The organism is Companilactobacillus musae (genome assembly GCF_003967595.1).
Taxonomy (GTDB): Bacteria; Bacillota; Bacilli; order Lactobacillales; family Lactobacillaceae; genus Companilactobacillus; species Companilactobacillus musae.
In genome coordinates, this window is record NZ_BIFW01000006.1 from 1 (window position 1) to 41,949 (window position 41,949).

Consider the following 41,949-nt stretch of genomic DNA (forward strand, 5'->3'; position numbering starts at 1 on the left):
CCGAGCTTGGAGACAATTGCGAATTTCAATTGGCTTCAAGTCGTGTCCACCACGTTCCAGTGGCTCACAGATTTTTTTACGGACGACGCTATCTATTATTTACCCAATGCTTTAACAATCTCTGGCTCAATCTTTTCTGGCTTTGTTATTGGTGCAAAGCGTTCAATCACCTGACCATCGCGCCCAACCAAAAATTTAGTAAAATTCCATTTGATTCGACCATGACCGACTGAATCTTTCAAATAAGTAAACAATGGATCTTCATTTTCTCCATTGACGCTAACACGTTTAGTCATTGGGAAAGTCACTCCATAATGCATCTGACAATAATCACTAGTTTCTTTATCATCATCTAATTCTTGATGGAATTGATTGGAAGGTAAACCTAAGACTTCAAAGCCTTGATCGTGATATTTCTTATAAAGTTCTTCAAGACCATTTAATTGTGGAGCAAATCCGCATTTACTGGCAGTATTAACAAACAAAACAACTTTGCCTTGGTAATCTTTGAAATCAATTGTAAAACCATTCATTTCTGTTTCTGAGAAATCATATATCGTTGCCATTCCAAATCAATCCTTTCTAATCTTGTTGTCTTAAATAACCATCACGCATTTCGTAAACATGATCGGTGGCAGATAACAAACGTGTATCGTGAGTTATCATGATAACAGCCTTTTGAGAATTGTGAGCAATTTGAGCCAATAATTCTACTACTTGTTCAGCACGCTTAGAATCCAAACTAGCTGTGGGTTCATCCGCCAAGATAATATCTGGATTATTATACAAAGCTCGTGCGATAGCAGCCCTTTGTCTTTCACCACCAGATAGATTATTAGGATATTTATCAGCTACATCTTTTAAATCCAATATATCTAATAATTCTTTAGGATTTATTTTTTTCCTACGTGAATGCGAAAATTTATTAACTAATTTAAATTGTTCATTCACTGTCAAAAAAGGAATCAAATTGGATGCTTGCAATACGAAACCGAACTTATTAAAACGCAAATCAGTTTTTTCACTATCAGACATCTTTGTAACATCTTGTCCATTGACAAGTATTTGCCCTTGAGTTGGCGATTGCAATAATCCCAAAATTGTTAAGAAAGTAGTTTTTCCGGAGCCAGAAGGTCCTGTTAAACCAATAAACTCTCCTCTATCCAAAACAAAATCGGTTGGATGTAAGGCTTCGAACAAGGTACGTCCAGAACCATATTGTCTATTCACATTATTCATTTCAACTAAATGCATAATCATTCCCCCTCAATTGCGGATAATGGGTCAATTTTTACTACTCGTCTAATGGATATTAATCCACCCATTAAAGCCATAACAACAATTGCCAAGGTCAATACGCCGTATGCTAACCAATTACTATAAAACGGTACCGTCTTGGGTAAGAATAGTTGCGTTGCTGCTATCAGAACTAGTGCCAAAACAGATCCTAAAATCGTTAGAATAAATATTTGATAAAATAGTGATTCTACAATTCTACCAGTCCTAATACCTTGCGCCCGCATAACACCATACAAACTTATCTTTTGAATCGTAATGATATACATGAAAATGCTTATGATCAAGAAAGTAATAATAATCATCGCCACAATCATAAAGCTAAAGACTAAGACTTGGGCATTGTATCCTGGAATATGATTTATTAAATCTTTAATAGATATTTGAGTTAAACCAGCCTTCTTGATTTTCTGATTATTTTTAACAACTAAACCACTAATATTTTCAACTTTATCCGACCCATATTTTAAAGTCCGAAAAACGTCCATATTAGTGAAAATAACCGGTACGGCGAAGAAACTATTATTCTTAGTAATTCCTACAACCTTAAAATAATTAGAGCTACCATTGATCTTCACCCGGGAATTCATCTTAAATGAATCATTCTCCAAGGAATTATCAATAACAACTTCTTTGTTATTTTTAGGTAAACGCCCTTCAATCAATTTAGGACTTATGAAACTATTCCAATCAACACCAAAAATATTAGTATTGATCTTCTTATCTGAATCTTTCAGCTGCGATACCACAGTCATCTGACCCAGCTCAGCAATATTTTTATCATCCGTATAGGATTGATATTTTTCTTTAGGAATCGTTGAAACCGTCAAACTCTTGTTAGAATAACTAGAAATTACCGCTGACTTTGCCTGCCATTGATCAACAGCCGTTCTGTTCTCTCGAGCCAAGCCGACAGCCAAGCTAGTTAAGAAAAAAACCAAATAACTAATTAAAAAAACCGTAAATACCACTAATAAATATCTTGTTTTATTATGCAGGATCTCTTTAATCGCTAAAAACATAATTCCACCTACACTTTCATCCAATTACCCCTATTCATAATATATTAATCAAGTGATAACTAAACTAAATTAATTTAATATATCTAAAATACCACCTTAAAGAGATTCCAACAATTTATTGAGCCTAAAAAATAATCTATCTTTTTGCTTAATTTAAATTATTTATATATAAATTTCCCTATTTAAAGGGGGACTTAATTATATATGTTGTTTTATTATGAATAAATAAAATAATAAGGCTGTATGATAAACCATCTGTTCAAATCAGAGAGCTTATTACATAACCTTATTTTTATATATCAGTAACTTTAATACCGGCTTGCTTCAAAATTTTACTTTCGATACCATGTTCAAGTTCCTTATCATGATGAATCGGAACCGGCAGCGTCACATTCGTAGTGGGATTATACATTTTCAAATGTGATCCATTTTGAGATTTTTTTACAAAACCATGTTGTCGTAATATCTTTACAATCTTTTGGGGTTTCATTGCCATATTTGTTACCCCCTCTCATATCTTCCATTGTACACAATAAAATAGTTTATGAGAAAGATTCGGCATACAAAAAACCTTAATTCATTACTTTCAATACATCAAGAATTTTTCCTGTATATTTTGGTTTTGAATTAGGGCTAATTTATTATTTATTTTACATCGGAAGCTAATACATATTCGTTAGTTGCGACACGATACATTTTTTGACCATTAACATTAGATATACGATCAACTTTTAAAGCAATATTATTGGCAAACTCACCAAGAACGTTGTTTTTTTCATCATAAAATTTTGTTCCTTGATTAACATTAATAACAGTTACATCAGATTGATAAAGATTTCCTTCGTCTGCTTTTACCCATTCATCAGTTGCGACACGATAGTATTTTTCACCGTTAATCACAGCAACCTGATCAACATACCAATCAGTTTCAGCAGCTAATCCACGATTCGTCACTAACTTATCATTACTGTGATAAAGTCTCTTATAAGAACCTTTGTAAACTCTCAAATAGTCGACGACTTTTTTATACTGGTAAGCATCATTGGCTTTGATCCATTTACCATCAGCAATCTGATAGTATGTTTGGCCATCTTTGGTCATCTTCTTGGTAACTTTGTAAGTCTTATTACTATCTACTGTTTCATTAAGTATGTTAGCACTGTTGTTGTAAACGTCGGCTTGTGTGTTGGTTGCAATATTTATTTCAGTATTAGAAACTACCGGATTATCACTATTATTGTGATTACTACCACTACTTTTCTTAGTATACGTTACTTTCTCATTAGTAGTAATTGTCCCATCTCTATTAACAGTCGCTGTGACAGTCTTTTTATTGGCTGTATAACCAGACACTGCCGGTACAGTAACGGTAACGTTGTCTCCAAATTCTCCGCTGGCACTTACTGTAGGTACTAGTTTTGAATCTAGATTTGAAGGAATTGTAACATCGTATGTGTATTTTTGAGGGTTAGTGTACTCATAGCTATAAGTAAAGTCGATTGTTCCACCACTATGATCATTAATAGGAGTATTCCACAAACGATTATCTAAATTAGAAAAATAATTTATAATTTCTTCCCTGTTTCTAAAAGAAGCATCAGAAATGTCGGTATTTGAAATATTAGCTTCATCTTTACTAGAAATACTGTATTTTTTAATTTTCAAATCTGCATTCTCTGGGAATACAGTACCTAGTTCACCATCTCCACTAATATCATCAGTTAGAGATCTTAGTGTATCATTGGGTTGAATTACATATTTAGATTCTACAGATTTATACTTTTTTCCAGTCGCATCAGTAACATTACGCATAACTGATACATTAATGGGTTTAAGCTTTCCAACATATACTGTTAGTTCATCTGTTGAACTATCTGCATTATAAAAGCCTTTTTTAAAGATATATGGAGATTCGGAATCTTGATATTTAGAATCAAAATCATCTACCAGATTAGAAAAGTCCATTAAACGTCCTTTTCCCTCTACTCCTTTAGAACCTATCGTAATTTCTTTAGTGTTATTTTCAGTATCACCAAGATTCTTTCCAGTGTCACTATCTACGTAGTGTATTACCTTAGGAGTGAAAGCACTCAGATAAACATATAATTTATCTTCCTTATCACTGTAATCTGACCATAATCTTGAGGTCGATGGATCATAAAAATAATCAAGCTTAATATCGGGAACAGAATATTTTAAACCTTCACTATTTTGATTTATAACAGCGGGTACCTCCATGGCACCAATATTTATACTTTTATTACCTATTGGATTATCATTTTCATCATAGTCTTGATACCAACCTCCATTAATTTTAACCATATATGGAAGTTCTTTAACGTTATTTCTAGAAAAATCATTCTTCAGCGTTACTATATTATCATCCAAAAGTTCATAGACTGGAAGTGGACCAGTTAACTCATCACCCCCATTAACTGTATCAACGAAGGTCTGTTTCTCATCATCAGCTTTAACATTCAATTGTTGAAAAGAAAATAAAGATACCATTCCAGCAAAAATTAAAACCAAATAAAATATTTTTTTGAATTTTTTCAACTTTGCTCCCCCTAAACATAAAATAAATACTCTTTAAATTAAATAATAACAATTATATTGAAATCTCTTTATTATTTATAATAACGCTTACTGCAAACAAAAAGAACAGTCAAAAATTGACTGTTCTTTTTCTAATCCATTTTACTTTTGATGTCTTTCACTTCTAGTTCTGGCATTATGAGTTAATTCTTCTGATTTCTTTTCCAAATCAACATTAAAGAATCCTACTGCACCAGCTATTAGGGCAACAGCATTTCCTAACAAATAAATCCAACCACCCATAGCGAAAGATAAAATTGCTCCAGTATCTTCACCTACGGAATCGGCGACCTGCCCTTTTAAAACAAAGACAAATATCAAAGTAATAGCAGGCAATAATATTTTGATAATTTTATCGTATTTTTTCAAAGCATCAACATAGTTAGTAATCAAAACAATTATTGGCAAAGCTATCAATAAAGTCCCCAACATATAATTACTGTTAAAAATTATCTTATATCCAGGATATGTATATGAAGTAGCATAGGCCCCACCATTATCCTTATAGAAAGCTCCCAAAAAGAGCGCTACTACCATAATCAATGAACCTATAACATCTAAATTATCGAATATTTTTTTCTTCGTTTGTGCATCCATTTCAATCATTCTCCCTAAGTAAAATTTCCCCAACTAACTTTCAATATGCTTCTTGATCCATCGCGGTGAAAACCCATATATATTGGAAAGCTCTCGAACATCTCTTTTATCAGGCCCATCATTCAAAAACTTTTCCAATTTCACACGGTCATATAACTTCATCGGCAGTTGTAATTGCGTACCACGAAATTGGTCATAGACCTTGAGCATATTGTCTTCACCAAGCAAGTCCCAAAGCGCCTTGTATGATGGATGCAACACATCATAATTCACGTGCTCGGTCATCTTTCTTACCTCCTCTCCTCCAATGTCTTGTTCATTACTAAATTAGCAAATAACGCCCGACACTGAAAGCAAGCGCCACAGTAAGAGTTTGATGTCGCTGGAAGTAAATTTTTATTGTTTGAAGTAATGAAAATGACAGATTTTAGAGTAAAAAAATAAGACCACACTTTTGATGTGATCTTGAATTATATTTCTAATTTGTTTTTCAGCGCTTCAGTCAAAATTGCCGAGAAATTTAACTTCTTCTTTTTTCCTAAAACCACTAAATACTCTGGAACAGTCACGTTCTTACGAACCGTTTTAGGATTGTTGCGACGATATTCTTCCATGTCGATATAAACGACTGTCTTAATATCATTCTCTTTTGTTGAAATATCTTCTAACTTAGTTGCTTCAGGATAATCAGTTTTATCTTCAAGCATGATTCCAATTGCATCTTGAGCCATTAATAACGCATCTTTTAAGTTTTCGCCCTGCGTCCAGGTTCCATTATCAACATCAGGAATTTCTACACTATAGCCCTCATCTTCTGGATGTAAAATTACTGGATATACTAAAATATTTTTCTTTTCGGTCATGACTTTAACCTCCATGTTGAGAATCATTACTTAAGACCAGCCTTTCTCAAAATCGCATGTTCAATTCCCTTCTTCATTTCCCTAGCATGAATAGGGATTGGAATTGTAACTTTAGTTACGGGATTGTACATTTTCAAATGAGAACCTTGTTGAGATTTTTCAATAAAACCATTTTGCTTTAAAAGTCTTACTAATTCTCTTGGTTTTATTGGCATATTCTTATCCTCTTACGTAAATTTATTATACACATTAATACTTACTTTTGATATGTATTTGATTTCTTATATGAATAAAATTACGAAAGAAATGGAACTATAATGTATTATCACAAAACTTTATTTTATGAATTATTATGATTTTTTCTCAGAACTAATTATTACTACTATATTTCTCTCACCACATGGTCAAAAAAAATAAGATCACGCAATATGCGTAATCTTATTAAATTAAACTAATCAAAAATTAGTTAAGCTTTTCCTTACTTACAACGTTCAACTTATCATCCAAGTCATAAACAACTGGTTCACCAGTAGCCATTTCAACATCCATGATATCTTCGTCAGAGATGTTTTCAATGTACTTAGTCAAAGCACGTAGTGAGTTACCATGAGCAGCGATGATAACGTTCTTGCCATCAAGCAACTTAGGAGCAATTTCGTCTTCCCAGAAAGGAATTACACGTTCCAAAGTAACTTTAAGGTTTTCACCACCGGGAACAATTCTTGGGTCCAAGTTTGCGTAACGACGATCGTTAGCAGCTGAACCTTCGTCAGTAGCCTTCAATAGTGGAGGTAATGTATCGTATGAACGTCTCCAGATATGAACTTGTTCATCACCATATTTTTCAGCTGTTTCAGCTTTGTTAAGACCTTGAAGTGCACCGTAGTGACGTTCGTTAAGTCTCCATGTCTTTGTTTCTGGAATCCATAATTGGTCACAGCCTTCAAGAGCATAGTGCAATGTCTTGATAGCACGTGTCAATACTGATGTATATGCTTGATCAAATAGAATACCTGATTCTTTAAGAAGTTTACCAGCATTTTGAGCTTGCTTTACGCCTTCTTCACTAAGGTCAACATCAACCCAACCAGTAAATTGGTTTGATAAATTCCATTCACTTTGTCCGTGACGAATGAAAACTAATTTTGCCATTAATATGATCCTCTTTTCATTTCTTTAACAATATGTATTTTACACGATTTTGACAATAAAAAAAAGAGAGTGGCCCGCAATTTACAGTAAAAGTCTGAAAACAAATTTCTCTTTGAGGGTTTAAATATGCCTTCTCCTCAATCTATCCGATTGAATTGTTACCTTAGACTGGTATACCTAATATCTTATTTAAACTTAGAATTGAAAAATAACACCTATTAAGAACACACAGCATACATATTTGTATTCCAGTTCCCAATAGGTGCTACTATTTTTTTATTTAAACTTTATCCAACTAAAGAAATTTCCTATACTGCAGCGTTAATCACTAATGTTAGAAACCAATCTCCAGTTGGGAACAAAATCTCTGTGGACAACGGCATCCCTCAATACACTCTATTGTTTATAGATAGGTGTATCGACATCTTTCAAAGTAGTAATATCCATCTTATTCTTAGAATTCTTATTCAAATAAGTATTAACTTGGTCTGATCCAGCCAGAACAGCGCTGACTTTATCTTTACCGTCAATCAAATCAGAAAGAACTTCAGCATTCTCACTTTGCTTCATAACAATTGGGATAACTTCAAAGCCATAATCTCTTAATTCCAATAACTTCTTGTAGTATTCAGAATTGATTGAAACAAAAATTGTTGCGTCTGATTGTTTCAAGGCTTGATTCTTTAACCACCAAATAATCAATTCTTCATCACTATCAAAGGTACTGATCAACACATTACCTTCACTAAATAGCTGTATATAAGGCTCGTCAGCTGTATAACTCTTAATCAATACAAGTGTTCCATCTTGACGATAGAAGTTCTCACGAACGACTTTATTGGCATTACGGTGATCATAAAATTGAGTAGCAGAGATGACACCATTAAGATCAAAGATATCACGACTTAATACCTTATTATCCTTATAGTGACGAATAATTTGTAATTGATGACTGGCACCACGAGAAACTTCCATAATTAGTTTATCGTCAGCGTCCAGAATTTTATCTACTTTATCATTAACGTGTTGAACGCGGTAATCAGCATCAAATGGAATTTCAGCTGGTGTAACTGATGTATTCAAGCTACGTTCTTGCAATTCATTATACATATTGATCAAATATGCATTACTATCAACAAAACCAGCATTTTGATAATTCATCCAAGTTTGATCGACTTGATCATTGTAAGTAACTGAGATGGCATTAGCCATCAAACCTTTATCAGACAAAATTGTAGTCAATTGTTGCCACATTTTACTTGTATCTTCATCTGGATTAACTTTCAAATCATCGGTGAAAATATAATAGTCACGGTTTTCGTCCATATAGATCTCATTGGCCATTTTGTCAGTACCAAACCATTCTTTCAGTGAAGCATTGATACTGTTGATATGGTCAGTTACTTGCTGACGATCTTCAACTTGGTCACTATTAGTATTACGCAAAACATGGTTGCAATAACTACGATCAGCTAACAATTGGCTACGTAATTGTGCTTTAAGATCAGCACTTTGATCCAAAGTATTTTGCAAATCTTGTTCAGTATATTGCCAAGCTTCGTTGTCCATTTGTGGAGCAGGACTTGGTTGTTGTTGGGGCTGGTTTTGACCAAAGAAATAATCATTATTATTGTTATTGTTAAAATCTTGATTATTATTGTTGTTGAAATTTTGATCATTTGGTGCAAATTGTGGTCCCATCCCCGCTGGGGCATCGTTATATTGATTTTGTGCTTGATCAAAATTATTTTGATCTGGTTGAGGATTTTGGTAAGAAGGATTATTTAGATCAGAATAATTATCATCGTTATCTTTCTTTTTTCTATCGAAGAATGACATAATTTAATCTCCCATCTACGTCAGTTGACTATTAGCTTCATTATATATGACAAGTATACCTTAAATTTAATTATAACGTTTTCTTTAACTTTATTCTGCGCTTTTTGCGTGTTCCACCGATTGAATGAACTCCTAAGATATCGAGGAAGAATACAAAGATTGGAATACCAATAACTAGTCCCCAAGTACCTAGTAATTCTTCAGAAACAATCAACACAACAAAGGTAAAGAAGATTGGTAAATGTGTCATGCTCGACATAAATTGTGGATTCAAGAAGTACGTTTCAATCATATGAATAACCACAATCATAATCACGATATAGATAACATAACGAACACCACCGACTGAATAAGCAATGAAACTCAATGGTATCAAGGAAATGATTACCCCTGCCACTGGAATCAAGGACAAGATGAAGACCATAACGGCCAAAGCTATCACACTTGGCATCTTCATAAATAACAAAGTAATTGTTGTCAAAGCTGTATTAACGACCGCAATCATCAATTGAGCTTCCAAAACAACTCCAAAAGTATTGACGAATTTTTTGCCATAGTAGAACAAATCTGAAAAGACCCAGCTATACTTACTATCCAAGAATTGACGGCCAAAGGCATTCATTTGTTCGACCTGACTGGTATAGAAGAAACTCAACAAGAAAGAAATCACAATATTGAAACCGACGGCCCCAACACTACTGATATAATTAACCACTTGAGTTATGGCACCCTTAATTTGATTGTCCAAATTGATCTGTTGTAAATAATTATAAATCACACCCAAATAAGGATTTGACCGGACCTCTTTACTCTCATAAAACTTCTGCAACGAATTAAACATTTTAACCGTTTGACTGATCAATTGCGGTACATAGTTTGCAATGAAAAAAATCAGCAAAGCAATAATTATCAAATATACCGGTGCAATCACCCAAATCGGCTTAACCCGAGGTAATTTTTTTTGTACAGCTCGCACTAACTGAACCGACAAAAAAGTAAACGTAAACGTCAATAAGAAAAGACTCATCATGCTACGGAATAAGTAAAAAAGAAATATTACTAATGCGAGCAAAACGAATCTTCTCAGACGCTTGTTTTCAACAAACTTATCATACAAAGTCATAAACTCTCCTTAAATACACATACTCAACGAAAATAAAATATCCATCCCTAAAATAGTTATCAAAGAATATCGGTGATACCAAATAATCGCCGTAAATTCTCGAAACATTGCTGGCCACTTCAACATTCTAACCGTCTTAGCAGCCGAAAATTGAACCTTCAGGCCTAATCTTTTTGCCTGCAACTTAGTTCGAGGAATATGATAATCGCTTGTTACTATGATAACTCTAGGACGACCACTTTTTTGCCAAATATCACGAATTTTTATTGCAGAAAATTCCAAATTTTGTATTGTATTGAGTGATTTGTCCTCAATATAAATCATTTCTTCAGGAATCCCTCGGTCCAACAAATATTTCTTCATCAAGTCAGCTTCAGCAGAAATCTTCACAGAACTCTTGCCACCACTGACAATGATCTTTGGCTTTTTTTCAAAATCACTATACAATTCAATTGTTTTATCCAGTCTCCCCGCCAGAATTGGAGGAACCCGATTGGTACTACATTTATTACCCAGAACTAATAAAAAATCAGTCCCTTGCATAGCTTTTAGGTTCTTTAAATCACGACTCATTTGCCACATATATAGCAACATTACGATCAAAAGTATCAAATTGATAGTCGCAAAACTGAATGTATAGGCTCGCACAAATTTATTAATTGTGAGTTTTGAAATGAGGTAGAACATGACGATTGTCGAACTTGATAGACCAATTGCCCAAATTGGGTGTCGACTATAAACAAATCTGATTTTGTAGATAACGATTGCTTCGATCAACGTAACTACAAGCATCAATAAAAAACTCATATTCTCCTCCAAAATTGATTCTTTTTAAAAGTTGACCCAGGATTCCGTCCTCCACAACAAAAACGATTGGGCTGGAACGTAGTGGGCACGAATTTGAACCAATTGAAATTCACAATTGTTTCAAATCTCGGCCTTCTACTAACCTCACTACGTGAGCTAAGTAGAATTTCACTACTGAGCCCATCGTTTTTGTTGTTCCGGACTAGCATATTACTTAATTTGCTTGGATATTTAAATACAGCAAGTTTAGCTAACAATAATAGAAAACAATCCCCAGTCGGGAGTGAAATCTCTGTGGACCCTCAGTGGTGAAATTATTCTTAGTGGGGTACCCACTTAGAATAAGATCAATCTTGAAGACACTTGGCAATGCCAAGGGGCTCCAAGTTGTGTCCACCACGTTCCAGTGGTCCACAGAGATTTCACGGACGACGGCATCCCTAAAACACAAAGCTCAATTTAAACTGAATTTCAATTTAGGCACGGTGAGTGAAACATTTTTTACCATTGTCCAGGTTACAGTGGTTGAATCCTTGTCCGGTTGTTTCAATAAGAATAGCTTATTATCCAACGATCCATAGATCAAAAGCTTGCCTTTGGTTGTCGTAACCGCCGGTCCATTTTGTGAATTAGTTGATGGTGACACTAAGAAGATATATTGCATCAAAGGCTGTTGACTGCCGTTAACACTGATACCTTGATAATCGCTAGGTTGAATATTGGTTCCATATAAATCACCAAAGTTAACTCCAATATCGCCAACCTTTTTATTATGATTATCTGAAATTGCTCCAACTAACTGCATTAAGTCAGCATTCGATGTTAATGGTGAGGCCTTATATTTATCATAATAATCTTTCGTTTGGCTTATCGCATCTTTTAAACTCGTCTGGGTTGTATCAGACTTAGTTAACAAGTTTGCTTTAGTATTATTTTGACCATCTTTGACCCTTACGGTGTAATCACTAGAGTAAAGATACAGCTGGTCACCATTAGCTTCCAGGCGAACTTTAGCATTGTCGATCTGATTGCCAGTAGCTTTTGAGTTAACTTTTAAATTAACTTCCTTTGGCAAAAGTCGATCTTGATTTTGACCGTGATTATAATAGTCAATTGTCAAAAGATTCTTAGGAGTTAAATAAATTTTGCCATAAAGACTTTGAACGTTACCGGTCTCAACTGACGTCAACATTACGACTTTACTATCAGTATCATCGCTCAACTTCTGTGCGGAATGTTCGGTCAATGTCATCTGATAAGTACCATTTTGATTGATCGTCAAATTACCATCTGTTCGGCGATAATTGATAATTGTTGAAAAATCATAATTACCCGCCATATTACTATCCGCCAATGGTTGTGTATTGCTATCAACGTCAACTACATGGTCGGCAATCTGATCATAGGCGATCGACTGCGATTTTTTCTTCTGCGACTTGCTAATATTAGATGCTTTATCTCGTTTGGTGATATAAGCAAATTTGTAAGTCTGACTACCAGATTGGACGTAATAGCCCTTCATATGCTTACCATAAACATTCTCATGATAATTCTTGATGATTCGCAATACCAAATCATTCTTAGCTGTTTTGAAAGTTATAGTCCTGCCGTCACGATTCAAAACATATTTTGGATTATCAAATTGATTGTTAAAACGATTAATGCCGACTTTTCCATCAATATTAGAAATATCTTTGATCTCGGCACGTTGATCTTTTAGAAATTTAATTGAAACTGTGTCGTTTTCTCCTTGATCTTGATATAAATACCAAGTCTTATTCGCACTAACGACCTTGGCTGTTTCCTTTTGCTTGCATCCAACTAAAAGTACGCAAAAAAGAAACAACATACTCAGAACAACATAGAATTTTTTTCCCATATCAAATTAAGCCTTTCTTTAACGACAATTATACAACTTACATACCCCTTATTAATGAATAATGATAGCAAAAAAAGACCCGCTTTTCAGCGCGTCTTTTGTAATAATCTGTTATAAAAAAGTAACTTTCTTATAAAACGAAAGAATTATTTAACGTAATTGCTTGCAACCCATTCGTTAGTAGCAACACGGTGGTATTGAACACCATTGTAATCCTTAACTTGATCAGTATACCAAGGTGTGTTGTTAGCTAAAGCACGGTTAGTAATCTTTTGCATTGAACCATCACTCAAGAAAGCGACCAATGGAACGTATGAACCTGAAGCGTTATTTACATTAATAACATTGGCATTACCGTTATCTGTGCCACCATTATTAGTAGTATTTGAGCTACCACCATTAGTAGTACCCTTCAATTGGTTGTAGTACTTGCCAATTAGATCATAGAATTGATCCATGCTGTAACCCCAGTTTGCAAAGTAGCCAACTGGATCAGTGTGAGTTGTTTCGCCCCACTTCTTAGATACGTCATTATGTGACATAACTGTAACGCCTGGTGTAAATGGCAAATTGTATTGAACTAATTTAGAAGCTGTGTAATATGCTTGGTTAGCAACTGATCTAGCAAATGCATCAGTTGAGCTTACTTCACACAATTCAACTTGAACGAACTTGGCATTAGCTGTAGGACCAGCACCCCAAACTGCATAGTCAGTATTCTTGATATTCAAGATTTGGTTGTTATCAACAAAAGCATGAACATATGTATAAATGTTTGACCATTCACGATTAAAGTATGTAGCTTCGTTTTGAGCTGTAGCTCCTGGTGTAGCTGTTTCATGAATAACAACACCTTCGGGCTTACCAACACCATTTTCATAAGGTGTCCAGTAACTAAATGTCCCCTCTTGGTTAGTTATTGAAACTGGTTGAATGTTGTTGTTATTGATGTAATCATTAATAGCTGATGTAGCAGCCTTTGTTGTTTGAACTTGTACCCCTAATTGTGGAACTACTTGTCCAACTGTTGTAAAACTGATACTGGCTAGGGCAACTGAAGTCACCAAACTAGTCATAATCTTCTTCTTTGATACCATAATTAAATATTCCTTCCCGCCGTTAATTTCCTTAACGTTATAAATTATAACAACTTTTTTCACATATTTGATAAAAGTAATAAACCTGTAATCAGATGGTAAAATTTAACGTTCGCTCATATGTCGTAACTTATGCAAAAGCTTATCCCGTCGGTACCTCAATGCCCTAGTAGTCTGTTGATAATGTTTTGCCAATATTACTAAGGGAATCCCTTTGATGAAATGTTTTTGCAATATGTCTTTTTCAACTACCGACAACTCGGAAAAATTTACGAAATCCAGATGTTCACCTGTATTATTTTCAGGAATTCTTTGAAAATCAAATTCTTCCAAACTATGAAAATCAAAATAATGCTTTTCTTGTCGTAACATATCAGTTAATCGCCAAGTTAATTTTTGAAATACGAATGCTTTGAATTTTGTCATATCTTGATGTTTTTGACGGTATTTTTCATAAGTCTGCGCATACAAAATCATTGCCTCTTGAAAGTAATCATCATAATCAGCCCGTGTAGAAAAAATATGGACTCGTTTTAAAACTCCATGGATCAATCGTTGGTTGTTGAGAGCATCTTGAAAACCTAATTCCAAATTATTCATATTGTGAGTTCTCCTAGTTTACTCACAAGCGCTTGTGGTGGAATTAATATAACTGAATCTGATCGCATATATTAGTTGCCAAAATGAAACCAAAATCCTATTAAACCGGGATTTTACTTTTTATGACAAAATAAAAACGCCCTTCTGGACGTTTTTTTGATTTATCTTAGTAAAGTTTTTTTATTCGCTGTAAATTTTGTCGATAGTATATCTTTTCTTCTTCAGGATATTCTGATTCTATTCCCAAATGATCGATTAAAAAGGTCATAAAGAGAACTGTAATTTGTTCTGAGTCATTATCAGTCTTCACTTTTAAGTGTGTATGGCAGTCGCAATTTCTAAATTTCAAAACTAAACCAGTTTCTTTCGGAGCCTTAATTTCAGCCAAACCCGCCAGCAAAATTCTTTCCATAAATTCAAGATTTTTCTCAATCAACACACAGACATCATGCAAACGATTCTCCAGATTACCTTTAGCAAAATTCATTTTGATAGTTAAACCATTTTTGGTAATAAAATACGCATACCCTTTATTTTGACGATATCGAACTATCTTATGAATTCCGATCCAATCGGTATTTTTTCTACTGCCACCTCTCAACGGCATATAAGCCACATATAAAAAAACGAATGGCAAATAATGTCTGATACTAAAAAAGTCGGCCATCACTTTAGACAAAGCGAAGCCGACCCCATTTATTTTATAAAATTCATTAATAATTTGCTTAGTAGTTCTTCGATCTACGAACACACCGAAAAGAGCATGCATCACCAAAGTATTGCCATCATTCCTACTCTCTGATACATCAAATAATGCAATAATTTCAAAATCAACGTCAAACGATTCTCTTTTCTGCAAAGGTTCATGCTTAACGTTTAAAAGATATTCTTTACTTATTTCTAAATCTTCATCTAATAACTTAGATTGCATAAAAAATCTCCTTTTATTGTATTTTATACTTCAACTAGTACAAGTCGTAATATAACAAAAGTCAGAATTTTTAAAAATCTAATATGCCATTATTTACATTCTTTTTACTTAAATTAAGATATGTAAACTTATGCTAATAATTAATCCGTAAAAATAAAATAGTATCTATCGGAATCCCGATAGATACTATTTTGTCATTTATTAAAATTTTTCAATAATTAGTCAGCATTATATATACAATACTTGCCATTGACCCAACCGGCATTGACTTTATACCATGTTTGTCCATCGACAATTTGTTTAGAAGTTACTCGCCAAGTTGTTCCATCAGCCAATCTAGCACCAGTAAATTTATTATTGGTTGCAGGACTGTTATAAACGTTAACTCCATATCCAGGAATATAGTTGATCTTAACCATTCCAGAAACTGAAGTTACGTAATTTGAACCTTTGACTTGTACATCATTGGCATTGACCCATTGGTCTGTAGCCACTCGATACCAAACTGATCCGTCTGAATGGACTGACTTCTGATCAATTTTCCAGTCAGTTCCATTAGCAAGACTGACGGCTAGGACGTTATGTTTTGAATCGTAAGCTCTAGCACTCGGTGTAGCTATCACATGGACAATATCTGGATATGATGAGATTTGGTCTTCTTTATAGTCGTCATTAGCAATTTGTGACTTCAAAGTTACATCATTTGCCAAAACATAGGCATCATTGCCAACAAAGTAGAAAGTATTACCCTCGTCGTCAACCACATAGGCCGTAGTAATCCATGCGGATTGATATGGTAAAACTCGATCCGTTGCTGATTTAGTATTAGCGGCTTTATAAACTTTTGAACCGGCATTATTAATAACAATTGCTGTATCAGCAATCTTAACTTTAGGATTGGACTTTTCAGAAGCTAGTTGAACATCGTCTGCCTTAACATATTCGTTTGAAGCAACTTGATAATAGACTGTGCCATCTGCCGCAACTACCTTTGAAGATACGTGCCACTCTGTATTATTAGCTAATGCACGATTAGATACGATTTGATTAGGATTGGCATTGATGTAGATTGAAGCCACTCCATTCTTCGTAATCGTCGCTGTATCATCTATACTTGTTTGTGTTCCGTTAACTGAACTATCGCTAATACCATTTGTATTAGCGTCACTATCATATTGTGTCAAATTATAAGTCTCGATTATTCTATTCAATGTTGATGCATAGACTGGACTTGTTGCATAGCGGCCTTGCAACCAAGACGTAGCATCTTTGTATGAAGAGGTATTTTCTTTCCAAGTACCCTTATAAAAATCACCAGCACCACTGATACCGTTTCTCAACAGACTTGCATTATCGGCAAAAGAATCATAAATACTTGGGTAACTTCTAAAGTTATCGTAAATTGTATAATAGCCCTTTTCAGCACTCCACTCTTGAGTAGGAAAACTGACGAAGGAACCATTATAGTCACCTTTTACACCAAAGTAATTATTGTACTTAGCTGATAGATCAGATGTCCCCCAAGCACTCTCAACAATAGCCTGTGCCATACTTACTGAAGCATAGACGTTGTACTTTGAAGCTACTTGTTGGGCAATAGGACCAACCTTACTAATAAATGCACTCTGTTGCGATTGAGAAACACCCTGTGTGACTGCACCGCTTTGAGTAATAGCTCTGACTGCATTAGCCGGTAAAACGCTATTTGAATTTGTTTCCTCACCAGCTTCAATAGCGTCCGCTGCATTCTCATCGATAGGAGCCCCCTGTTGATCCATAACACTGGCAACATTAGGATCTTTGGCATCAGACTTTTGTTGATCTTGATCATCTTGATTACCATCATCGTTAGAAACGGCAGCTTTCACTGGAGAAGCATTTGAAGATACACCAACTGCTGCTAGAAAACTTGCTAGAGCAGTAGAGGCAACCCATTTTTTATTCATAATGTCTCCCTCCAATTAAAAATAATAACTAACTGTAGACTACTATGTAAAAGGATTGCCTTCAATAAAACTTTAAGAAAACTAACAATATTTAAACATTTTTGTGCAAATTTAAATCATTCGTAACATTACTCGTTCATGTCAACGTAAGTAACGTATTCTGCTTCGATCCATTCGCCATCTTGAGCGATACGATAAAAGACTTTGCCATCGTCACCTGTTCCCTTGGCATCAGTATACCAAGCTGTTTCACCATTAACATATTTATCTTGTAACATCTTACGGTTCACTTCGTAAGTATCAAACAAGAAGACAACGTAACGAGCATCTTGGTTGACCTTAACAATACCATGTACATTTTCAAGCATTGCAAATTACCACCTTTTAAAAGTTAATACTATTTTTATTATACCTTAAATGGTATAAAAAAAGGCACTTGCAAAGCAAGCCCCTTTAGAAATTGTATTCAAATTATAATATCTTGTTACTTTTCGTAGTACCCACTAATCTGATCAACACCAAAGAATTTCGATTCCCAAACATTCATCCAAGATGCTGGATCTGGGGCAATTCCAACTGTCCCATTATAGGCGTTGTACTTGCTCTTCTGTGGCGTCAAAATTTGAACATTGGCATTCTTAGGAGTTTTGTCCTTAGCCGCTTCAATATTCTTGTACTGTTGCGTTACTTGATAATAACTCGTACTAATATCGTGATAAGCTGGCATGAAGCTGAAAACAAAACAAACCGCTATTACCAATGAGATCAATAATGGTGTTATCTGCATTTCACTGAATAATTGATAAACTATGATAAACAATGCAATACCTAAGAACATGATACTGCCAAAGAAAGTTCTTTCTGGATATTCTGGTGACATTGCCAAAGCATAAGCTGCAGCAAAGTGTCCGATTATAAAGAAAACTACTGCCCAAAAACTATCACGAGTTAACTTCTTCATCAGAATCGCTACCACAAACAAAATAATAAATAAGACATAAACTGACACCAAATTATGCAGTAACAACTTTGTAATACCTTTGATATTGCTCAAAATAATTTCTGGAGTTCGGTGCATATTGCCACGTTTTTGTGAACCAGGTGACATCATCATCAAGATAAAGCCAATTCCACTGAAGACGACACCGGCAACTGAATTCAGATTGATCTTACGTTCTTTAATAAAACGTCTAACCATGAATAATAGCACGATCAAAACGGCAGCTGGCCCGGAATTTTCATTACTTGCACCAGCTAAGAATCCTAGAATTGCTGCAAAAATCATATTCAAAGCGTTCAACTTAGGATTGCGCAAATTATAAAGAATATACCCTAGATAGATAATACTCATCCACAAGTAATTACCGGCTCCAGAAACCCAGAGAACAGATTGACCGAAGAAGGGAATATAGAACCAAGTAAAGAAGAAAATCAAAGGTAAGATAAATGGATTACTCTTCTTACCTGATAGTTTAGTCGCAAATCTATTAATAAAGACTAACAACAAAACATAGATCAAACTATTAAAAATATTAAAGACCATTTTGGAATCAAATTGCATAAAGAATTGAACTACTGAATGAGCTACGAAACGTCCATTCCAATTCATGTAATGGTTATACATTGAATATGGAATCGACCAAGTCGTAATTCGTTGCATATGTTTTTCTACCCCTGGAGTGTGGTAGACGAACCGATATATATAATCATCAGCTGTATACATAGTCTTCATATTCAAGATCATCAAAATAATAAAGACCAGAACCAAAACGATTGCTGACAAAATCATTCGATTAGGTTTAGTACGAAGTTTGTTTAATAATGCTTTGATAATAAATCACCCTAGTATAACTAGATATCCTTTCTATATGCCATCCTCCGCAACAAAGAAAATTGGGCTGGAACGTAGAATTTCACTACTGAGCCCATTTTCTTTGTTGCTCCGGACTAATGTATTACTTTGTTTATAGGTATTAAAAATCTTAATATTACAAATTTAAGTAAAGATTCTCCGTACCAACGGAATACTGTGAAGTATAAAAATCACTGCCAGACAGATAGCTGTGGTTATTCCAAAGGTCTGCCAATAATGTGTGAAGTGAACTAAATACTTCTCTACCATAAAAATTACGATTCCATGTAAGAGATAAACTCCGTAAGTCAATGGTGCTATTACTTCGACTACTTTAGCAAACCAATTATGAAGATGTGGTTCAAAGGATCTGAAGGTCGTGTAGATCAAAATAATTGTTATCGGTAAAACAATCGTTGAAACTATGTGCAAATAACTGAATCGCTTGCTTTGAGCTAAGAAGCTGACCCAAACGTTCAGATAAAATAAGATCAAAATGAATAATGAATTTATCCACGGATCAACTCGGCGATGTCTCTCTCTAGTTAAACGATAGCCAAGTAAGAAATAACCAATACTCTGTGACACTACAATCTTGCCCATGAAGTATCCACTGAAATAATCATTCCAAGGTTTAGGTAAGGTTTGTGAGATATCTGGTAATAAAATCACGAAGATAAACCACAGAATCAATCCATACGTCAAAAGGTTATCGCTGATACGATCAACCATACCCTTCAAAAGTGGTGACAATAGATACAGCATGATCAGTGGATAGACGAACCAATAAGCTACCAAGACCGGTTGATGAAAGATATTAACAATACTGTCCCAAGGATTTATCGGTGGATTGGTATTAATAGCACTGTTAGCAAATGCTGAAATCACCGACCAAACCAAAAACGGAATCACTATTCGTGGCAGTCGATGCAAAAATAAATATTTCAAACTATAAGTTCGATCACTGTTCAGTAGCATGGCACCACTGATCATAAAGAACAATGGCACAGCAACTTCACTAATAACCACTGCTCCACTAGCAATTTGCCAATTCAAGTTGTGCTTTCCTGCCCCCAAGATAGAAGCGCAAGAGTGCGCTAAAACAACCAGTAACATGGCTAAGATACGAATGAAATCTACATATATTAATCTTTTTTTCAAAATAATTCCCCAAATTTTCAGATATGCTTACATTTTAACGTATATTTCAAGTTAATCAGGTAATTATTAAAGAAAAAAAAGAAGATATCCTAAATTCGATATCTTCTTATGAATTAATTATTTAACACCTTTAACTTTTAGGGTATTAGCCTTATAACTAATCTTACTTTTGTAAAGCTTTTGAGATTTAGCATATTTGAAAGCCTTATTGAAATCAGACTTCTTAACCTTATGAATCTTTTTAAAGTTAACGTCTAACTTAGTAATATCCTTAGCACCTTTATCATTAATACCGAAGTCTCTCAAAGCGGCACCAGCAACACCATAACCAGCCATCTTGTCCATGTTCTTGATTTCAGTGTTCATGGTACTAACAATAATTTGAGTAGCAGCAGTATTCTTCTTAGTAACCTTAGTATTGGCAATCAAAACTTGACCATTGTCAGCATTGATCTTTTGACGGTTAAGGATCTTAGCACCATTACCCTTAGCATTACTAATAGAAGGATCAGATACAACAGCAGCGTTAATCTCGCCAGACTTCAAAGCATCAACACGAGCAGAATCAGAATCAATTTGTTTGATTTTAACACTTGAAAACTTCATCTTATTCTTCTTCAAAAGACTATTAAGGTATTGTTTAGTACTATCTTTCTTATCAATAGCAATTGTCTTACCTTTAAGACTCTTAACGCTCTTGATACTCTTGTTAGCAACTAAACCATAGTAACCCGGTAAAGTGCCAATAATCTTCCAGCTAGGGTTAGCTTTAACCAAGGCAGCATAGTTAACTAAATCAGTTGTGGCAAAGTTAACTTCACCATTTTTGATACCTTCATTCAATTCAGTATTTGAATCATATGCTTTTGTATCAGCATCAACGTTATTACGGTTGAACTCACTATTATCCTTAGCCATAGTGGCAGGAATAGCAGCAGTATTCTTCAAAGTACCAATCGTAATCTTGTCTTTGTTGACCATTGATGAATCAGCAGCTTTAGCATTTGTCAGACCCAAAAATGGCAATGATCCTAAGACCAAAAGAAAAGCAGCGACTACGATAGCAATTTTCTTTAAACTACGTGACATAATAAAACTCCTTTTTGTTTAAGTACACTTTTTTAGTGTAACCTTTTACAAAAATAAATTCCATATCAGAACAAATTCTTAGGATATTTTTAGACAAAAAAAAGACCCGCTTACGCGAGTCTTTTAAATTACTAACTAATGATTAGTAAGCAACGTAGTTTACACCGTTACCTGCTTGTACCCATTCGCCAGTAGCAACGTGATATACAGTTTGTCCAGCAGCATTAGTTGCCTTCTTGTCTGTGTACCATTCTGAGTTTCCAGCTAATGCACGGTTTGAAACTGAAGCACCGTTGTCATTGTATAGCATGTAGATGAATGATGAAGGACCATCCAATGTAACCTTACCATTTAGGGCTTGAACGTCAGTGTATTCACCTTCGTTGTTGTTTGATGAACCCTTTTCTGAGAATGTTACATCGTTAGCGTCAATCCATTCGCCAGTAGCAACACGGTATTGTTGGTTACCATCTTGGTCTGTACGAACTTTATCAGTAGCCCAGTCAGTGTTCTTAGCAAGAGCACGGTTTGTGATTGTGTTACCTTCGTCATCTTTCAATGTGTAGTAAGCATTGGCACTCTTTGTTGTAACAACGCCAGCCTTATCAGTTGTTGTCCATTCTGCTTCACTATCTGAAACCTTGATGGCACGTACAAATGTAATTGTTTGTTCTCCGGCATTTGTTGTGAAGTCATAACCAGATGTAGCTTGTTTACCATTTACATAAATAGTGTAGTTATCAGGATCACTTTGGTACTTGTTAATCAAGTATGCAAGTGATGATGATGCATTAGCAGTAAATGTTACACGTTGGTAATATGTTCCAGCAGTCTTAAATTCACCGTCTTTAATATCACTACCGTTTTGATCAACAACACCTGTTGTACCGTTGTTGTTCATAGCAGCAGCATATGTATAGTAGAACTTGTTACCTAAGCTAATATCTTTTGTAGCAACAGAGTTTCCATCTTGATCTACAAGTGAAACACCTGCTGGATTAGTCAACTTAGTAGCAGCTGTCTTTGAGTTCTTAGCAACATTAATAGGTGTTGAGAACTTAGCATTTACTGACTTGATTTCATTTTCATTTGACTTGTTTACGTTAAATGTAGCAACCTTTTCGTATGAACCGTAAACCTTTGAACCAAGAGCTTTATATTGACCATAAACAGTGAATTCTACTGGCAAGTATTTATCCATTGCCATAGCTTTTTGTAATTGGTCTCTGTTCAATGTTGTTGAACCATCATATGTATTACCTTGATTGTCAGTAGCTACAATGTAGAATTGAGCATCATGTGAGTTCAAAACATTCTTGTCAGTTTCTGTCAAGTTTGAAGCATTCTTAAGCAATGGTTTGATACTTGCTAAAAAGTCGTCTGACTTAGCAGAGTTAGATGAACCAAGTTCAAATGAACCTAAGTTAACGTTACCTGCATTATCAGTCAAAGTATCAACGTTCATATTGCTGAATTGATCACCAAAGTTAGTCATTGCTGTCTTAACATTTGAGTCATCTGTGTCACTACTAATCTTAACAGTAACATCCTTTGTAACAGGTGTAGTATCAGCACCTAAAGTAATTGTTGTTGAACCATCGATAGCTACATAGCCAGCTGGAATGTTAAGTTGTTGAACAGAGTTAACATCACCCTTAATTACTTGAGGTTCACCAATAATTTTACCATCAGTAGTTTTGTAAGTTACAGTTGTTTGTGCTTGAGTAGCAGCTTCGGCAGCCTTTACAGTAGTTGAAGCAGTAGAAAGTGCAGGTGCAGCAACTGGAGCAACAGTTAGAAGTGTTGCAGCAGCGATTCCTGCGTATTTAATAGATTTTTTCAATGTATAATCCTCCCCTGGACTACAAGAATTTATTATTTTAATTGTTAGTGGGCTATCCCACTGACAACCATTATATGAAACTCCGGCTTCGGAATCAACTGAAAATCATAAAGTCCTTTGTTTTGTAACATTTCTGTATTAAATATCACGGTTTTGTAATATTTATACAAATATCTGTACATAAATTGTAGTTTTTTGACTATAAATAATCACTAAATTACAATTCCATTACAAATAATGTTAAACAAAGAATTGAATGACGTTTAGTTAACTCAAAAGAGCCTACTCTTATTCTAATCGAATTAAGTCGTAGGCTCAAGGTTTACACCCTAAAAAGTTTAATTAATTTGTCTAAATACTGCATAATTCTAAAACACTTCGGTTTCAGTGCGGTCAATATATTTGGCACCAAGTACTTCTTGATAAAGTTCCACAGTGTCTTTTTCAAAAAGTTTACTGGCTTGGATCTTTTGCATGGCTGTTTTAACGACTGAGGGATCTAGGTCAGCTTTGACATAACTCAAAACTAAATTTTTCTTGTTACCCTCAGCAGTTTTAAATCTTAATTGTAATTTCTTCATATTAGTTACTCCCCTTCTTATTCAGCACTCAATTGATCATGTTTGATAACTTCTGAACCTAAGTATGTATCGCCATCTGATAATAGTTGCAATCCTTCAGCGAAAGATTTGATTTGTTTTTCTGTAGGATCTGGAACAATATTATTGAAGGTTGCTGTTCGAGTTCCCTTTGGATATTTGTCATTTCCCATGACGATTGTAATTGATGTTTTCTTCCAACTCATTTTTCTTACCTCTTTAATATTATTTGTAAGAACTTACCGGCCGGTTCAAGTAACTTACATATATAGTAACGATTGGGAATGACCAAAACGGAAATATATTTTTGAATTTCCTGGAACATGTTATAATTCACGCAGTACTTATATGGAGGAATTTGGAAATGAAAAAAGCATTATTACTCGTAACAACCGGTCTAGCACTGGTTCTAGCTGGCTGCAGTAATTCTTCATCGTCAAGCAAGAGTAGTGACAACAGCAATACTTACAACACAGAAATGACTAAAGGTAACGACGCTGTTAATGACAAAAATTACTCAAGGGCTGCTGATCACTTCGAATCAGCCGTCAACGCTAAGAAGACAAATAAAGCAACTGCTTACGAAAAACAAGCTACTAACTTGGTTAAAGCTAAGAAATTGATGAATCAACGTCAATTCGCTACTGCTAAGAAAACTTTAACTTCAGTTAAGAACCAAGATAACGGCAATAAGAAGATGACTAATCGTGCCGAAACACTTTTGAAGCAAGTTAAGAAGATCCAATTGAACCGTAACAACTTCAAGATGGACATCAAGAATGCTAAGACATTGATCAAGTCTGGAACAAACGACCAAGCTCGTTCACTTTTGGAACAAGTAACTAAGTTCAAAGGTATCAAGGACAAGTATTACTCAGACCTTTATACACAAGCTAATACCTTGTTAGATTCATTACCAGAAACATCATCTAATACAACAGCTGACACAAATACAGATACTAATAATAGTAGTAACACGTCAACTGATACGAATAATTCCAACAATTCATCAGACGACCAAAGCAATAATCCCGCCGCTAAGGGTGACTTCGATATCGAAAAGAAAGAAGTCGGCGGCAAGGAAATCACTGACCAAGATATTGCTAACGCTAGACAACAATTAACAGACCAAGGCGTTAAGACCGTTGGTGCTTGGAGTGATAATGATATCATCCGTGCTATCAAGAATGCCCATGCCGATGGTAGAACTACTATCAAACCTTCTGACGCTAAGGTTAGAAACTAATTATTATTAAAAAAGTGTCCTGAAAATCATCTGATTTTCAGGACACTTTTTATTTATCTCTCAAAAGACTGGCAAGAGTATTCTCAAATGGATCTTTAGATTTCTTAGAATAGTCTTCAATTGTCTTAACTAGGGCATCTGGTCTACTATTCCAAAAATCATAAACAAACTCAGGTGACTTAACATCATTCATTTTATAATATTTTTTACACCATTCGTGAGCCGGAAGCTTTTTCCCCTTTTTATCAGTCTTTTGATTCTTAAAATTATCAAAATCATTATTGTAAACAATAAACAACATTTCTATTTCTGGAGAAGTATATATATATTCGTTATATTGGAAATCATTCTATTAAAAGCTCTAAGTAGTATAAATTTTTCACTATGAGAATCCAAAATTCTAAAAATAGCGATTTGATTATCTCTAAACCCATAACCCAAATGTTCATTAGCAAAAGTTTTACCTTTTCTACTCTTGATAATATCTTCTTCTAACATATCAGTTCTATTAAATTTCAAAAAATTGTTATCTAGTAGGACATTCATAACTGCTTTTTCAGATCCACCTTCAATAATCACGGCAATATACTTATCCATTCAAATGTGCCCCTTCCTTATTGAAGTCAGTAACACTTTTTATAGTAGCTTTCTTCAAAGAAAGATAAGCACCATATTCTGGAGTTGTTCCGTGAATACTATCTGATACAAATACTTCAGAACGCATCAAATCATTGCGGATATTTGTACTTGAGTACCTGATTAAGGAAACTTTGTTTAATCTTCTCGCAATATAAATTTGATCATTTCTATTCATATCATCCAAAAACTCAGAATAATGTGTAGTAAAGACTAATTTGGCGTTATTCACATTAATGGCTGGGTCCTTAAAATAATTAATAAAAGTTCTAGCGATGGCATGATTAAAATGATTTTCAATTTCATCAACAAAAATTATGCCACCTCTTTTTAAGGTGCTTAATATCTGAGTATACAGTGAAATCCCCTTTGCAGTACCTGATGACAGATAATACTCAATTGTTGCAAAATTACGATCAGTTATCTCTTCATCTCTATTCTTAAACTTGAGTCGATAAAAAGCCTGGTTGTTGTTTAAATCATTAGTCCTTTCAATTTTCAAATATTCAATACTAGGATCTAAATACTGTAATATCTCACTCGGTACGGCTCCTAAGTCAGAGATGAATAAATTAGTATTAGTAAAAATCGTATTATCAGTAATTAGGGGAATCTCATAACTATTTCCCTTAATAATAGTTCTAAACATAGAATCATCTGGTGCTAATACTGCCGCCACCTCAGAGCTTAGATTATCACGGTCCATAATCAAATTAGTCTTTGAGAAGTTTAATAAATTCTTCTTGCTTTCACTCACAAGCGCTTTTTTTCGATATATTCTTTCTGTTTCAATCTCTAACTTATTAGAATCAATTACAATTTCATCCTTATATATAAGCCTGTCACTACCGTATAAATAAACATCAAATTTCACTTTAGAATTGTCAAACAACGTTTCTTTTAATCTAGTTTCACTTACCGACTTATTATTAAAAACTACTGATAGAATACCCATCATCAATTTTAAAATGGTTGTCTTACCCGTAGCATTCTTTCCAACGATAGTCGTTATATTATTCGTATAATTAGTGCCATATAAATGCATCAAGGACTCTGTATGACTTTTAGAAACTCTACTTTCCGTTAATAATGATAATTCAAGATTCTTTTCAAATAGTGGATATCCCGAAATATCTAGTGACAAAAAGCGTAATTTATTTGTCATTCTTTCACCCCTTTTCATAATTCAATATTATCAAAAAATAAGCTTTTTAACCATCGAAAACGTTTAAAACTCATTTTATATATTTAAATCAGCTATTTATAACAGTCTTCATACATCTTTTAAATAATAACACCATATTCCTTATAGCCTAGATTATTCCAAACTAAACAAGCTATAATATTTAGGTTAAGCATTAATTTTCAATACCACAATTTTAATTAACAATACTAGACATCAAAAAGCTAGTCCGGAGCAACAAAGAAAGTGGGCTCAGTAGTGAAATTCTACTTAGCTCACGCAGTGAGGTTAGTAGAAGGCCAAACTTGAAGACTGTTGGCAACGCCAAAAGGCTCCAAGTCGTGCCCACTACGTTCCAGCCCAATTTTCTTTGTTGCGGAGGACGGCATCCTTAAAAAAACTCTGGAGGATAAAATGAGCAAGACTAAATTACAAAAGTTTAAAAATCGGTCAATTATAATTGCTTGTATCGTGGTACTGGCACTAGCATTTCTCATCCCTCAGATATATCGCAACGGTCATTCTGCACCTTACTGCTATTCTTCAGGAACTCAAATCACTCTAGAAAGTAAGAACACCCACAAGTTAAACGACTATCAAAAAAAGCAATTTACCAAAATGGCTCGCCTAGCTATCGACAAAAAAGATGGACCTTTTGATTGGAAGAATTACCAAAACGTTTCAATCAGCGTTTATAAGATGAAGAAACCTTCTGTCTACGGCATTATCTACAAAATAAGACCCGTGATCCATCAAAAAAATATCATCACAAGTTCCATCATCGTTAAACTGTCTGATCGTGATCTCAAGAGTTATCACAAATTTGAAACCAAGGACTATTCTTCTGATTTTTCCAATTTTCTCGATTAATCTTCCAATAAAAAACATCGATTTTTCATAACTTTTGCCTAATCTGAAAGTATACGAAACGTAATTCTAAAGAATTAATAACGTTTCTTTTAACTGTTCCTTAAACCCATTGCGTAATTTTGAATTGCATTATAGGTTTATTATGAACCGCAAAATAAGACGAGGAGGTAAAACGATGAAAAAGAATAAAGTTCTAATCGGCTCAGCATTAGCTCTTTTAATTGCTCCAACCGTACTGTCTAATTTGTCGCCTCAAACCGTACGTGCGGCAGATACATCAGAAATCGGTTTAGTAGGTACTGTCAACGGTAGCGGGGTCTTGGTCGATGACCAAGGTAATGCTATTACAAGTACATTTCTTCCAAACAATAGTTCTTGGAAGCTAGGCAGTACTAAGCAACTCAATGGCGTAACTTATTATCAAGTTGCTACCAACGAATGGATTGCTGCTAATAATTTGAATATTAGTACTCAACAAGATGCACAAACTCAAGCAGATACTACTTATAATGATCAAATTGCTAATTCTGGACAAACCGGAACTACTAAATGGGCAGCTTCTGTTGTCAACATCCAGGGACAAGCTGTAACTGGTATCACTCTACCAGCTGGCAGTACTTGGAATATTGGTGCAACTGTTAACATCAATGGTGCAGCTTACATGCAAATCGCCACAGATGAATACGTTGCTGTCAGTGACTTGAATATCAATTCAAACGCCACACAACAACAACCTGTTGTCGGTACAGTAGTTAATGGTCCAGCCAATGTTTATGATACTTCGATGGATTCTTTCTCAGGTCGTCAATTACAAGACGGCTCACAATGGAAAGTCGGTCAAATGGTTCAAAATAAATATGGCTACACATTCTATCAAGTTTCTAACAACGAATGGACACAAAGTTCAAACATGCAATTGAATCAAAATGACGCTCAACAAAATGTAACAAGTGAGCCTGAATTTGCTACATCAGTTACACAATAATTAGGGTTAAGGATATTTATATATTTATATTTCACAATTTCTTCACATTTGGGTTATAGTATAGTAAGTGGTAAACAAGAATATTGTTTTACTGAAATATGAGAAATATATAATAAACAAACTAATTAAATAACCTTCCTCCCTGATATAGAAGAAGCCTCCTGGTTCCAGGAGGCTTTTTTAATGCTTTCAAAATTTCATATTATTGTATTACCCTTATATTTATAATAAACTAGTAACACTATTAATTTTTAGAAGGGATTTTTACAATGTGTCTTTAGAAAATGATCTAGAATCAGCAATTCTTAAAATAAATTCAGTTTACAACAAATTATCAATTGCGTATACTGGTGAAATATTTAACTTTAGAAAAGAAAAAGTAAAAGATATTATTGACGATGATTCAATCATTAAAGATACATATCAGAATATTTTTGACAATTATAGACAATTTTTAGCAGATAATCAGCTATCATTATTTACTCTGAGTTTTGACTTAGATGATATATTTGATGATGATTTATACAAAATCAACGAAAGAATTAAAGCAGCAAATTCTATATATGAAAAACTTCGTAGATATTGTGATAAAAAAGAAAAAGGAGATATTTCTCTTAATAAATGTCTTAATGACTTCTTTGGAATTAGGATGGTCTTCACTGATTTAATAGAAAATAAACAAAATGTCTTAAAAACATTGGAAAAGCTAAAAGAAAATAAAGTCATAAAAAGATATTATGTTCGTAATGACGGTGAATATAGTGGTATTCATATCACTTTAAATGGTAACGATAATTTAAGATTTCCTTGGGAATTACAATTATGGGATAAGTCAAAATTTGAATCAAACATGAATGCTCATGACTTACACAAGGAAATGACAAAATACACAAATATACCCAAACATTACTTTACTAAAATGGAACTTTAGATGTTAAAATATGGAATGAGGAGGTGAGATCTTATGTACAAGCATTTTATAATTATTTCTGATAGCTATCAAAAAGGATCTAGAATTGGATACAAAGAAACAGAAATAAGTACAAACCGAAGTTTATTACACAAGATTTTAGAAGTTAAGGATATTTTAAAAGAGAATAATATTACTTCTTACTCAACTCATTTAATTGAAACTGATAAGCCTTCTTGGAAATCAATAATTGATTCCGATCCTTTCTTTAAAGATATTCTGACATTAAACAATATAGATGATTTTATTAAATACTCTAAAGACGAAATAACTTCAAAAGATATTGCAGAATACGTCTTTGAACGCCATCCTCTTACAACATTGCCAATGATGAAAGTTGTCTACTATATATACTCTGATTTTCTTACGACATACAAAAAGCCATTATTCAAAAATAACTTTGTTGCATTTAAATATGGTCCTGTCGATAAAGAGCTTTGGAAAGAATATAGATATATGGGGGAAAAAAAGATAGAGCCTCTTTTTAAAAGTAAGGACGATTCAATTTCACCTGTAGTAAGTAAGCTTATCAAATCAGGAGAATACGGACACATTAAACATATATTTGATTCCTTAGTAAAAAATAAAAAGGTTTTAGATGATCCCTTCTTTTTAAAAAATTTAACACATCAAGATGGAACTCCTTGGAGCAACGTTTACGAACCGCACGAAAACAAGGCGATAACTGATGATACAATTATAAAGTTCCATTCATCCGAAAAAAGATCATTAACTTAAGAAGCCTCCTGGTTCCAGGAGGCTTTTTTAATGCTCAAAAAAATTCTATAATTAATTATAGAAATGAGGGTGGAAATTTGAGTCTTGATAAAAAACTAAATAATGTCACACATAAAATCGATAATTTTAATGATGAAACTAAGCTAAGCTTGAAACTACATGTTGAACGTGAAATGTCGGCGCATCGTAAAATTTTGCCTAAAGGTTTATTCTACAGCGAGATTCACGAAGAAATTCAAACTGAAGTAGATCGAAAAATGGCTGATTTCACTAAAAATACTGATTTGAAGCCCAAAGAACTTTACACTTATTTGAATTCAAAATTACAAGACGATCCTACCCTTTCCAAACGTCAACTGCATTTTTTGGCATATGACCACTTGGCAAAAACTACTAACAGTAAATTTCTCAGACGAATTTTTAAAACAATGAAAAAGAGGATGAAATAATGGGGAGAATTTCTAACAAACATGCACCTAAAGTGTTCTTGAAATTTGTTATCAAGCAAATGACTGTTTTCATTACTAGTAAAGAATTTAAGAAACGTGTCATGGACTTCCTATTTAATGTCGTCGATGATGTCGTATCGTTAGCTTATGACAACGCAAAAAAATCAGAATCCCGAAAATCTTAGGATTCTGATTTTATATATATAATATTATTTTTACCGTTTAATTTAATAAAACGATAGTCTTTCAAATAAACCTCATGTTATATCTAATTTTACCTAAAAATTGCATAAAAAAATCCTTTAGACATCACATCTCGAAGTCTAAAGGAAAATTAAAGATTTATTTTTTAAGGTTTTTTTCGACAAAGTCGCGTACATCTGCATCCTTCATTTCGAGGAATGGTTTTTCAGCTTCTTCAGTCTTAACTGTATCGTGATTGTTGTTCTCCATGAAATAATCCCAGATTGCGTCACGAACAACTGTATCATCATCGCTCCAGTCGAAAGCCTCACTCATCTTTAGGTTTAATACTTCTGGTTCTTTTGCAATGGCTGCATCAGCCATCTTTGATGGATCTACTTCTGCCATAATTCAACAACCTCCTTAGTTACAAGACCTATTATAGTTCTAATCTGAAAAAGTGACACACTAAATGCCTATAATTTTTTATGATTTTATTGATTGGCATAATCTTTTCACTAATAATAGCTGATATCATTGAGTTTTATAAATAAATTATACCTTTTATACAAAATGTACAACAAATTTGATTGAAAATTGAGTTTATTTATGGGACATCTCATGCTATACTTAGGTCTCGCAATTAATTACTCGGCCTCGTTTTAATTATTGCGTAAACTTCGTGGTTCTGGTCAAACCACACCCTCATATTATATACAATATATAATATTGTTAGTTTTCTCCTTACAAGTCAGACTAACAATATAAAAAAAGGTCGCCATTCTTGTCAAATGTGGCGGCTTTTTTTGCGCAATTATTTATCTTTTAAAACAAACTCGTTTGTAGCTACACGGTAAGCTGTTATCGGTTTTTGATAATCACCCAAATAGGCAATTCTATCTACGTGCCAGCTTGTATTAGCGCCTAAAGCTCTGTTTGTTATTTTTTCATCTTCGGCATTAATCAAAGATGTTTGCTTTTCAACATTTAAACTCATTGGATTATCTTCATAAACATAAGCTTCTGTTGATCTAACCCACTCGTTTGTGGCAACACGATAGTAACGTTTATTATTATAGGTAATCATTTGGTCAGTAAACCAGCCAGTGTCGGGTGCTAAAGCTTTATTAGTAATTGGTGTAAAGCTCTTACCTGATAGTGAATAGAGTTTGGCTGGGCCTTTATTTGAATAGGTTGAAACCGTTTGATTGAGATAACCATAGCCTAACTCATTATCGCTACTAGAACTAGAGCTAGAGCTATGTGACCCATTGTTAGTTGGTTTGGTTGGTATTTTTGTATAATTTACTATCTGATTCTTGTTAACTGTGATTTGTCCGTTACCACCATCATTACCTTTAGTAACTGTGGCTTTAACTGATGTTTTGTCAGCTTTATAACCCGAAATTTCAGGAACTGGAACATCAATTTCAGAACCAAACTTTCCAGATACTGCCTCTGTCGAAGTAACCGTTGTAGATTTCCCATCTTCAACGGCGGGAATATCCACTTTCTGCGTTACTGAATCCTTGGAAAGAACTTTTCTACCATCATTTTCATCGTCTTTTAAATAATTTGCGTCAGCAAAATTCCACATAGACGTTGGTTCATTTAGATTTGAAAACAAATGAGAATCTTGTTTTATCCATGTAGAACTGTCTTGAATATAATGTGTATCATCATTAGGCTTTTCATCAGCATCAACTCCAAAATAAAAATTACCTATAGTTGGTTCTGAAAGAAAATGCATCAAAAGATCAGGATCCTGTATTACATAGTTCTCATCCTTAATATTCTTTGCATCATAATCGCTAAACCCTTCTACACTATTTCCATCCCAATTTAAAACATTGCCCCACTTGTTGTCCCTTATTTCTACGACAACCGGTATTTGGATTTTCACTAAGGGTGCCCTTGTAAGATCAAGACCAGCGTTATCTTCTTCACTTAATGTTGCATTTACCGTGCTACCTAATTCCCCCGTATAATCATAAACATAATAACCGTCACTATCATTAGTGGGAACTTTTACTTTTCCGGTAACCTCTGCACTAGTTATAAAATTTGTCCTTTTTTCTAGCTTAACTTTAACGCTAACTGGTTCATATCCAATTTCATCTTTTGCAAATTCATATTTAGGAACCGGTTTATAATCGTCGTCATCATTCTTTGCAGTAGTCACTTCAGTATCCGCTGCTTTTACCGGTAATTCATAATTTACAACTACTCCCCCTACAAATCCCACAGCAAGAAGTGCCGCAATTACTCTAGAGTACTTTCTTTTATAAAAAGTTTCTTTTTTCATATGAATTTACCCTCACTTAAATTCAATATTTTTATATGTTTATATCAACATATTTATTTTAACTCATTGCCAAAACAAAAGACCATTCTTATCTCTAAGAATGGTCTTTCTTAATACTTACTTATTCTTTTCAGCGTCGTGTTTTTTACCTAAAGTAGAATGGTGCATTCCATAAGTAAAGTAAACGACTAATCCAATGGCGAACCAAATTCCGGCATAGAGCTTAGCTTGAATATCAAGTCCCCAGAAGATCACTAAAGCACCGATAAATCCTAGTGCTGGTAGGACTGGATAAAATGGTACTTTGAAATCTGGCACGGCAATATCTTTTCCTTCACGTTTTCTTAATGGATAGATTCCTAAAGAAACGAACATAAAGGCAATCAGAGTACCGGCGGAAATCAATTGTGCTAAGAACGCAAATGGACAAAAGGCACCGATTAAAATACCAACGATTGTTAAGACTAACAAGGCATGATTAGGAAGGTTATTTTTGTTTAACTTACCTAACCAACTTGGTAACATTCCGTCACGTCCGAATGAATAAACTAGTCTTGAACCAGCTAACATCATTCCGATCAAAGCGGTAAACATCCCGATAACGGCAATAGCTTGAATAACACTAGCAATAATTGGGTGTCCTGCATGTCTTAATGCCCAACCAACTGGTTCAGCGTTATTAGCATAAGCAGAATATTTAAACATTCCAACTAGAACTAAAGCTACAGCAACGAATAAAACTACGGCAATCAAGAGTGAACCTAAAATTCCTCGAGGCATGGTCTTCCCAGGATCTTTAGCTTCGGCTGAATTAGCAGCAATTGAATCGAATCCAATATAAGATAGGAAGATCATTGAAACTCCGGCATAAATTCCTTGCCAACCACCAAAAGCAGTTCCATCTGGATTGACACGATATTTAGGAATGAAAGGTACATAATTTTCAACATGAATGGCTGTTAATCCAACGATAATGAAGGTTAAAACAGCTAGAACTTTTAAAATAACTAAAACATTTTCAACTTTGGCGGCACCACCAGCACCGTGGGAGATCAGCCAAGCAACTGCAGCAATTACAACTACGGCAACCAAGTCGACGATTCCACCATTACTACCAAAAGTATTAGCAATAGCATTCGGGAAGTGAACTCCTAATGGTTCCAACAGTCCCCTGAAGTTGGCGGATAACCCCGATCCAACAAAGGCTAAGGCGATAAAGTATTCGGCTAACAGAGCCCAACCAGCGACCCAACCGAAAAACTCACCGAACATAACATTGATCCAAGAATACGCTGAACCAGCAAATGGCATAGCAGCAGCCATTTCAGCATAGGCAAAAGCTACCAAACCAGCTACGATAGCAGCGGCAATAAATGAAAATACTACTGATGGACCAGTATGTTCAGCAGCAACGACCCCTGGCAAAGTAAAGATTGAAGTAGAAACAATCGTCCCTACACCTAACGCCAAGAAATCTTTGACAGTCAAAACTCTAACTAAATGTGAATCTTTGTCCTCATAAATACTCGGATCTTCTTTTAAGGTTAAACGTTTAAAAAAATCACTCATAAAAAATACACTCCTCTTGATTTACCAACCAATTTTTTCGTTACTTGGAATAATTACTTGATTATTTTCTGCTGCAGCAAAAGCGTCATCCAAAACATTCAACGCTTTATCCAGCTCGTCGTGCGTTATGACCAAAGGCGGTTGAAATCTCAAAATATTTCCCTTCAAGGTAATCATAACTACTCCGTGTTGAAATGCATAGTAAATAACTTTATTGGCAAAATCAAGGTTTGGTTCTTTGGTTTGACGGTCTTTAACAAGTTCAATTCCTCCGTCAAGTCCGTACATTCTAATATCACCGATTTCTTGATAATGTTTCTGCATTTCTAAGAATCTTTGTTCAGCATAAGCACCATCAGTAGAAGATTTTTCGAGTAAACCTTCTTCATCCAAGACGTCCAAAGTAGCCATCGAGGCGGCACAACAGACAGGATTTCCAGCTGTAGTAAATACATGTGCTGGTGAATCAAGACTTTCCATAATCTCTTTTTTACCAATGGTAGCGCTGAGTGGCATTCCAGAAGCCAAAGACTTACCAACAGACATCAAGTCGGGTTCGATGTTATTGAATTGTTGATAACTCCACATTTTACCAGTTCTTCCCATACCTTGATTGATTTCATCAACCGCAAAGAGAATTCCATTTTGGTGACAGAACTCATAAACTAATTGCATGAATTCTTCTGGGGCTTTTCGAATACCCCCATCGCCTTGGATAGGTTCAATTAGAACACAGGCCACTTCGTCAGCTGGTAAAAAGCTTTCGAACGGTTGTTTAAATTCATCAAAATAACGCATCGCTACATCGTGTTCAGTTTCGTTGGGATATCGTCGATACAAATCAGGATACGGAACATGCACTACTCCTGGTAACAATGGTCCCATTTTGCGTGTCATGTTCAAGCTGACACCAGACAAAGTCATTGAGCCAAAAGTCGACCCGTGATATGAATCCATAAAGGAAACAATATATGGTCTATCGGTATACGCTCGGGCAAATTTGATAATAGCATCGTTTGCCTCAGAACCTGAATTTGAAAAGGCTACTTTCTTAGGTGTTCCGGGTACAAGTTTTGCCAAACGTTCTGCTAATTCTTGTCCTGGACGATGATGAAAATAGGCAGGTGTGTAATGAATCAGTTCTTCAGCCTGCTCTTGGATAGCTTTAACGACTTTTTCATTCGTATGACCAACGTTGATAGCAGAAGCGCTTGCCAACAAATCAATGTACTCGTTTCCGTCTGCATCGATTAACGTTGAATTATGTGCTGATTCTATGACAAGATCATAGTAGTTGATTCTAGACGATTTGGCGTAATACTTATTTTCGTTCTTAATCAATCGAGCGTCCACCTCGTGATCATGATCTACTTTTTGCGCTGTCATAATGACACCCCCTATTAAAATTTTATTGGTTGAAATATTGTCATTCTAATTGTTTTTTAATTTAGTTGCAAGATTTTTATAAAAGCAATTCCTTACTCAATCAAGAAAGTTACATCGTATTGCATGATATCAAGGCGTGTAAGCGTCAAAGAAAAATTAGACATTTTCTAATTTCTAAGAAGTTGCTAATAATAACTTTCGATTCTATTATGATGGCGGAGGTATTTAACAATGATGAACGATGAAAAAGTATTGTTAGAATACATGGCAAGATTTTATAAAACACCTGCTGCTGAGTTGACACAAAAGTACACGATTTCGCAACTAGAAGATGCTTATAACGAAATAAATCAGAAGACCAATTATCAGAAATATTTAGATAGGAACAAAACTTTTCCTAGTGAATACGTAATGAAGGAATTTAGCCCACTTTAAAATTAAAGGATAATAAACAACCACTTTATTTTAATAATAAGGTGGTTGTTTTTTAATTTTTTATTGTACATTTCTTGATTTCAGGAATACTTTTGTTTCATATTGAATATAAATTTATTAATTCTATAATCGAAGTTGTAGACATTATTTAATCATGAGGGGAGACTTTATGATGAGAAAATTTATATCAAAAAAATGGATACTTTTTTCTGGATTAGCTATGAGTGGATTATTACTAGTCAACTCACCTACTACAACTGTTAAAGCTGTTGATAGTGGCTCTGCCGCTACTACCGAAACTAAAGATCAAACTGGTAATACTGCCGCCAAAAATGATGATAGTGGATTTAAGATTCCTGATGATGCCATTGCTCATGGTATTACTGGTACATGTCCATGGTATATTAGCTCTGATAAAACATTGCATATTGGATCAGGTACACTTGAATCTTCTGATAATGCTGCATCACCTTGGGAAAATTATTCTGATGATATCACTTCAGTATCATTTGATGAAAAGGTTATCGCTCCAGATAAGATTGAAGGGTTATTTTGCACCTTATACTCTTTAAAAACAGTAAAGAATGTTGAAAATTTTGATATATCAAATACATCAGATATTTCATATTTATTTGCACTAGATTCTAATTTGGAAAACATTGATGTTTCTACTTTGGATACTTCAAAAGTTACAGACATGTCCTTTATGTTTAGTATGATGGGAAGCACAAATAACAGTCTTACTACATTGAATGTTTCTACTTGGAACCTTGAAAATGTAGAAAATATAACTTCTATATTTCAGGGAGATGCTGCTTTAAAATCCTTAGATGTTTCTAATTGGAATACACCTAACTTAAAAAGTTCTGTTAGTGCTTTCCAAGATGATTCACAACTAAAGGAATTAGATGTTTCTAACTGGGATGTTAAGAACGATACTAGTTTCAATGCAATGTTTAAAGGTGATTCTTCCCTAATATCATTAGATTTATCAAAATGGAACATGGAAGATTCGGTCCAATTAGGAAATGCTGGTTCTGATGGCATTTTTGACGGAACTGATTTGAATTATATTAAATTAGGACCTAATAACTTTTTCAATCCTAGCAATGGTACCAATGTTCTTTTACCTTCCACGAAGTCAAAGACTTGGTCCAATGACGATAAAACTTTATCATTTTCGGCTACGGATTCTAGTGATTCTATTGGAAAGTATTACGACAAAAAAAATAATCCTGCAGGTGTACAAACTTTTACTCCACAAAGAGAATCAATTACTGCCGATGTTACCATTAAGTCAAATTTAGGCGACTTAATTGTTCCTAACGTAACCGGACCTACTGGTAAACAAATCACAGTCGATGTTCCTCAAAAAGACGGTTACACGTCTGATAAGAAAACTGTTACAGCGACTGTCAACGCTATTGGAACCATTACTACTGACGAAACCGTCAAATACACTAAGATTACCAAACCATCTGGCGGTTCACATGGTAGTTCCTCAAACAACAATAATAATCAAAATAATAACAATGACAAAAATAAAGTAACGACCGAAACTAAGAAACAGACCATTAATACTTATAATGGTAAAGATATTCCTATTTATACTTTAGATTCTGAGAATAAGATGGTTTTGATCAATAATAAGGCCTTATCAAACGATTCTGGTTGGTATAGTGATCAAAAGTTAGTTGTTAACAACGATACCTATTATCGCGTTGCTACTAATGAGTATGTCAAAGCTACTCAAGCCTATCCTTATGAATCAACTAAAGCTGTTCTTCGTACAACTAACAGCAACAAACGCATTTATATGGCCGACGGAAAATTGATTGCTAATCGTGAATTAGCTGCTGACAGTGATTGGTATACCGATCAAATTGTCCAAATCAATGGTGAAAAATACTATCGTGTTGCCACTAATGAATTCGTCAAAGCCAATGATTCCAACATTTACAAAACACTTTAGTTGCTTACTAAAACAAAAAATCAGAAAGATTCAGTATTTTACTGAAATCCTTCTGATTTTTTTTATTGTTTAAAATGATTTTTATTTAAATCCTTTTTATAAAAAATTAGCTATGTATATTCCACCATACAATTTGTCTATGAATTTATAATTTAGCATATAAAAGCAGTCGTAAAAAAGAGCAAAATATTTATCTTAGTCAATTATCAAAAATATAGTATTATGATTCTCAATAATTAAATAAGTCTTATATTTAATATCAAATTATTTTGATTTATTTTCCAAATTTAAAAAGAATTTTTTAGCATTATTGAATTTGATAAAAAATAAATAATACTATAATTATTTCCAGATTGTATACTTTTAAAAACTCAAAGTATTTTATAAAGGGGATTTATATTATGAGATTTAGACAATTAAATAGTAATCCAAATAGTATTATGCGTAAGAAATTAGTTAAATCCAAAAAGAGCTGGATCGTTGTTTCTAGTCTTTCATTAGCTGGGGGTTTATTTTTGCTAGGCGGACCTACATCTGTTGTTAAAGCCGACACTGACACTGCATCTGTAAAAACTTCTGTTGTTTCAACGACAAAAGCAAGTTCCACCACTACTAGTAGTACTACCAAGTCTTTAACTACTACTCCTAAAGAATCTACATCATCCACAACAAGTCCAGTTGTATCTTCAAATTCTAGTGATGCTACAACAACTAAAAATTCAACACCAGTAACAACTGAAAAAATTGCTACTGATACTAGTTCTACAAACAAAAATCAGGAAACTTCTACAGTTAAAGATTCCACGGCAACAACTGCCAATACTCAAACAGATACATCAAAATCAGAAAACACTAATGCCGTTAAGAGTGACCCAACAGACAATATAAAGACACCTGTTACTGAAAAACCTGCTATTGATACAGTTGATACCCAATCCGACACAAAAAAAGTAGAAAATACAGATACCGTTAAGGACGAATCAACTGATGACACAAAAGCACCTGTTACCGATACTACAACTAATACCGATAAGAACGCTACTAACGTTGTAGAACCAGTTACTACAACAACTGCTGACTTAAAAGTAAGTAATCTAATGGCTAACTTAGCTCTCTCAAAGGCTCAACTTGCTGATTTAGGCGTTCAGGCAACTGCGCTAGCCATTACTCCAGAAAATGCAACTCTAGAGGACGGCAATATTGCTGAAGGTATGCAAGGTACAACTCCTTGGAGTATTGATCAAAGTGGCGTTTTACATTTAGGTGATAAAAATAAAACCACCACTTTAGCCGACAACAAAACTACTACGACTGATAAAGTAAGTACAGGTTCCTCAAATACTGATGTATCAACAGTAACATCATCTCCTACATCTCCATGGGCTGGACATGCTGATAGTATCAAAACCATTACTTTTGATGGTAATGTCAATACTGCATCCGATATGAACCATATGTTCTCTGATTTATCAAATTTAACAACTATCACTAATGCTGATAAATTAATAACTCCACAAGGTAGTGACGATGATGAAGATAAAACTATAAAAAATGCTACTGGATTGTTTGCTAATGATCCTAAACTAACTAGTATTTCAACTATCTCTGGAACAACCGGAGCACAAAGTAATACCGTGGATCTAAGTGGATGGAAACTAGGTTCAGTAACTTCAACGGAAGATATGTTTCTAAATGATAGCTCTATCGAACATATTATCTTCCCATCAGCCCAAGAAGATACTCTTACCAAAAATTTAAATTCCAGATATATGTTTAAAAACGATACTTCATTAAAAGATATTTCATTCCCTAATTGGCAATTTAGAAGTGGCGATTTTGATATGAGCGGAATATTTCAAAATGATACTTCGTTAACAACTTTAGATCTTAGTTCATGGAATATGAATTCAAACACTGAAACCGGTGATTCATCTAAGGGTGAAGGGATGTTTGATGGTACCGATTCCCTAACATCATTACATCTTTCAGTAAATAACAAGTTCAAAAATTACACTGGTCTTTCTTCAGCTCAAGGTAGCAAATGGATTGGTGGTGGAAAGACATTATTAGCGGATCCAACTGGCTCTGATGGATCAACTACTTATAATTTAAATAATTTAACCGCTAACTTAGGAACTTATGTAAAAGGTGGCACTGAGTTTAAACCAGACGGTTCAACAGCTACTCCCTTAAACTTTACCTTAATTGTTCCTTCTAATATGGGTGATATACCTATCCCTGTTACCGGAACAATTTACAGTTCTGTCACCGGTGATGTTCCTCAAAAAGACGGATATACTGCCAACTATACTCAAGTTCAGGGTAATATACTTGCAGACAAAGCTGTTACCTCTTACTACGTTACATATACCGCTAATCCTTACACAACAAAAGTTTCTACTTCAAAAGGCTCACAAGACGTTGATATTCCTGCTGGTGTCGTGGGAACAACTTCTAATCCTATTAGTTTGCCATCTGTAAACGGATATATCGCTCCTCAAATTAAAGTTCAATATACAAAAGACGGTAATATTATTACTGATCTCAAGGGTAACGTTATTTCAGACGATAATAAATTAACATATACTGGAGAACCCTTAGATAATAATGCAGCAGTTGCCGTTACTGATCCCACTACCGGTAAATCTGTTTCCATTGACGTTCCCGACGGTAAAGTTGGTGATTCTGTCACTCTTAATATTCCTAACTATGACAACGATGGATACACTGC

At 34.4% G+C, this 41,949-nt stretch carries 42 protein-coding genes; 10 read left to right on the forward strand and 32 right to left on the reverse strand.

Annotated elements, in window-relative coordinates; all coding sequences use genetic code 11:
* Positions 1–95: 95 nt before the first annotated feature.
* From LAB100_RS08750 to LAB100_RS08870, 25 genes are all read right to left on the reverse strand, one after another.
* Positions 96–566 carry a glutathione peroxidase gene (locus LAB100_RS08750; RefSeq protein ID WP_119327139.1) on the reverse strand — a complete coding sequence of 157 codons (471 nt, stop codon included), beginning with the start codon at positions 564–566 and terminating at the stop codon, positions 96–98.
* Positions 567–582: 16 nt separating this feature from the next.
* Entirely contained in the window at positions 583–1,254 is a 672-nt protein-coding gene (locus tag LAB100_RS08755; RefSeq protein ID WP_119327140.1) for an ABC transporter ATP-binding protein, read from the reverse strand.
* A 2-nt stretch (positions 1,255–1,256) separates the two neighbouring features.
* A complete protein-coding gene (locus LAB100_RS08760) occupies positions 1,257–2,318 on the reverse strand; it encodes an ABC transporter permease (protein ID WP_119327293.1) in 1,062 nt (353 codons plus the stop codon).
* 292 nt (positions 2,319–2,610) lie between these two features.
* Positions 2,611–2,814: a type II toxin-antitoxin system HicA family toxin gene (locus LAB100_RS08765; RefSeq protein ID WP_119327141.1), complete on the reverse strand. Its 204-nt coding sequence runs from the start codon at positions 2,812–2,814 to the stop codon at positions 2,611–2,613.
* A gap of 149 nt (positions 2,815–2,963) precedes the next feature.
* On the reverse strand, positions 2,964–4,874 hold the full coding sequence (locus LAB100_RS08770; protein WP_119327142.1) for an SLAP domain-containing protein: 1,911 nt from the start codon (positions 4,872–4,874) through the stop codon (positions 2,964–2,966).
* A 141-nt stretch (positions 4,875–5,015) separates the two neighbouring features.
* Positions 5,016–5,510, reverse strand: coding sequence for a hypothetical protein (locus LAB100_RS08775; protein ID WP_119327143.1), 495 nt, complete (start codon positions 5,508–5,510; stop codon positions 5,016–5,018).
* Positions 5,511–5,543: 33 nt separating this feature from the next.
* The gene (locus LAB100_RS08780; RefSeq protein ID WP_119327144.1) at positions 5,544–5,795 is read right to left on the reverse strand and encodes a hypothetical protein; all 252 of its coding nucleotides are present in this window, start codon (positions 5,793–5,795) and stop codon (positions 5,544–5,546) included.
* Positions 5,796–5,980: 185 nt separating this feature from the next.
* On the reverse strand, positions 5,981–6,373 hold the full coding sequence (locus LAB100_RS08785) for a type II toxin-antitoxin system HicB family antitoxin (protein ID WP_119327145.1): 393 nt from the start codon (positions 6,371–6,373) through the stop codon (positions 5,981–5,983).
* Between the two features lie 26 nt (positions 6,374–6,399).
* A complete protein-coding gene (locus tag LAB100_RS08790; protein ID WP_119327146.1) occupies positions 6,400–6,588 on the reverse strand; it encodes a type II toxin-antitoxin system HicA family toxin in 189 nt (62 codons plus the stop codon).
* A 247-nt stretch (positions 6,589–6,835) separates the two neighbouring features.
* Positions 6,836–7,525 (reverse strand): 2,3-diphosphoglycerate-dependent phosphoglycerate mutase, encoded by a 690-nt coding sequence (locus tag LAB100_RS08795; RefSeq protein WP_119327147.1) that lies wholly within the window; start codon positions 7,523–7,525, stop codon positions 6,836–6,838.
* Positions 7,526–7,921: 396 nt separating this feature from the next.
* Positions 7,922–9,364 (reverse strand): hypothetical protein, encoded by a 1,443-nt coding sequence (locus tag LAB100_RS08800; protein ID WP_119327148.1) that lies wholly within the window; start codon positions 9,362–9,364, stop codon positions 7,922–7,924.
* Between the two features lie 70 nt (positions 9,365–9,434).
* Entirely contained in the window at positions 9,435–10,487 is a 1,053-nt protein-coding gene (locus LAB100_RS08805) for an AI-2E family transporter (RefSeq protein WP_119327149.1), read from the reverse strand.
* Positions 10,488–10,496: 9 nt separating this feature from the next.
* The gene (locus LAB100_RS08810; RefSeq protein WP_119327150.1) at positions 10,497–11,294 is read right to left on the reverse strand and encodes a YdcF family protein; all 798 of its coding nucleotides are present in this window, start codon (positions 11,292–11,294) and stop codon (positions 10,497–10,499) included.
* A 454-nt stretch (positions 11,295–11,748) separates the two neighbouring features.
* Positions 11,749–13,173, reverse strand: coding sequence for a hypothetical protein (locus tag LAB100_RS08815; protein WP_119327152.1), 1,425 nt, complete (start codon positions 13,171–13,173; stop codon positions 11,749–11,751).
* Between the two features lie 146 nt (positions 13,174–13,319).
* Positions 13,320–14,270 carry a peptidoglycan recognition protein family protein gene (locus LAB100_RS08820; RefSeq protein ID WP_119327153.1) on the reverse strand — a complete coding sequence of 317 codons (951 nt, stop codon included), beginning with the start codon at positions 14,268–14,270 and terminating at the stop codon, positions 13,320–13,322.
* 105 nt (positions 14,271–14,375) lie between these two features.
* Complete coding sequence (locus LAB100_RS08825; protein WP_119327154.1) at positions 14,376–14,870, reverse strand: sigma-70 RNA polymerase sigma factor region 4 domain-containing protein; 495 nt, start codon at positions 14,868–14,870, stop codon at positions 14,376–14,378.
* 166 nt (positions 14,871–15,036) lie between these two features.
* A complete protein-coding gene (locus LAB100_RS08830) occupies positions 15,037–15,801 on the reverse strand; it encodes a hypothetical protein (RefSeq protein ID WP_119327155.1) in 765 nt (254 codons plus the stop codon).
* Positions 15,802–16,019: 218 nt separating this feature from the next.
* Positions 16,020–17,747: a glycoside hydrolase family 73 protein gene (locus LAB100_RS08835; RefSeq protein WP_119327156.1), complete on the reverse strand. Its 1,728-nt coding sequence runs from the start codon at positions 17,745–17,747 to the stop codon at positions 16,020–16,022.
* 128 nt (positions 17,748–17,875) lie between these two features.
* Complete coding sequence (locus LAB100_RS08840) at positions 17,876–18,115, reverse strand: hypothetical protein (RefSeq protein ID WP_119327157.1); 240 nt, start codon at positions 18,113–18,115, stop codon at positions 17,876–17,878.
* Between the two features lie 116 nt (positions 18,116–18,231).
* The gene (locus LAB100_RS08845) at positions 18,232–19,581 is read right to left on the reverse strand and encodes a DUF3329 domain-containing protein (RefSeq protein WP_281273995.1); all 1,350 of its coding nucleotides are present in this window, start codon (positions 19,579–19,581) and stop codon (positions 18,232–18,234) included.
* A gap of 162 nt (positions 19,582–19,743) precedes the next feature.
* On the reverse strand, positions 19,744–20,760 hold the full coding sequence (locus LAB100_RS08850; RefSeq protein ID WP_119327159.1) for an acyltransferase: 1,017 nt from the start codon (positions 20,758–20,760) through the stop codon (positions 19,744–19,746).
* 117 nt (positions 20,761–20,877) lie between these two features.
* Complete coding sequence (locus LAB100_RS08855; RefSeq protein ID WP_119327160.1) at positions 20,878–21,849, reverse strand: ABC transporter substrate-binding protein; 972 nt, start codon at positions 21,847–21,849, stop codon at positions 20,878–20,880.
* A gap of 142 nt (positions 21,850–21,991) precedes the next feature.
* A complete protein-coding gene (locus tag LAB100_RS08860; RefSeq protein WP_119327161.1) occupies positions 21,992–23,692 on the reverse strand; it encodes a hypothetical protein in 1,701 nt (566 codons plus the stop codon).
* Between the two features lie 368 nt (positions 23,693–24,060).
* Entirely contained in the window at positions 24,061–24,273 is a 213-nt protein-coding gene (locus tag LAB100_RS08865) for a DUF2922 domain-containing protein (protein WP_119327162.1), read from the reverse strand.
* Positions 24,274–24,290: 17 nt separating this feature from the next.
* Positions 24,291–24,497, reverse strand: coding sequence for a DUF1659 domain-containing protein (locus LAB100_RS08870; RefSeq protein ID WP_119327163.1), 207 nt, complete (start codon positions 24,495–24,497; stop codon positions 24,291–24,293).
* Positions 24,498–24,655: 158 nt separating this feature from the next.
* On the opposite strand from LAB100_RS08870, the gene LAB100_RS08875 reads away from it, so the two are divergent.
* The gene (locus LAB100_RS08875) at positions 24,656–25,537 is read left to right on the forward strand and encodes an outer membrane protein assembly factor BamD (protein ID WP_119327164.1); all 882 of its coding nucleotides are present in this window, start codon (positions 24,656–24,658) and stop codon (positions 25,535–25,537) included.
* A gap of 49 nt (positions 25,538–25,586) precedes the next feature.
* On the opposite strand, the gene LAB100_RS08880 is transcribed toward LAB100_RS08875, so the two are convergent.
* From LAB100_RS08880 to LAB100_RS08890, 3 genes are read right to left on the reverse strand one after another with little or no spacing between them, the layout of a single operon-like run.
* The gene (locus tag LAB100_RS08880; RefSeq protein WP_119327165.1) at positions 25,587–25,838 is read right to left on the reverse strand and encodes a hypothetical protein; all 252 of its coding nucleotides are present in this window, start codon (positions 25,836–25,838) and stop codon (positions 25,587–25,589) included.
* Positions 25,839–25,840: 2 nt separating this feature from the next.
* Entirely contained in the window at positions 25,841–26,134 is a 294-nt protein-coding gene (locus tag LAB100_RS08885) for a hypothetical protein (protein ID WP_119327166.1), read from the reverse strand.
* Positions 26,127–27,338 carry an AAA family ATPase gene (locus tag LAB100_RS08890; RefSeq protein WP_119327167.1) on the reverse strand — a complete coding sequence of 404 codons (1,212 nt, stop codon included), beginning with the start codon at positions 27,336–27,338 and terminating at the stop codon, positions 26,127–26,129. The genes LAB100_RS08885 and LAB100_RS08890 overlap by 8 nt, the downstream gene beginning before the upstream one ends.
* Positions 27,339–27,770: 432 nt before the next feature.
* On the opposite strand from LAB100_RS08890, the gene LAB100_RS08895 reads away from it, so the two are divergent.
* The 6 genes from LAB100_RS08895 (at position 27,771) to LAB100_RS08920 (ending at position 31,553) form a co-directional block, all read left to right on the forward strand.
* Positions 27,771–28,226 (forward strand): hypothetical protein, encoded by a 456-nt coding sequence (locus LAB100_RS08895; RefSeq protein ID WP_119327168.1) that lies wholly within the window; start codon positions 27,771–27,773, stop codon positions 28,224–28,226.
* A gap of 175 nt (positions 28,227–28,401) precedes the next feature.
* Positions 28,402–29,211, forward strand: coding sequence for an SLAP domain-containing protein (locus LAB100_RS08900; RefSeq protein WP_162894253.1), 810 nt, complete (start codon positions 28,402–28,404; stop codon positions 29,209–29,211).
* 271 nt (positions 29,212–29,482) lie between these two features.
* Positions 29,483–30,142, forward strand: a complete 660-nt coding sequence (locus LAB100_RS08905; protein WP_162894254.1) for a RelA/SpoT-related domain-containing protein — start codon at positions 29,483–29,485, stop codon at positions 30,140–30,142.
* A 33-nt stretch (positions 30,143–30,175) separates the two neighbouring features.
* Entirely contained in the window at positions 30,176–30,919 is a 744-nt protein-coding gene (locus LAB100_RS08910; RefSeq protein WP_119327171.1) for a Panacea domain-containing protein, read from the forward strand.
* A gap of 77 nt (positions 30,920–30,996) precedes the next feature.
* The gene (locus LAB100_RS08915; protein WP_119327172.1) at positions 30,997–31,368 is read left to right on the forward strand and encodes a hypothetical protein; all 372 of its coding nucleotides are present in this window, start codon (positions 30,997–30,999) and stop codon (positions 31,366–31,368) included.
* Positions 31,368–31,553 carry a hypothetical protein gene (locus tag LAB100_RS08920; protein ID WP_119327173.1) on the forward strand — a complete coding sequence of 62 codons (186 nt, stop codon included), beginning with the start codon at positions 31,368–31,370 and terminating at the stop codon, positions 31,551–31,553. The genes LAB100_RS08915 and LAB100_RS08920 overlap by 1 nt, the downstream gene beginning before the upstream one ends.
* Positions 31,554–31,710: 157 nt before the next feature.
* Here LAB100_RS08920 and LAB100_RS08925 read toward each other — a convergent pair whose 3' ends face one another.
* The 4 genes from LAB100_RS08925 to LAB100_RS08940 all read right to left on the reverse strand — a co-directional run bounded on the left by LAB100_RS08925 (position 31,711) and on the right by LAB100_RS08940 (position 36,811).
* The gene (locus LAB100_RS08925; RefSeq protein ID WP_119327174.1) at positions 31,711–31,959 is read right to left on the reverse strand and encodes a P8 family protein; all 249 of its coding nucleotides are present in this window, start codon (positions 31,957–31,959) and stop codon (positions 31,711–31,713) included.
* A 406-nt stretch (positions 31,960–32,365) separates the two neighbouring features.
* Positions 32,366–33,856 (reverse strand): hypothetical protein, encoded by a 1,491-nt coding sequence (locus tag LAB100_RS08930; protein WP_119327175.1) that lies wholly within the window; start codon positions 33,854–33,856, stop codon positions 32,366–32,368.
* Positions 33,857–33,973: 117 nt separating this feature from the next.
* Positions 33,974–35,425, reverse strand: coding sequence for an APC family permease (locus LAB100_RS08935; RefSeq protein WP_119327176.1), 1,452 nt, complete (start codon positions 35,423–35,425; stop codon positions 33,974–33,976).
* Between the two features lie 21 nt (positions 35,426–35,446).
* Positions 35,447–36,811 carry an aspartate aminotransferase family protein gene (locus LAB100_RS08940; RefSeq protein WP_119327177.1) on the reverse strand — a complete coding sequence of 455 codons (1,365 nt, stop codon included), beginning with the start codon at positions 36,809–36,811 and terminating at the stop codon, positions 35,447–35,449.
* Between the two features lie 231 nt (positions 36,812–37,042).
* Between LAB100_RS08940 and LAB100_RS08945 the strand changes: the two genes are divergently transcribed.
* The 3 genes from LAB100_RS08945 to LAB100_RS08955 all read left to right on the forward strand — a co-directional run.
* Complete coding sequence (locus tag LAB100_RS08945; protein WP_119327178.1) at positions 37,043–37,246, forward strand: antitoxin; 204 nt, start codon at positions 37,043–37,045, stop codon at positions 37,244–37,246.
* A 169-nt stretch (positions 37,247–37,415) separates the two neighbouring features.
* Positions 37,416–39,218 (forward strand): BspA family leucine-rich repeat surface protein, encoded by a 1,803-nt coding sequence (locus tag LAB100_RS08950; protein ID WP_162894255.1) that lies wholly within the window; start codon positions 37,416–37,418, stop codon positions 39,216–39,218.
* A 401-nt stretch (positions 39,219–39,619) separates the two neighbouring features.
* A partial coding sequence (locus tag LAB100_RS08955; protein WP_126322034.1) for a BspA family leucine-rich repeat surface protein occupies positions 39,620–41,949 on the forward strand: 2,330 nt, incomplete at its 3' end.

Excerpts from the sequence above, each read along its gene's own strand:
- LAB100_RS08750 (WP_119327139.1), bottom strand. The coding sequence starts at position 566 with ATGGCAACGATATATGATTTCTCAGAAACAGAAATGAATGGTTTTACA.
- LAB100_RS08755 (WP_119327140.1), bottom strand. The coding sequence starts at position 1,254 with ATGCATTTAGTTGAAATGAATAATGTGAATAGACAATATGGTTCTGGA.
- LAB100_RS08760 (WP_119327293.1), bottom strand. The coding sequence starts at position 2,318 with ATGTTTTTAGCGATTAAAGAGATCCTGCATAATAAAACAAGATATTTA.
- LAB100_RS08765 (WP_119327141.1), bottom strand. The coding sequence starts at position 2,814 with ATGGCAATGAAACCCCAAAAGATTGTAAAGATATTACGACAACATGGT.
- LAB100_RS08775 (WP_119327143.1), bottom strand. The coding sequence starts at position 5,510 with ATGGATGCACAAACGAAGAAAAAAATATTCGATAATTTAGATGTTATA.
- LAB100_RS08780 (WP_119327144.1), bottom strand. The coding sequence starts at position 5,795 with ATGACCGAGCACGTGAATTATGATGTGTTGCATCCATCATACAAGGCG.
- LAB100_RS08785 (WP_119327145.1), bottom strand. The coding sequence starts at position 6,373 with ATGACCGAAAAGAAAAATATTTTAGTATATCCAGTAATTTTACATCCA.
- LAB100_RS08790 (WP_119327146.1), bottom strand. The coding sequence starts at position 6,588 with ATGCCAATAAAACCAAGAGAATTAGTAAGACTTTTAAAGCAAAATGGT.
- LAB100_RS08795 (WP_119327147.1), bottom strand. The coding sequence starts at position 7,525 with ATGGCAAAATTAGTTTTCATTCGTCACGGACAAAGTGAATGGAATTTA.
- LAB100_RS08800 (WP_119327148.1), bottom strand. The coding sequence starts at position 9,364 with ATGTCATTCTTCGATAGAAAAAAGAAAGATAACGATGATAATTATTCT.
- LAB100_RS08805 (WP_119327149.1), bottom strand. The coding sequence starts at position 10,487 with ATGACTTTGTATGATAAGTTTGTTGAAAACAAGCGTCTGAGAAGATTC.
- LAB100_RS08810 (WP_119327150.1), bottom strand. The coding sequence starts at position 11,294 with ATGAGTTTTTTATTGATGCTTGTAGTTACGTTGATCGAAGCAATCGTT.
- LAB100_RS08815 (WP_119327152.1), bottom strand. The coding sequence starts at position 13,173 with ATGGGAAAAAAATTCTATGTTGTTCTGAGTATGTTGTTTCTTTTTTGC.
- LAB100_RS08820 (WP_119327153.1), bottom strand. The coding sequence starts at position 14,270 with ATGGTATCAAAGAAGAAGATTATGACTAGTTTGGTGACTTCAGTTGCC.
- LAB100_RS08825 (WP_119327154.1), bottom strand. The coding sequence starts at position 14,870 with ATGAATAATTTGGAATTAGGTTTTCAAGATGCTCTCAACAACCAACGA.
- LAB100_RS08830 (WP_119327155.1), bottom strand. The coding sequence starts at position 15,801 with ATGCAATCTAAGTTATTAGATGAAGATTTAGAAATAAGTAAAGAATAT.
- LAB100_RS08835 (WP_119327156.1), bottom strand. The coding sequence starts at position 17,747 with ATGAATAAAAAATGGGTTGCCTCTACTGCTCTAGCAAGTTTTCTAGCA.
- LAB100_RS08840 (WP_119327157.1), bottom strand. The coding sequence starts at position 18,115 with ATGCTTGAAAATGTACATGGTATTGTTAAGGTCAACCAAGATGCTCGT.
- LAB100_RS08855 (WP_119327160.1), bottom strand. The coding sequence starts at position 21,849 with ATGTCACGTAGTTTAAAGAAAATTGCTATCGTAGTCGCTGCTTTTCTT.
- LAB100_RS08865 (WP_119327162.1), bottom strand. The coding sequence starts at position 24,273 with ATGAAGAAATTACAATTAAGATTTAAAACTGCTGAGGGTAACAAGAAA.
- LAB100_RS08870 (WP_119327163.1), bottom strand. The coding sequence starts at position 24,497 with ATGAGTTGGAAGAAAACATCAATTACAATCGTCATGGGAAATGACAAA.
- LAB100_RS08875 (WP_119327164.1), top strand. The coding sequence starts at position 24,656 with ATGAAAAAAGCATTATTACTCGTAACAACCGGTCTAGCACTGGTTCTA.
- LAB100_RS08880 (WP_119327165.1), bottom strand. The coding sequence starts at position 25,838 with ATGTTGTTTATTGTTTACAATAATGATTTTGATAATTTTAAGAATCAA.
- LAB100_RS08885 (WP_119327166.1), bottom strand. The coding sequence starts at position 26,134 with ATGGATAAGTATATTGCCGTGATTATTGAAGGTGGATCTGAAAAAGCA.
- LAB100_RS08890 (WP_119327167.1), bottom strand. The coding sequence starts at position 27,338 with ATGACAAATAAATTACGCTTTTTGTCACTAGATATTTCGGGATATCCA.
- LAB100_RS08895 (WP_119327168.1), top strand. The coding sequence starts at position 27,771 with ATGAGCAAGACTAAATTACAAAAGTTTAAAAATCGGTCAATTATAATT.
- LAB100_RS08900 (WP_162894253.1), top strand. The coding sequence starts at position 28,402 with ATGAAAAAGAATAAAGTTCTAATCGGCTCAGCATTAGCTCTTTTAATT.
- LAB100_RS08910 (WP_119327171.1), top strand. The coding sequence starts at position 30,176 with ATGTACAAGCATTTTATAATTATTTCTGATAGCTATCAAAAAGGATCT.
- LAB100_RS08920 (WP_119327173.1), top strand. The coding sequence starts at position 31,368 with ATGGGGAGAATTTCTAACAAACATGCACCTAAAGTGTTCTTGAAATTT.
- LAB100_RS08925 (WP_119327174.1), bottom strand. The coding sequence starts at position 31,959 with ATGGCAGAAGTAGATCCATCAAAGATGGCTGATGCAGCCATTGCAAAA.
- LAB100_RS08930 (WP_119327175.1), bottom strand. The coding sequence starts at position 33,856 with ATGAAAAAAGAAACTTTTTATAAAAGAAAGTACTCTAGAGTAATTGCG.
- LAB100_RS08935 (WP_119327176.1), bottom strand. The coding sequence starts at position 35,425 with ATGAGTGATTTTTTTAAACGTTTAACCTTAAAAGAAGATCCGAGTATT.
- LAB100_RS08940 (WP_119327177.1), bottom strand. The coding sequence starts at position 36,811 with ATGACAGCGCAAAAAGTAGATCATGATCACGAGGTGGACGCTCGATTG.
- LAB100_RS08945 (WP_119327178.1), top strand. The coding sequence starts at position 37,043 with ATGATGAACGATGAAAAAGTATTGTTAGAATACATGGCAAGATTTTAT.
- LAB100_RS08950 (WP_162894255.1), top strand. The coding sequence starts at position 37,416 with ATGATGAGAAAATTTATATCAAAAAAATGGATACTTTTTTCTGGATTA.